At 55.4% G+C, this 48,172-nt stretch carries 47 protein-coding genes, 1 tRNA gene and 1 pseudogene; 14 read left to right on the top strand and 35 right to left on the bottom strand.

All coding sequences use genetic code 11. The annotated features are described in order from the left end of the window. The first annotated feature begins 111 nt into the window (after positions 1-111). A complete protein-coding gene (locus PQR63_RS22955; protein WP_408170527.1) occupies positions 112-1,200 on the top strand; it encodes an alpha/beta fold hydrolase in 1,089 nt (362 codons plus the stop codon). Positions 1,201-1,291: 91 nt separating this feature from the next. Here the strand turns inward: PQR63_RS22955 and PQR63_RS22950 are convergent, their stop codons facing one another. The 21 genes from PQR63_RS22950 to PQR63_RS22850 form a co-directional block, all read right to left on the bottom strand. Beyond that, on the bottom strand, positions 1,292-1,855 hold the full coding sequence (locus tag PQR63_RS22950; protein ID WP_408170525.1) for an NUDIX domain-containing protein: 564 nt from the start codon (positions 1,853-1,855) through the stop codon (positions 1,292-1,294). A 102-nt stretch (positions 1,856-1,957) separates the two neighbouring features. Next, positions 1,958-2,272 carry a DUF2818 family protein gene (locus tag PQR63_RS22945; protein ID WP_408170523.1) on the bottom strand — a complete coding sequence of 105 codons (315 nt, stop codon included), beginning with the start codon at positions 2,270-2,272 and terminating at the stop codon, positions 1,958-1,960. A gap of 12 nt (positions 2,273-2,284) precedes the next feature. Beyond that, complete coding sequence (gene nuoN / locus PQR63_RS22940) at positions 2,285-3,796, bottom strand: NADH-quinone oxidoreductase subunit NuoN (RefSeq protein WP_408170521.1); 1,512 nt, start codon at positions 3,794-3,796, stop codon at positions 2,285-2,287. 175 nt (positions 3,797-3,971) lie between these two features. Further along, complete coding sequence (locus PQR63_RS22935; RefSeq protein ID WP_408170519.1) at positions 3,972-5,462, bottom strand: NADH-quinone oxidoreductase subunit M; 1,491 nt, start codon at positions 5,460-5,462, stop codon at positions 3,972-3,974. Positions 5,463-5,489: 27 nt separating this feature from the next. After that, positions 5,490-7,598: an NADH-quinone oxidoreductase subunit L gene (gene nuoL, locus PQR63_RS22930; protein ID WP_408170517.1), complete on the bottom strand. Its 2,109-nt coding sequence runs from the start codon at positions 7,596-7,598 to the stop codon at positions 5,490-5,492. A 135-nt stretch (positions 7,599-7,733) separates the two neighbouring features. Then, entirely contained in the window at positions 7,734-8,042 is a 309-nt protein-coding gene (gene nuoK / locus PQR63_RS22925; protein ID WP_016832380.1) for an NADH-quinone oxidoreductase subunit NuoK, read from the bottom strand. A gap of 14 nt (positions 8,043-8,056) precedes the next feature. After that, complete coding sequence (locus PQR63_RS22920) at positions 8,057-8,701, bottom strand: NADH-quinone oxidoreductase subunit J (protein ID WP_408170515.1); 645 nt, start codon at positions 8,699-8,701, stop codon at positions 8,057-8,059. A 140-nt stretch (positions 8,702-8,841) separates the two neighbouring features. Then, positions 8,842-9,330: an NADH-quinone oxidoreductase subunit NuoI gene (nuoI, locus tag PQR63_RS22915; protein ID WP_050477753.1), complete on the bottom strand. Its 489-nt coding sequence runs from the start codon at positions 9,328-9,330 to the stop codon at positions 8,842-8,844. Between the two features lie 24 nt (positions 9,331-9,354). Then, positions 9,355-10,434, bottom strand: coding sequence for an NADH-quinone oxidoreductase subunit NuoH (nuoH, locus tag PQR63_RS22910; protein WP_094564221.1), 1,080 nt, complete (start codon positions 10,432-10,434; stop codon positions 9,355-9,357). Continuing rightward, positions 10,434-12,761, bottom strand: a complete 2,328-nt coding sequence (gene nuoG / locus PQR63_RS22905) for an NADH-quinone oxidoreductase subunit NuoG (protein WP_408170513.1) — start codon at positions 12,759-12,761, stop codon at positions 10,434-10,436. Before nuoG ends, nuoH begins: the two co-directional genes overlap by 1 nt. A gap of 109 nt (positions 12,762-12,870) precedes the next feature. Then, on the bottom strand, positions 12,871-14,166 hold the full coding sequence (gene nuoF, locus PQR63_RS22900) for an NADH-quinone oxidoreductase subunit NuoF (protein WP_408170511.1): 1,296 nt from the start codon (positions 14,164-14,166) through the stop codon (positions 12,871-12,873). Further along, positions 14,163-14,654: an NADH-quinone oxidoreductase subunit NuoE gene (gene nuoE, locus PQR63_RS22895; RefSeq protein ID WP_408170509.1), complete on the bottom strand. Its 492-nt coding sequence runs from the start codon at positions 14,652-14,654 to the stop codon at positions 14,163-14,165. The genes nuoF and nuoE overlap by 4 nt, the downstream gene beginning before the upstream one ends. A 100-nt stretch (positions 14,655-14,754) precedes the next feature. Continuing rightward, positions 14,755-16,008 (bottom strand): NADH-quinone oxidoreductase subunit D, encoded by a 1,254-nt coding sequence (locus PQR63_RS22890; protein ID WP_408170507.1) that lies wholly within the window; start codon positions 16,006-16,008, stop codon positions 14,755-14,757. After that, on the bottom strand, positions 16,008-16,604 hold the full coding sequence (locus tag PQR63_RS22885) for an NADH-quinone oxidoreductase subunit C (RefSeq protein ID WP_408170505.1): 597 nt from the start codon (positions 16,602-16,604) through the stop codon (positions 16,008-16,010). The genes PQR63_RS22890 and PQR63_RS22885 overlap by 1 nt, the downstream gene beginning before the upstream one ends. 21 nt (positions 16,605-16,625) lie before the next feature. Beyond that, on the bottom strand, positions 16,626-17,102 hold the full coding sequence (locus PQR63_RS22880; RefSeq protein WP_007881947.1) for a NuoB/complex I 20 kDa subunit family protein: 477 nt from the start codon (positions 17,100-17,102) through the stop codon (positions 16,626-16,628). 3 nt (positions 17,103-17,105) lie between these two features. Further along, the gene (locus PQR63_RS22875) at positions 17,106-17,465 is read right to left on the bottom strand and encodes an NADH-quinone oxidoreductase subunit A (protein ID WP_050477760.1); all 360 of its coding nucleotides are present in this window, start codon (positions 17,463-17,465) and stop codon (positions 17,106-17,108) included. Positions 17,466-17,581: 116 nt separating this feature from the next. Continuing rightward, positions 17,582-17,666: transfer RNA gene (locus PQR63_RS22870), tRNA-Leu, on the bottom strand. A 109-nt stretch (positions 17,667-17,775) separates the two neighbouring features. Further along, a complete protein-coding gene (gene secG / locus PQR63_RS22865) occupies positions 17,776-18,150 on the bottom strand; it encodes a preprotein translocase subunit SecG (protein ID WP_083444655.1) in 375 nt (124 codons plus the stop codon). A gap of 30 nt (positions 18,151-18,180) precedes the next feature. After that, positions 18,181-18,942 (bottom strand): triose-phosphate isomerase, encoded by a 762-nt coding sequence (gene tpiA, locus PQR63_RS22860; protein WP_408170503.1) that lies wholly within the window; start codon positions 18,940-18,942, stop codon positions 18,181-18,183. Positions 18,943-19,059: 117 nt separating this feature from the next. Then, positions 19,060-20,040 (bottom strand): NAD(P)H-quinone oxidoreductase, encoded by a 981-nt coding sequence (locus tag PQR63_RS22855; protein WP_408170501.1) that lies wholly within the window; start codon positions 20,038-20,040, stop codon positions 19,060-19,062. Between the two features lie 43 nt (positions 20,041-20,083). Then, the gene (locus PQR63_RS22850) at positions 20,084-20,638 is read right to left on the bottom strand and encodes a winged helix DNA-binding protein (RefSeq protein WP_094564230.1); all 555 of its coding nucleotides are present in this window, start codon (positions 20,636-20,638) and stop codon (positions 20,084-20,086) included. A 154-nt stretch (positions 20,639-20,792) separates the two neighbouring features. Between PQR63_RS22850 and pxpB the strand changes: the two genes are divergently transcribed. The 6 genes from pxpB to PQR63_RS22820 all read left to right on the top strand — a co-directional run bounded on the left by pxpB (position 20,793) and on the right by PQR63_RS22820 (position 26,188). Further along, a complete protein-coding gene (gene pxpB / locus PQR63_RS22845; RefSeq protein ID WP_408170498.1) occupies positions 20,793-21,446 on the top strand; it encodes a 5-oxoprolinase subunit PxpB in 654 nt (217 codons plus the stop codon). Continuing rightward, positions 21,443-22,453: a 5-oxoprolinase subunit C family protein gene (locus tag PQR63_RS22840; protein ID WP_408170496.1), complete on the top strand. Its 1,011-nt coding sequence runs from the start codon at positions 21,443-21,445 to the stop codon at positions 22,451-22,453. Before pxpB ends, PQR63_RS22840 begins: the two co-directional genes overlap by 4 nt. A 51-nt stretch (positions 22,454-22,504) precedes the next feature. Next, positions 22,505-23,245 carry a 5-oxoprolinase subunit PxpA gene (pxpA, locus tag PQR63_RS22835; RefSeq protein WP_408170495.1) on the top strand — a complete coding sequence of 247 codons (741 nt, stop codon included), beginning with the start codon at positions 22,505-22,507 and terminating at the stop codon, positions 23,243-23,245. Positions 23,246-23,360: 115 nt separating this feature from the next. Further along, positions 23,361-24,080, top strand: a complete 720-nt coding sequence (locus PQR63_RS22830; RefSeq protein WP_116433149.1) for a DUF969 domain-containing protein — start codon at positions 23,361-23,363, stop codon at positions 24,078-24,080. After that, positions 24,077-25,063: a DUF979 domain-containing protein gene (locus PQR63_RS22825; RefSeq protein ID WP_094564235.1), complete on the top strand. Its 987-nt coding sequence runs from the start codon at positions 24,077-24,079 to the stop codon at positions 25,061-25,063. The genes PQR63_RS22830 and PQR63_RS22825 overlap by 4 nt, the downstream gene beginning before the upstream one ends. Before the next feature lie 120 nt (positions 25,064-25,183). Further along, a complete protein-coding gene (locus PQR63_RS22820; protein ID WP_408170492.1) occupies positions 25,184-26,188 on the top strand; it encodes a DUF2891 domain-containing protein in 1,005 nt (334 codons plus the stop codon). A 62-nt stretch (positions 26,189-26,250) separates the two neighbouring features. Here the strand turns inward: PQR63_RS22820 and PQR63_RS22815 are convergent, their stop codons facing one another. After that, on the bottom strand, positions 26,251-27,537 hold the full coding sequence (locus tag PQR63_RS22815; RefSeq protein WP_408170491.1) for an NAD(P)/FAD-dependent oxidoreductase: 1,287 nt from the start codon (positions 27,535-27,537) through the stop codon (positions 26,251-26,253). A 308-nt stretch (positions 27,538-27,845) separates the two neighbouring features. Then, complete coding sequence (pnp, locus tag PQR63_RS22810; RefSeq protein ID WP_408170489.1) at positions 27,846-29,984, bottom strand: polyribonucleotide nucleotidyltransferase; 2,139 nt, start codon at positions 29,982-29,984, stop codon at positions 27,846-27,848. 56 nt (positions 29,985-30,040) lie between these two features. On the opposite strand from pnp, the gene PQR63_RS22805 reads away from it, so the two are divergent. Next, a complete protein-coding gene (locus PQR63_RS22805) occupies positions 30,041-30,268 on the top strand; it encodes a hypothetical protein (protein WP_408170487.1) in 228 nt (75 codons plus the stop codon). A gap of 32 nt (positions 30,269-30,300) precedes the next feature. Here the strand turns inward: PQR63_RS22805 and rpsO are convergent, their stop codons facing one another. Continuing rightward, positions 30,301-30,570, bottom strand: a complete 270-nt coding sequence (rpsO, locus tag PQR63_RS22800; RefSeq protein WP_408170485.1) for a 30S ribosomal protein S15 — start codon at positions 30,568-30,570, stop codon at positions 30,301-30,303. Between the two features lie 190 nt (positions 30,571-30,760). Between rpsO and PQR63_RS22795 the strand changes: the two genes are divergently transcribed. Next, a complete protein-coding gene (locus PQR63_RS22795) occupies positions 30,761-31,258 on the top strand; it encodes a hypothetical protein (RefSeq protein ID WP_408170483.1) in 498 nt (165 codons plus the stop codon). Between the two features lie 67 nt (positions 31,259-31,325). Here PQR63_RS22795 and PQR63_RS22790 read toward each other — a convergent pair whose 3' ends face one another. From PQR63_RS22790 to PQR63_RS22775, 4 genes are all read right to left on the bottom strand, one after another. Then, positions 31,326-32,687 carry a GntP family permease gene (locus PQR63_RS22790; RefSeq protein WP_408170481.1) on the bottom strand — a complete coding sequence of 454 codons (1,362 nt, stop codon included), beginning with the start codon at positions 32,685-32,687 and terminating at the stop codon, positions 31,326-31,328. Positions 32,688-32,758: 71 nt separating this feature from the next. Next, on the bottom strand, positions 32,759-33,142 hold the full coding sequence (locus PQR63_RS22785; protein WP_408170479.1) for a RidA family protein: 384 nt from the start codon (positions 33,140-33,142) through the stop codon (positions 32,759-32,761). A gap of 76 nt (positions 33,143-33,218) precedes the next feature. After that, a complete protein-coding gene (locus PQR63_RS22780) occupies positions 33,219-34,715 on the bottom strand; it encodes an N-acyl-D-amino-acid deacylase family protein (protein ID WP_408170477.1) in 1,497 nt (498 codons plus the stop codon). 1 nt (position 34,716) lies between these two features. Then, complete coding sequence (locus PQR63_RS22775; protein ID WP_408170475.1) at positions 34,717-35,598, bottom strand: MurR/RpiR family transcriptional regulator; 882 nt, start codon at positions 35,596-35,598, stop codon at positions 34,717-34,719. Between the two features lie 166 nt (positions 35,599-35,764). Between PQR63_RS22775 and PQR63_RS22770 the strand changes: the two genes are divergently transcribed. Together PQR63_RS22770 and PQR63_RS22765 are read left to right on the top strand one after the other, a co-directional pair. Beyond that, the gene (locus PQR63_RS22770) at positions 35,765-37,060 is read left to right on the top strand and encodes an amino acid deaminase (RefSeq protein ID WP_408170473.1); all 1,296 of its coding nucleotides are present in this window, start codon (positions 35,765-35,767) and stop codon (positions 37,058-37,060) included. Positions 37,061-37,076: 16 nt separating this feature from the next. After that, the gene (locus tag PQR63_RS22765; RefSeq protein WP_408170472.1) at positions 37,077-38,000 is read left to right on the top strand and encodes a sugar kinase; all 924 of its coding nucleotides are present in this window, start codon (positions 37,077-37,079) and stop codon (positions 37,998-38,000) included. 109 nt (positions 38,001-38,109) lie between these two features. Here the strand turns inward: PQR63_RS22765 and PQR63_RS22760 are convergent, their stop codons facing one another. After that, positions 38,110-39,447: a tetratricopeptide repeat protein gene (locus PQR63_RS22760; protein ID WP_408170470.1), complete on the bottom strand. Its 1,338-nt coding sequence runs from the start codon at positions 39,445-39,447 to the stop codon at positions 38,110-38,112. A 296-nt stretch (positions 39,448-39,743) separates the two neighbouring features. Next, positions 39,744-41,288, bottom strand: a complete 1,545-nt coding sequence (locus PQR63_RS22755) for an aminotransferase-like domain-containing protein (RefSeq protein ID WP_408170468.1) — start codon at positions 41,286-41,288, stop codon at positions 39,744-39,746. A gap of 173 nt (positions 41,289-41,461) precedes the next feature. On the opposite strand from PQR63_RS22755, the gene PQR63_RS22750 reads away from it, so the two are divergent. From PQR63_RS22750 to PQR63_RS22740, 3 genes are all read left to right on the top strand, one after another. After that, positions 41,462-41,824 (top strand): hypothetical protein, encoded by a 363-nt coding sequence (locus PQR63_RS22750; protein WP_408170466.1) that lies wholly within the window; start codon positions 41,462-41,464, stop codon positions 41,822-41,824. A gap of 148 nt (positions 41,825-41,972) precedes the next feature. Further along, positions 41,973-43,493 (top strand): sensor domain-containing diguanylate cyclase, encoded by a 1,521-nt coding sequence (locus tag PQR63_RS22745; RefSeq protein WP_408170464.1) that lies wholly within the window; start codon positions 41,973-41,975, stop codon positions 43,491-43,493. After that, the gene (locus PQR63_RS22740; protein ID WP_408170462.1) at positions 43,490-44,188 is read left to right on the top strand and encodes an alpha/beta fold hydrolase; all 699 of its coding nucleotides are present in this window, start codon (positions 43,490-43,492) and stop codon (positions 44,186-44,188) included. Before PQR63_RS22745 ends, PQR63_RS22740 begins: the two co-directional genes overlap by 4 nt. Positions 44,189-44,199: 11 nt before the next feature. Here PQR63_RS22740 and PQR63_RS22735 read toward each other — a convergent pair whose 3' ends face one another. The 5 genes and pseudogenes from PQR63_RS22735 to PQR63_RS22715 form a co-directional block, all read right to left on the bottom strand. Further along, the gene (locus PQR63_RS22735; RefSeq protein WP_408170460.1) at positions 44,200-44,748 is read right to left on the bottom strand and encodes a hypothetical protein; all 549 of its coding nucleotides are present in this window, start codon (positions 44,746-44,748) and stop codon (positions 44,200-44,202) included. Positions 44,749-44,988: 240 nt separating this feature from the next. Further along, positions 44,989-45,855 (bottom strand): CDP-diacylglycerol--serine O-phosphatidyltransferase, encoded by an 867-nt coding sequence (pssA, locus tag PQR63_RS22730; protein ID WP_408170458.1) that lies wholly within the window; start codon positions 45,853-45,855, stop codon positions 44,989-44,991. A gap of 29 nt (positions 45,856-45,884) precedes the next feature. Further along, positions 45,885-46,526, bottom strand: a complete 642-nt coding sequence (locus tag PQR63_RS22725; protein WP_408170456.1) for a phosphatidylserine decarboxylase — start codon at positions 46,524-46,526, stop codon at positions 45,885-45,887. 342 nt (positions 46,527-46,868) lie between these two features. Next, entirely contained in the window at positions 46,869-47,609 is a 741-nt protein-coding gene (locus PQR63_RS22720; RefSeq protein WP_408170455.1) for an SIMPL domain-containing protein, read from the bottom strand. Positions 47,610-47,850: 241 nt separating this feature from the next. Next, positions 47,851-48,172, bottom strand: a pseudogene (locus tag PQR63_RS22715) (ketol-acid reductoisomerase); the annotation flags it as partial.

Here is a 48,172-nt window from a genome sequence, read left to right as displayed (position 1 = left end):
GGCGCTGCCCTTGTCGCCTTGATGCAATGACGTAATGACACGCTCTGCGATGCCGCCAAATATCCTTTAGTATGGGCTCTCCCATAAGACCATCTTACGAGGACTATAAAAATGATTCGGAGACTTGCCTCGGGCTTCATCGCCCGACTGTCGTTGTCGTTACTTTCACTACTGCCTTCCGCCCTGCTTTGCTCCACCGCCAATGCAGCGGACTATCCCGGTTACCGTCAGGCTGACTGGATTGCGCCGAGCTTCACTTTTCACACCGGAGAGACGCTGAACAATCTCAAGCTGCATTACGCTACTGCCGGCGATCCCGCTAATCCTGCGGTATTGCTGTTGCACGGCACCTATCGCAGCGGCGCCGACATGGTCGGCAAGGACTTTGCCGGCGAGATGCTCGGCGCGGGACAAGCGCTCGACGCCAGTAAGTACTTCCTCATCATGCCGGATGCTATCGGCGTGGGGAAATCTTCCAAGCCATCCGACGGGCTGCGCGCCAAATTCCCGCAATACAACTACGCCGACATGGTGCTCGCGCAATATCGTCTGGTGACGGAAGGCCTCGGCATCAAACATCTGCGTCTGGTCATGGGCAATTCGATGGGCGGCATGCAAACCTGGATGTGGGGCGAGATGTATCCGACGATGATGGATGGGCTGGTGCCGATGGCATCGCAGCCGATTGAGATGGCGAGCCGCAACTGGATGATGCGGCGCATGCTGGTCGAATCAATCAAGCAGGATCCGGCCTGGAACGGTGGCAACTACACCACCCAGCCGCCATCGCTGCGCCTTGCCAATACGATGTTCGGCATAGCCACTGCCGGCGGCACTCTCGCCTATCAATCGCTGGCACCGACCCGCGCGCAGGCCGACAAAATCGTGGATGACCGCTTGAATGCGCCGGTGACGGCCGATGCCAACGACTTCATCTATCAGTGGGGATCGTCGGCTGATTTCAACGCGATGCCGAATCTGGCGCGCATACAGGTGCCGGTGCTGGCGATCAATTCTGCCGATGACGAACGTAATCCCCCGGAAACCGGTACGATGGTCGCGGCCTTGAAACAACTGAAGAATGCTGAATTGCTTCTGATCCCGGCGAGTGCAGAGACGCGCGGACATGGAACAACGAGCTTCTCAAAGTTCTATGCGAGGCAAGTCGGCGCATTTTTGAAAACGCTGCCACAGCGTTAAATTCGGACAAGATCCTCCGCTGGGATTCATCAGCAAAAAGGCTTCGATATCTATCGAAGCCTTTTTATTTGTTCAGTGAATCAGCTGCCGTTCAGACACTCTGCAAGGTCCACTGTCCGTTGATGATTTTCTCCAGCCAGAAAGCGCCAATAACCGTCTTGACGTCGGTTACCTTGCCGAGCCGGACTTGCTCCAGTAACTCGGAAAGCGGCGCCTTGTAGATATCCAAAAACTCGCCTTCGTCGAGCTTGCGTTCGCCGGCGGTCAGACCGCGGGCGAGATAGATATCCAGGTGTTCGTCTGAATAAGCGATTGCGTTGTGGATGGTGCAGACGAATTGCCAGTCAGTGGCGGTATAACCGGTTTCTTCCCGCAGCTCGCGCTTGGCGCATTCGAGATGATCTTCGCCCGGATCGATCTTTCCGGCAGGGAATTCGATGAATACCTGGTCGAGCGGATAGCGGAACTGTCTTTCCAGCAGCACCGAGCCGTCTTCAAACAGCGGGAGAATGACAACCGCACCCGGATGCTTGATGTATTCGCGCACACTCTGTTTGCCGTCCGGTAGGAGAATCTTGTCGCGTTGGACGTTGAGAAAATGGCCTTCGTAGACCAGTTCTCCGTCTACCTTGGTTTCTTTGAGATGAGTATCCATGCGTGGCCAGGTATGCAGTAAGGGTGAATGAGGGAATGCAGCCTGTTGGTGCAGCCTTGGTGCGAGCTGTTCAGCATCGCACCCAAGACCCGGCAGGACTTGCTAAGCGTGACTCTTGCGCAAGTAGCGCACCACATAACCGGGGTACGCCAGCACTAGAAACAGACAGCCGGTGACGGCATAAAATTCCCATCCTTGCGCAAAGGCATTGCCGATATTCGCTTCAAAGAAACGGGCAATGGCGCCGACGAGAAAATACAGAACGATGAGTTCAAGCAGTCGCACCCATACCGGCTTGTGGTATGCGGCGGACTTGCTCAGGGGGATCAGCGCGAACAGCTGCTGATTAAAGAAAGGCAGGTTGGCGGCCAAGACCGCCAACAAGATGACACACCAGCTCAGTAGAGAAACATTCACCGGTAAATTCGCTTAGGTTGCGATGACTTTGCTCAGGAAAGTCGCCAGCGTCGTGACGATTGCATTGGTGCATGCATCCATCAGATGACCAGGCCACAGACCGAGAACCAGCGCAGCCAGACCGTTCAGGCTCAGTGCAATGCGAACGTCGAAGCTTGCAGTGATCTTGGCATTGTCGGCAGGCTCATCGAAGTACATGTTCTTGATAACACGCAGGTAATAGAACGCGCCAACCAGCGAGAACACGACTGCCAGCACAGCGAGCCAGATCTGACCTGTTCCCAGGACGGCTTGCAACACCGACAGCTTGGCGTAGAAACCGACCATCGGGGGAATACCGGCCAGCGAGAACATCAGGATCAGCATGATCGCGGCAAACCATGGGCTGCGTTGATTCAGGCCCTTGAAGTCATCGAGCGTATCTGCTTCGAAACCGGAACGCGCCATCAGCAGGATCACGCCGAAGGTGCCCAGCGTGGTCAGCACATAAGTGATCGCGTAGAACAGCGACGAGCTGTAGGCATTGACGGCCTGGAACAGGTTGCCGTCAACCACGCCCGACATCATGCCCAGCAACATGAAACCCATGTGCGAGATGGTCGAGTAAGCCAACATGCGCTTGATGTTGGTCTGGGCGATCGCCGTCACATTACCAATGATGATCGACAATACAGCCAACACCATCAGCATTTGCTGCCAGTCGATTGCCAGTGGCAACAGACCTTCGACCAACAGACGGAACACCATGGCGAATGCCGCCAGCTTCGGCGCACCACCAATCAACAGGGTCATTGGTGTCGGTGCGCCGTGATAGACGTCAGGCACCCACATGTGGAAAGGCACAGCGCCCAGCTTGAACGCCAGACCAGCGACCACGAAGACGATACCAAATACCAGCACGTTGCGATCAACAGTACCGGACACGATGGCACGGAAGACGTCGTTCAGTTCCAGCGAACCAGTGGCGCCGTACAGCATCGAGATACCGTACAACAGGAAACCGGAGGCCAGCGCGCCGAGGATGAAGTACTTCATCGCGGCTTCGGTCGAACCGACATTGTCGCGACGCAGGGCAACCAATGCATACAGCGACAACGACATCAGTTCCAGACCGAGGTAGATGGACAGGAAGCTGTTGCCGGAAATCATGACCATCTGGCCCAGCAGCGAGAACAGCGCCAACGCGTAGAACTCACCACCGAGGTGACCGCCGCCGACGATGGCGCGATCACTGTTGTATTGGCGGGCGTAGATCAGTGTCAGGCCGATGGCCAGATACGAGAACAACTTCAGCAGGCTGGACAATGGGTCCGAAACAAACATGTTGCTGAAGGTGTAGACCGTTTCTCCGCTTGCGTAGTTGGTGAAGGTCAACACTGCGCAGACCACCAGTGCCAACAAGGACAGCAGGTAGGTGATGACGCGTTTTGCATCCGGCAAAAACATATCGATCAGCAGAATTGCGGAAGTCGCAATCAGCAGAAATATTTCCGGATAGACAGGGATCAGATTCATGTTGTTCATTTAGTTACCGCTTATTTTCGTCCGCGTATTTTGTCCGCTTACCGTTGCCGCCGTTTTCAGCCGTGCGAAACATGTGACCGGCTTGTATCGAAACGTCGTACCGAATTGCTGCCTGGTGTCGGCGCAGCACAACAAGGAACACTGTGAAGCGCCGGCACTTCTTACTCAATTTTGCTTAATTAATCTTGGATACCGCTACGTGCTTGAGCAAATCTGACACCGAAGTTTGCATCGTGTCAGTCACCGGTGCTGGATACAGACCCATCACCAAGACTGCGATCGCCAGCAAACCAAGGATGAAGAATTCACGCTTGTTGACGTCAGTCAGTTCTTCAACATGATGATTGGTCACCGCACCGAAGATCACGCGCTTGGTCAGCCACAGCGAGTAAGCAGCACCCAGAATCAGAGCAGTCGCCGACAACAGGCCAATCCAGAAATTGAATTTGACGGCGCCCAGAATGACCATGAATTCACCGACAAAACCGGAAGTCGCAGGCAGACCGCAGTTGGCCAGCGAGAACAGGATGAAGAACGCTGCAAAACGCGGCATCTTGTTGACCACACCACCGTATTGCGCAATTTCACGAGTATGCATACGGTCGTACAACACACCGATGGACATAAACATTGCGCCCGACACGAAGCCGTGGGAAATCATCTGTGCAATACCGCCCTGCACTGCCATGTCGTTGAACATGAAGAAGCCCAGCGTGACGAAGCCCATGTGAGCAATCGACGAGTACGCCACCAGTTTCTTCATATCCTGCTGAACCAGTGCAACCAGACCAATGTAGATCACAGCGACCAGCGACAAGGTGATCATGAAACCGGACAACGCGTGGCTGGCGTCAGGAGCGATCGGCAGCGAGAAACGCAGGAAGCCGTAAGCACCGAGCTTCAGCATGATCGCAGCCAGTACGATGGAACCACCGGTAGGCGCTTCCACGTGGGCGTCAGGCAACCAGGTATGCACCGGCCACATTGGTACTTTGACCGCGAACGCCATCAGGAATGCGAAGAATAGTAGTTTTTGCTCGAGCATCGACAACGGCAGTTGATGCCACGTCGGGATTTCGAAGCTGCCGCCGGACACGATGTACAGATAGATCAGTGCGATCAGCATCAGCAAGGAGCCGAGCAAGGTGTACAGGAAGAACTTGAACGCCGCATAGACACGGTTCGCGCCGCCCCACACACCCACGATGATGAACATCGGAATCAGTGTGGCTTCGAAGAACACGTAAAACAGCATGCCGTCGAGTGCCGAGAACACGCCGATCATCAGACCGGAAAGGATCAGGAAGGCCCCCATGTATTGGCCGACGCGCTTCTGGATAACTTCCCAGCCGGCCAGCACCACGATGACCGTGATGAAGGCTGTCAGCGGGATGAACCACAGCGACAATCCGTCAATACCGAGGAAATAGCTGATGTTGAAACGATCGATCCAAGGTGTTTTTTCAACAAACTGGTAGCCATGCGCGGCTGCATCGAAATGCAGAACCAGCGGAATGGTGACTAGCAAGCTGACGACGGCGCCGAGCAGGGCCAGCCAGCGCGCGATGGATGGATTTTCGTCGCGGCCCACTGCCAGGACGAGCACGCCAAACGCGACCGGACACCAGATCGCAAGGCTAAGGAGAGGAAAAGTTGACTGCATCATGGTTGTTATTTACTTTACTCCGCCAACTTATTTGGCAAACGGAAACGGCATGAACCAAACCAGGAAACCCAGCACCCCAATAATCATCACGAAAGCGTAATGGTAGATGTAACCGGATTGCCACAGGCGCGTGACTTTCGAGAACCAGTTGACGACCTTGGCGCTGCCATTGACGACCAGACCATCGATCAGGCCCTTGTCGCCGACAGTCCACAGACCGTTACCCAGCAAACGTGCACCACCGGCAAACACGACATCATTGAACTTGTCCATGTAGTACTTGTTGTCCAGCAAGGTGTAGATCGCACTGAACTTGTCCTTGAACCAGGCTGGTACGCGCGGATTGACCATGTAGAAGTAGTACGCCGTCGCCACACCCGCAATCGCCAGCCACAGGGGGGCCGATGTCAGCGAATGCACTGCCATCGCGATCGGGCCGTGGAATTCATGCGCCAGCTCTTCGAGAGCCTTGTGGTTTTCGCCGACAAAAATCACGTTCTTGAAGAAGTCGCCGAAGACCAACGGCGAGATCGCGAAGAAACCGATAATGACCGATGGAATCGCCAGCAGGATCAGCGGCAGCGTCACCACCAGCGGCGACTCGTGCGGCTTCTGACCTGGGGCCAGACCGTGGTGTTCATGGTCGTCGTGGGCGTGGTCATCATGGGCGCCATGCGCATTATGGCCGTGATCGTCATGCGCAGCGTGCGCTGCAACAGGAGCGTGATGATCATCGTGGCCATGTGCGTCCGCCTTGCCGAAACGCTCTTCTCCATGGAACACCATGAAGTACATGCGGAAGGAGTAGAAGGCAGTCACGAACACGCTGGCCAGCACCGCGAAGTAGGCAAAACCGGAACCTGCCAGATGCGACTCGGCGGCGGCTTCGATGATGCTGTCCTTCGAATAGAAACCGGAGAAGAATGGTGTACCGATCAGCGCCAGCGAACCCAGCAGCGACGTGATCCAGGTGATCGGCATGTACTTGCGCAGGCCGCCCATGTTGCGCATGTCCTGGTCATGGTGCATACCGATGATCACGGAACCCGCGCCGAGGAACAGCAGCGCCTTGAAGAACGCGTGAGTCATCAGATGGAATACTGCTACCGAATAAGCCGATGCGCCCAGGGCGACAGTCATGTAACCCAGCTGCGACAGCGTCGAATACGCCACCACACGCTTGATGTCGGTCTGCATGGTGCCGAGGAAGCCCATGAACAACGCGGTGATCGCGCCGATCACAAGGATCACGGACAAGGCGGTGTCGGACAGTTCGAACAGCGGCGACATGCGGGTCACCATGAAGATACCGGCGGTCACCATTGTCGCCGCGTGAATCAGCGCGGAGATCGGGGTTGGACCTTCCATCGAATCCGGCAGCCAGACGTGCAGCGGAAACTGCGCCGACTTACCCATCGCGCCAACGAACAGACAGATACATGCGACCGTCAGCAGCATCCAGTCGGTGCCAGGCAAAGTCAATTGTGCCAACTCGCCACGCTTGGCGAAAACTTCGCCGTAGTTCATGGAACCAGCGTAAGCAAGCAGCAGACCGATACCGAGAATGAAGCCAAAGTCACCGACACGATTGACCAGGAAGGCCTTCATGTTGGCCTTGATTGCGGTCGGACGTGTGTACCAGAAGCCGATCAGCAGGTAGGAAACCAGACCCACGGCTTCCCAGCCGAAGAACAGTTGCAGGAAGTTGTTGCTCATGACGAGCATCAGCATCGAGAACGTGAACAGCGAAATGTACGAGAAGAAGCGATTGTAGCCTTCGTCGTCCTTCATGTAGCCAATGGTGTAGACGTGGACCATCAGGGACACAAAGGTCACCACGCACATCATCATCGCGGTCAGGCTGTCGATCAGGAAACCGACTTCCAGCTTCAGGCCGGCAACCGTCATCCAGGTGTACAGCGTGCCGTTGTAGGTCGCACCGTCAATGACCGCCAGTAAAGTCTGGACGGAAATGATCAACGCGATCAATACACCGAGGATGGTCGCCGTGTGCGATACCTTGCGGCCAACTACGTTGCCGAAGAATTTCGTACCGAGCAGGCCTGCAATTGCAGAACCGGCCAACGGCGCCAGTGGTACGGCTAAAAGAAGATGTGGGTTAAGTTGCCCCGCCATGATGAACCTTATCGCTATTTGGGTTCTCTTCGAATCACAAGGATCTTCGGAGAACGCCCATCTTTTAAATGAAATTTAAATTCAATCTACATGCACTGCGAACGTTCCAACGCGCATTAATGCACAACCACGTGCTTATCCCTTGAGCGTGTCCAGATCTTCCACGTTGATGGTGTCCAGATTACGGAACAGCACCACCAGAATCGCCAGACCAATTGCGGACTCAGCAGCTGCGACGGTCAGGATGAAGAAAACGAAGATCTGCCCTGCTGCATCGCCGAGATAATGCGAGAAAGCAATGAAGTTCATATTCACCGCCAACAACATCAATTCGATTGCCATCAGCAACACGATGACGTTCTTGCGGTTCAGAAAAATACCAACGATCGAGATCGCGAAAAGGATCGCGCCGAGGATCAGATAATGCGAGAGCGAAAGAGTCATGATAGCGCCGCTCCTTAAGGTTGTTGTTCCGCGCCGGATGCCTGAGCATCGCCGCCGATGTTACGAGTAGATTCCGACTTCATCTTGACCAGACGCACACGATCGGTGCTCTTGACCTTGACGGCATCCGCCGGCGAGAAGTATTTGCTGTCCTTGCGGCGGCGCAGTGTCAGCGCAACAGCGGCGACGATAGCGACCAGCAGGATGACTGCAGCAACTTCAAACGCATACACGTATTCGGTGTAAATCAGCATACCCAACGCTTTGGTGCCGCCGATGGTGTTGGATGCAGCCGGTACTTGCGCCTCCGGAGCCCAGAAGCTGCGCAGCAAGACTGCAGCCATTTCCAGCACGATGACCACGCCGATTGTTGCGGCCAGCGGAAAATATCCCCAGAAGCCTTCTCGCATCTTGTCGAGATTGATATCGAGCATCATCACCACGAAGAGGAACAGCACCATCACCGCCCCTACGTAGACCAGCACCAGCACAATGGCCAGGAACTCGGCCTTCAACAACATCCAGATGCCGGCCGCCGAAAAGAAGGCCAGCACAAGAAACAGGGCCGCATGCACCGGATTGCGGGCAGTAATAACGCGTAATGCAGCGAGCACGAGGACCACTGAAAACGCATAGAACAAGACAGTTTTAAATTCCATAATCAACCAAAAAGTTGGCTAAACCAGCATCAGATCATTCGATCACTTGATCCATCGATCAAGCTACCCAACAAACATCAGACTCGATCATCTCAGCGGCACGCAACAACGAAAAAACAGACGTGCCGTCCCGAATTCAATTAACGATATGCAGCGTCTGCAGTACGTGCAGCAGCGATTTCATTTTCGTAACGATCACCAACGGCCAGCAGCATTTCCTTGGTGTAGTACAAGTCGCCGCGCTTTTCGCCGTGGTATTCGAGAATGTGCGTTTCGACGATGGAATCGACCGGGCAGGACTCTTCACAGAAACCGCAGAAAATACACTTGGTCAGATCGATGTCGTAACGTGTGGTACGGCGGGAACCGTCGTCACGCTGTTCCGACTCAATCGTGATGGCCATTGCCGGGCAGACTGCTTCGCACAGTTTGCAGGCGATGCAACGCTCTTCACCGTTCGGATAGCGACGCAAAGCGTGCAGACCGCGGAAACGCGGCGACTGCGGCGTCTTCTCTTCCGGGAACTGAATCGTGATCTTGCGCGCAAACAGATAGCGGCCTGTCAGGGCCAGGCCCTTGAACAGCTCTCGCAACAGCAGGCTGTTGAAAAAATCTTTAATAGCTTCCATGCTTCTCACCTGAGCCTTTATCCATTACTTCCAAATATTCCATGAGGTCTGCATCCAGGTCGCAACGATCACCAGATACACCAGCGTCAGCGGAATGAACACTTTCCAGCCCAGACGCATGATCTGGTCATAGCGATAGCGGGGGAACGATGCACGCACCCAGACAAACAGCGACACCACCAGGAACGTCTTAATACCGAGCCAGATCCAGCCTGGGATAAAGTCCAGGAAACTGACCGGTGATGCCCAGCCGCCCAGGAACAGCAGCGAAGCGAGGATCGAAATCAACCACATGTTGGCGTATTCAGCCAGGAAGAACATGGCGAACGACATACCCGAATATTCGATCATGTGACCGGCAACGATTTCCGATTCACCTTCCACCACGTCGAACGGATGGCGGTTGGTTTCAGCGATACCGGAGATGACGTAGATCACGAAAATCGGCAGCAGCGACAACCAGTTCCACGACAGGAAGCTCAGGCCGTGCGAAGCAAAGTAACCCTTGCCTTGGCTGGTGACAATGTCGATCATGTTCAGGCTGCCGGAAACCATCAGCACCACGACCAGACAGAAGCCCATCGAAATTTCGTAGGACACCATCTGCGCCGATGCACGCATCGCACCGAGGAAAGCGTACTTCGAGTTGGATGCCCAACCGGCGATGATGACGCCATAGACTTCCATCGAGGTAATCGCCATCACGAACAGCAGGCCTGCGTTGACGTTAGCAATGACAGCTTCAGGGCCAAAGGGAATCACGGCCCATGCGGCAACAGCCGGCATGATGGTCATGATTGGCGCGATGAAGAACAAAACCTTATTGGCGCGTGATGGAGTGGTCACTTCCTTGAAGATCAGCTTCAAGGCATCGGCGATCGGTTGCAGCAGACCTGCAGGGCCGACACGGTTAGGGCCGAGGCGAATATGCATCCAGCCGATCAGCTTACGTTCCCAGTAAGTCAGGTACGCCACGCTGATCAGCAGCGGGATCAATACGGCCAGAATCTTCAGCAGACTCCAGACGAAAGTCCACACGTACGGCCATGCCGTCCCCAGATAGTTGGGGCCAACTGCATTGATATTGGCAATCAGTTGATCCATTACGCTTTCTCCACAACGATTGCGCCAAACATGCTGCCCAGATTAGCGGTGCTTGCATGGGCTGCGGCCACACGTACGACGTTTTCCGGCAGCTTCTTGTCGATATCTGCAGTCAACACCGCACTGCCCTGTCCCTGCTTGACGCTCACGCGGTCACCGGCAACGATGCCCAGCTTTTGCGACAACGCAGCCGACAGCCATGCCTTCGGTGCCTGGCCATCTTGCGTTTGCAACAACGCAGGCGAGCGACGAGCAATGGCGTCAGTGAAGTGAATAGGCACATCGGCGACACGTTCCAGCCCACCGTTGGCAGCGCCGGTAGCAGCTTGCAGAGCCAGCTTGGAGACGTTGCTCAGACGAGCGGACAAATCAGTCTCGGCACCAATCACTTCGGCGCGAATCGATTCCGATGTTTCGTAGTCGAAGTTTTGCAGACCCAGCAGATTACCCAAAACGCGCAAAACCTTCCAAGCCGGACGCGCATCGCCGAGTGGCTTGACGGTACCGTTGAAGCTTTGTGCACGGCCCTCGGCATTGACGAAAGTACCGGATGTTTCGGTAAATGGTGCGATCGGCAGCAAAACATCAGCGTAATCGGCGCCATGCTTGTATGCCGACATGACAACAACCATTTCAGCTTGCTTCAATGCTGCTGTGGCCACTTGTGGGTCATGGCTATCCAGTTCAGGCTCGGCATTCAGCAGTACATAGGCCTTGCGTGGTTGTGCGAAAGCTTGCAGCGCGTTGACGCCATCTTTGCCTGGAATAGCATTGGCCAGATAACCGCCGACGGTGTTGCCGCCTTCTGTCAGATAACCCAGCTTTGCACCGGTTTGTTCAGCAATCCATTGTGCCGCAGCGTGCAGTTGCGAAGCTTGCGGATGCTGTGCAGCTGCATTGCCCAGGAATACTGCCTTGGACGTACCCGACAACAGGCTTGCTGCGGTCTGCTTAGCGGCTGGCGATGCTTCCACGCCTTCGAAACCGGCAGGCACCGCAACGCTCTTGGCTTGCGCCACGGCGACAACAACTTCGCTCAGTGCGGACAACCATGCGGACGGTGCTGCGATGATCTTGTTGGCGACCGGCATCAGCAGGTCGTCATCCGTTGCGTGCAAGATGCTGATCTTGGCGCCGCTCTTCACTGCTTGACGCAGACGCGCGGTCAGCAACGGGTGATCCTTGCGCAGGAACGAGCCGATGATCAGAGCACGATTGAGTTCCGAGAATTCGACGATCGACATGCCCAGCCAAGGATTGACCTGGTGGTCCAGCGCGAAGTCGGATTGACGCAGGCGGAAATCGATGTTTTCCGAACCCATGCCGCGTACGACTTTTTGCAACAATGTCAGTTCTTCCAGTGTCGAGTACGGTGTAGCCAATGCAGCGATGGCGCTTGCACCGTGTTCGTGACGGATATTACGCAGGCCGTGCGCGACGTATTCCAGCGCAACTTGCCATTCAACTTCTTGCCATTTGCCGTCTTGCTTGAGCATCGGCTTGGTCAGACGCTCTTCGCTGTCCAGCGCTTCGTAAGCAAAACGATCTTTATCGGTGATCCAGCATTCGTTGACGTCTTCGTTCTCCAGCGGCAGAACGCGCATGACCTTGCCGCCCTTGACCTGAACGATCAGGTTGGAGCCGATGCTGTCGTGTGGGCTGACCGACTTGCGACGCGACAATTCCCAGGTACGCGCAGCGTAGCGGAACGGCTTGGATGTCAGTGCGCCGACCGGGCACAGATCGATCATGTTGCCGGACAGTTCGGAATTGACGGTATTACCGACGAATGTCGTGATTTCGGAATGTTCACCGCGACCCAGCATGCCCAGTTCCATGACGCCGGCTACTTCCTGGCCGAAACGCACGCAACGTGTGCAGTGGATGCAACGGTTCATTTCCTTCATGGAGATCAGCGGGCCGACGTCCTTCGGAGGAACGACGCGCTTCTCTTCTTCGTAACGGGAAGCGGAGCCACCGTAACCGACAGCCAAATCCTGCAATTGGCACTCGCCGCCCTGATCGCAGATCGGGCAATCCAGCGGGTGATTGATCAGCAGAAATTCCATGACGCCTTTTTGCGCCTTGACTGCCTTGTCGCTTGCGGTGCGAACGATCATGCCGGCGGTCACCGGAGTGGCGCAGGCCGGCAACGGCTTCGGCGCCTTCTCTACGTCGACCAGACACATGCGGCAGTTAGCCGCAATGGATAATTTTTTGTGATAGCAAAAGTGAGGAATGTACGTGCCGACTTTGTTGGCAGCATCCATAACCATGCTGCCTTCTTGCACTTCAACTTTTTTGCCGTCTATTTCGATTTCAACCATGGCTTTTTGCCCAAGCTAAGTATTCTTTTGACCTTGAAGACATGCGCCCTGCTCTGTTGCCGAATGCATGTCTTGCCGTGCTGCTCAACTTTATCGCTAACTCTGTCGATCAGATATAAGCTGGCACCGAGCAGTGTTTGTGCTCGATGTGATACTCAAATTCTTCGCGGAAATTCTTGATGAATGCACGTACCGGCATTGCCGCCGCATCGCCCAGCGCGCAAATGGTGCGGCCCTGGATGTTATCGGCAACCGAGTTCAACACATCGAGGTCTTCCAGCTTGCCGTGACCGTTTTCGATACGTTCGACCATACGGTACATCCAGCCTGTGCCTTCGCGGCATGGCGTACATTGACCGCAGGACTCTTCGTAGTAGAAGTAAGCCAGACGCAGCAGCGACTTGACCATGCAGCGCGTTTCATCCATCACGATGACCGCGCCGGAACCCAGCATCGAGCCTGCTTTGGCGATGGCATCGTAATCCATGGTGGTTTCCATCATGATGTCGCCGCGAATCACCGGAGCGGATGAGCCACCAGGAATGACCGCCTTGATCTTTTTGCCGCCGCGCATGCCGCCAGCCAGTTCCAGCAATGTGGAAAATGGCGTGCCCAGCGGAATTTCGTAATTACCTGGACGTTCGACGTCGCCCGAGATCGAGAAGATCTTGGTGCCACCGTTGTTCGGTTTACCGATATCAGCGTACGCTTGTGCACCGATCTTGAAGATGAACGGAACAGCAGCGAATGTTTCGGTGTTGTTGATGGTGGTTGGCTTGCCGTACAGGCCGAAGCTGGCAGGGAACGGCGGCTTGAAGCGCGGTTGGCCCTTCTTGCCTTCCAGGGATTCCAGCAATGCGGTTTCTTCGCCGCAGATGTAGGCGCCATAACCATGATGACCGTGCAACTGGAAGCTGAAGTTGGTGCCGAGGATGCTATCGCCCAGGAAACCTGCCGCACGTGCCTCTTCCAGTGCTTCTTCAAAACGCAGATAAGCGTCGAAGATTTCGCCGTGGATGTAGTTGTAGCCGACCGTGATGCCCATCGCATAACCGCCGATGATCATGCCTTCGATCAGAGAGTGCGGGTTATAACGAATGATGTCGCGGTCTTTGAATGTGCCCGGTTCGCCTTCATCGCTGTTGCAAACGAGGTATTTTTGACCTGGAAACTGACGCGGCATGAAGCTCCACTTCAGGCCGGTCGGGAAGCCCGCACCACCACGGCCACGCAAGCCGGAAGCCTTCAGCTCAGCGATGACTTGTTCAGGAGTGATGTTTTCGGCGAGGATGCGCTTGAGCGCTTCATAGCCGCCACGCTTGACGTAATCCGCCAGGTGCCAGTTCTGGCCGTCCAGATCCGCCAGAATCAGCGGCTTGATATGACGATCGTGCAGACAAGTCATTTCTTCAGTTCCTCCAGCAGCGAGTCGATCTTGTCGTTCGACATCCAGCTGCACATGCGGTGGTTATTGACCAGCATGACAGGTGCGTCGCCGCATGCGCCCATGCATTCGCCTTCAACGATCGTGAACTGACCGTCAGCAGTGGTTTCCTTGTAGCCGACACCGAGCTTGTGCTTCAGATGATGCGCTGCGCGATCACCGCCCGACAACAGGCAAGGCAAATTCGTACAGACGGTGATCTTGTGCTTGCCCTGCGGGCTGGTGTTGTACATGTTGTAGAACGTAGCGACTTCTTGCACCGCTACCGCAGGCATGCCGATGTAATCGGCGATTTCCTGCTGCAGCTCGGCAGGCAGCCAGCCGTGTTCATCCTGAGCAATGCGCAGCGCGGACATGACCGCAGACTGGCGTTGATCTGCCGGATATTTCGCGAGTTCGCGATCGATTTTCTTTAGAGCGTCTTGACTTAACAGCATATCGTTGGCCATCCGTGCGCATAGTTTTTTGAGAACTCGCGCGGGTTTATCGGATATTCCCCAGAACCTAATGGGTTTTAAAAAACATCCACTGACCGGCTTACTTCACCGGTTATCGGTCGATTTCACCAAACACAATGTCTTGCGTACCGATGATTGTGACTGCATCGGCAATCATGTGACCCTTCGCCATTTCATTCAGACTCGACAAATGCGCAAAACCTGGCGCGCGAATCTTCATACGGTATGGCTTGTTGGCGCCATCCGACACCAGGTAGATACCGAATTCGCCCTTCGGATGCTCAACGGCAGCATATGTTTCTCCCGGCGGCACGTGGAAGCCTTCGGTGAACAGTTTGAAGTGGTGAATCAGATCTTCCATGTTGGACTTCATGTCCATACGCGGAGGCGGAGCAATCTTGTGGTTGTCGATGATGACCGGGCCTGGATTGTTACGCAGCCACTCGACGCATTGCTTGATGATGCGGTTGGACTGGCGCATTTCTTCCACACGAACCAGATAGCGATCATAGCTATCGCCGTTCTTGCCGACCGGGATATCAAAATCCAGCAGATCGTAGACTTCGTACGGTTGCTTCTTGCGCAGATCCCATTCGACGCCCGAACCACGCAGCATTGGGCCGGTGAAGCCCATTGCCATTGCACGTTCAGGCGAGACCACACCGATACCGACCAGGCGCTGCTTCCAGATACGGTTGTCAGTCAGCAGTGTTTCGTACTCATCGACATATTTCGGGAAACGGTTGGTGAAGTCTTCAATGAAGTCCAGCATCGAACCCTGGCGATTTTCATTGAGTTGCTTGATTGCCTTGTCATTGCGGATGATCGATGCCTTGTACTGCGGCATGGTATCCGGCAGGTCACGATAAACACCACCCGGACGATAGTAGGCAGCATGCATACGTGCGCCGGAGACGGCTTCGTAGCAATCCATCAAGTCTTCGCGTTCGCGGAAGGCGTACAGCAGAACGCCCATGGCGCCGACGTCCAGACCGTGCGCGCCGATCCACATCAGGTGATTCAACAGACGGGTGATTTCATCGAACATCACGCGGATGTACTGAGCACGCATCGGCACTTCAATGCCGAGCAGCTTTTCGATCGCCATGACATAGGCGTGTTCGTTACACATCATCGACACGTAGTCGAGACGATCCATGTAAGGAACTGATTGCAGATAGGTTTTTTGCTCGGCCAGCTTTTCGGTCGCGCGATGCAGCAGACCGATATGCGGGTCGGCACGCTGAATGACTTCACCATCGAGCTCCAGCACCAGTCGCAACACACCGTGTGCGGCAGGATGCTGAGGACCAAAGTTCAGCGTGTAATTCTTGATTTCAGCCATTATTTAATCCCGTAATTTTCTTCACGAATGACACGCGGCGTAATTTCACGCGGCTCAATCGTTACGGGTTGATAAACCACGCGTTTTTGCTCAGCGTCGTAGCGCATTTCGACATATCCCGATACCGGGAAGTCTTTGCGGAACGGGTGACCGATGAAGCCATAATCGGTGAGGATACGACGTAAATCGTCATGCCCATCGAACAAGATGCCGAAGAAATCAAAGGCTTCTCGCTCATACCAATTGGCGGAGGACCAGATACCAGTCACTGAGGCCACCAACGGCAATTCATCATCAGGAGCAAAAACACGGACGCGAACGCGCCAGTTATGGCTGATCGACAGCAGATGAGACACCACGGCAAAACGCGGCCCACCCCATACGCCATCGCCGTACGTCGAGTAATCCACGCCGCACAGATCAAGCAATTCTTCGAAACGGGTATCGGCGTGATCGCGCAGAACGCGCATCGCCGATAGATAATCGGCTTGCTTGACCACAATCGTGACCTCGCCCAAAGCCACCGTCAAATTCTGAAGATACCCCCCAAGCGCATTGCGCAAGGCAGCTTCGAGAGTTTCCAATTTTGTCGTCATTCTGACCCTTCCACTCTCTTCTTATCGCGCAATGGTGTTGGTACGCTTGATCTTGTTTTGCAGCTGGATCACGCCATACAGCAGCGCTTCCGCTGTTGGTGGGCAACCTGGCACATACACGTCTACAGGCACGATGCGATCGCAACCGCGCACAACGGAATACGAGTAGTGATAATAACCACCGCCGTTGGCACAGGAACCCATCGAAATCACCCAACGCGGCTCGGCCATCTGGTCGTACACCTTGCGCAGTGCCGGCGCCATCTTGTTGCACAGCGTACCGGCAACAATCATGAGATCGGACTGGCGTGGAGATGGACGGAACACCGCACCAAAACGATCAAGATCGTAACGCGATGCGCCGGCGTGCATCATTTCAACCGCACAGCAAGCCAGACCAAAAGTCATCGGCCACAAAGAGCCGGTACGGGTCCAGTTGATTACCTTATCCAGCGAGGTGGTAACAAACCCTTCGTTTAATACGCCTTCAATTGACATGGCTCACTCCCAATCCAGGGCACCCTTTTTCCAGATGTACCAAAAACCGACAACAAATTCGGCGATGAACACCATCATCGTCATGTAGCCAGACCAGCCCAAGTCGCGCATGGAAACGCCCCAAGGGAAGAAAAATGCAGTTTCGAGATCGAACAGAATAAACAGAATGGCGACGAGGTAATAACGCACATCGAACTTCATGCGCGCATCTTCAAAAGCCTCGAATCCGCATTCGTATGGAGAGGTCTTTTGCGCATCAGGTCTATGAGGACCAAGCAAACGACCGAGTAACTGAGGAGCGACACCAACAGCGATGCCGATTAGGATAAATAATAGAACTGGAAAGTAATTTTCGAGGTTCACGATTAGGCGTAGGTTTGTTGATAATTAGCGGAATGATTCTCAATATCAAACAGCTTTTCCCTCGTCAAAAAGCCAGCTCAGGATTTTGTCCTTTGCTGGCTTTTCTAGATATTTCATGGTGCCGACGACGAGACTCGAACTCGTACAGCTTTCGCCACTACCCCCTCAAGATAGCGTGTCTACCAATTTCACCACGTCGGCTTGAGACTGCAATTGTAACCCGTTTTGATGCTCTTGTTCAATGCACAATCACACTAAAACTTCATAAACTGCTTTAAGTTTTGCGCATTATTACATCGTGCGCAAAAGACTATTTCGGAATTTGATTTGATTGATCTGCAGGATTCGCAGGCGCTGCCGCTGGAGCACCCGATGCTGCTGGCGTTGCAGGAATTGCAGCTGCTGGAGCAGGCAAATTATCCATAACGCCGCCGCTTTGCGAAACGTGGTGATTACCGACAAAAGCCAGTGCGAGGGTTGCGATAAAAAAGACCGCAGCTGCGACACCGGTCGACTTCGACAAGAAGTTGGAAGAACCGGTGGCGCCGAACAAACTACCCGACGCGCCGGAACCGAAAGCAGCCCCCATATCAGCCCCTTTGCCGTGCTGCAGCAACACCAGACCAATGATTGTCAGCGCTGCCAGCACTTGAATCACAACAATAACAGTAAATAAAGTATTCATATAGCCATCTTCAATTTAAAACAACAACGATCAGTTACCTTGGGCAGCCTGGACAATCGCCAGAAAATCCACCGCCTTCAAGGCCGCACCACCAATGAGACCACCGTCAATATCCGACATGGCCAACAATTCTTTTGCGTTATCGGGCTTCATGCTACCACCATACAAGATTTGCACCTTGGCGGCGGCCACTGCATTCTTGGCCGATAATTTACCGCGCAGCTTTGAATGCACGTCCTGCGCCATTTCCGGCGTTGCAGTCTTGCCGGTACCAATTGCCCAGACCGGCTCGTAGGCGACCACGATCTTTTCGACATCGGCCACATCCAGGACCGCCAGCACGGCATCAACCTGGCGACCGACAACAGCATCGGTCTGCCCTGCTTCGCGCTCACCCAGCGTTTCACCGACACAGACGATCGGCGTCAAACCAGACTTGAGCGCAGCAACTGCTTTGGCCGCCACTACTGCATCGGTTTCGCCGTGATACGCGCGACGCTCGGAATGACCGACGATTGCATACTTGCAAGCAAACTCTGCCAGCATTGCTCCCGATACTTCACCGGTATAAGCACCGTTAGCATGCGCGGAAACATCCTGCGCACCCAGCGCCAGTGCAGAACCTGCGACAGCTGCTTGCACCTGCGCAAAATAAGGCGAAGGCACGCAAACAGCGACATCAGCCTGCGTACCCGCAGCGGCGAGGCCTGCTTTTACGTCGGCAATCAAGGCTGCATTGGCGGCGAGACCACCATTCATCTTCCAGTTACCTGCAACTAATTTACGGCGCATAAGAGTGAGTATTTTGAATAACCCCGCATTCTATCGCGCCGCGACAAAACCGGTCAAACCAATAACCCGGTATTTCTCTGTCAGATCTACCGCTAAAAAGACGTCTCAGAAGATATTTCAGCTTACCGTCAGCATGATCTTGCCGACATGCGCACTGGATTCCATCAAAGCGTGCGCCTGCGCAGCCTGCTCCAGCGGGAAGGTCTGGTAAATCACAGGCTTCACTTTGCCGGAGGCTAGCAACGGCCATACGCGCTCTTTTAACTGCGCGGCGATGTAAGCCTTGAACTCGACAGGACGCGGGCGCAAGGTAGAGCCAGTCACCGTCAGGCGGCGACGCAAAATCTGGCTCAGATCCAACTGGCCTTTGGCGCCGCCCAGTAACGCGATCACGACAAGCCGCCCATCATCGGCCAGCGTTTTTATCTCCCGCGGCAGATAATCCCCTCCGACCATGTCCAGAATGACATCAACACCGCGGCCTTCCGTTGCCGCTTTCACTACCCCTTCAAAATCTTCGGTGCGGTAGTTAATGCCCAACTCGGCGCCCAACTCTTCGCAGGCGCGGCATTTGTCATCGGAACCAGCCGTCGCGAAGACACGGTGCCCCAGTGCGGTCGCAATCTGGATCGCCGTCACGCCGATGCCTGAACTGCCGCCTTGAACCAGCAAGGTCTCACCCGGCGACAGTCGTGCCCGCTCAAAAACATTGCTCCAGACAGTAAAGAACGTCTCCGGCAGTGCCGCTGCCTGCAAAACCGTCAAACCGGCCGGCACGGGCAAACATTGTGCGAGAGGCGCAGCGCAGTATTCAGCGTAGCCGCCGCCTTGGACGAGCGCACAAACGAGGTCGCCTTTCCGGAAACCGCTATCCCCCAGCTCGCCATCGACAATCTCGCCAGCCACTTCAAGGCCCGGCAAGTCGGATGCGCCGGGCGGAACCGGGTAATTGCCCTGACGCTGAAAAACGTCAGGGCGATTCACGCCTGCGGCATGCACCTTGATCAATATTTCGCCGCTTTTCAGCTGGGGCAACGGCCGCTCGCACAATTGCAACACTTCCGGAGCACCAAATTCGGTGATTTCGATTGCCTTCATTTCATCCTTTCCTGCCTGAGCCGGGCTCAACAAATAAGTTGGGTCAGAGCGAAGCAGCGGCACGCGCTGCAGTGTCGTACAAGCCCGATGCGCTGCGCAGCAACTGGGCCGCTTCGCCGATTGCCTGATTCTGGATGCCGCTGTCGACTTGCACTTCAATCAGGCAGCGCTCGCGCACTTCCTTGTACTTCATGCACAGCTCCTGCCCTTCTTCCGTGGTCGAAAATAGCAGTTCCTTGCCTGCCTTTTCGCTCTTCACGTAGCCCGCCTTGACCAATTTCTTCAGCGCGTAGGTCACAACGTGGGTATCCTCAATATTCAGGACAAAACAAATATCGGCAAGTTTCTTCTTTCGCTCACGGTGATTCACGTGATGCAACAAAGAGACTTCAATCGCTGTCATGTCTTTTGCACCCGCCGCCAGCATGCAGCGCATCATCCAGCGATTGAACGCATTACCGGCCATGATCAGGGCATATTCGAGCTCCGACAGCTCGGCGCTGCGCTCGGAAACGAGGTGATTCGAGGAGACGATTTTAGTCGGGGACTTTTTGGTCACAGCATTCTCCGGCGTGATTTCCAGGGATTGTTCATTCATAAGCTATTTTCTATCAAGAGATTTTCATACAACGCCGCTACTATATAGCAATCTTAAACAAATAATTTATCGACATATTGTTTATACCTTGCTGTAAATGTATGATCCGCGAGAACGATAAAGGCGTTTAAGCCTTTGCATAATCTGGATGACAATGATTCAACCGCAAATTCATTTCCTGGGCGACAGCGCATTGCTATGCAATCTGCCATCCCCTGCCACACTGCCTCACCAGCAACGCATCTGGAGCATCGCCGAAGAGGCGGCTAGCTGGCCGGAAATCAGCGAAGTCGTGCCCGGCATGAACAACCTGACCCTGATTCTGCGCCGCCCTGTCGTGGACATGGAAGTCGTTACCAAACGCATTCTGGATACCTGGGCACATGTCGATGTCAGCCATATCGCCGGACGCGAAATCGAAATCCCCGTTGTCTACGGTGGTGCAGACGGCCCGGATATCGACATCGTTGCCCGCCATACAGGCTTATCCAGCAAAGAAGTCATTCAACGCCATAGCGCCGGCGAATATATCGTGTACTTCATCGGCTTCATGCCGGGCTTCGCCTACATGGGCGGACTGGAACCTGCGCTGGCAACGCCGCGCCGCGATGAGCCCCGGCTGTCGATCCCGGCTGGATCGGTCGGTATCGGCGGCGAACAAACCGGCATCTACCCGCTTGCCTCGCCCGGCGGCTGGCAATTGCTAGGCAAAACATCTCTGCCGCTGTTCGATCCGACACAGACTCCACCAACCTTATTGCGACCGGGCGACCGCGTACGCTTCACCGTGGAACGGATTGCCAAATGATAGAGATTCTTCAACCCGGCATTCTCACCTCGGTACAAGACCTTGGCCGCCCCGGCCATCGCCAGCTCGGCATCAATCCGGGCGGCGCACTGAACTGTCTCGCCTTGAGCGCTGCCAATCTGCTGGTCGGCAACGAGATGGAAGCTGCCGGTCTCGAAATCACCATGGGTGCCTGCGAGATGCGCTTCACCACCGACACGCGCATTGCGCTCGGTGGCGACGATTTCGACGCCCGACTCGACGGTAAATCCGTCACTCCCTACTGGAGCCTGCCGGTGCACGCCGGTCAAACCTTGAAGCTGGCCCATGCCGGCCCCAATGCCACGCAAGGCATGCGAACCTATCTCGCTATCGCCGGAGGCATCGATGTTGCGAAAGTCCTCGGCTCGCGCAGCACCGATTTGAAAGCCAACTTCGGCGGCCATGAAGGACGCGCCTTGCGCAAAGGCGATCGCCTGCCGCAAGGGCCGGCGACCATGACGATCGCCGGCCCGGCTTTTGGCGTGCGCTCGCCAGCCTGGAGCGGCGTCGGCACGCAGACGCAAGACAGCAGCAAGTTGATTCATTTGCGGGTGTTGCCCGGCCCTGAGTTCGAACAGTTCACTGTCGCCGCGAAGAATGCTTTGTGGCTCGACAAGTGGCGCATCACTCCCAATAGCAATCGTATGGGATATCGGCTCGAAGGCCCGGAACTCAAACGCAAGCAAAGCCGCGACCTGCTCTCGCACGGTGTGGTGCCGGGCGTCATTCAGGTGCCGCCATCCGGCCAACCGATCATCCTGATGGGCGATGCGCAAACCACCGGCGGCTATCCGAAGATCGGCGTGGTCATTCAGGCCGACATGTGGAAGCTGGCGCAAGCGCCGTTAAACGCGCAACTGCAATTCCAACCCTGCGATCTGGAACAAGCCTTGCATGCATGGGAAGAACAGCAGGCCTATTTGAACAGCATCCACGAGACACTGGCCGCACTCGACTGGTCGCGTGCCACACAGTACAGGAAGTAAACAAGCAGCAAAAGACGAAGTACCAAAGAGACAGAAGGAGTACGCAAGATCATGCAAATCGACCTCAATGCAGACCTCGGAGAAGGTTGCGACAACGATGAAATGCTGCTGACGCTGGTCAGTTCAGCCAATATCGCCTGTGGCTGGCATGCCGGCGATGCCAACACCATGCGCCAGAGCGTACGCTGGGCAATACAGAATCACGTCGCCATCGGCGCCCATCCCAGCTTTCCCGATCGTGAAAATTTTGGCCGCAGCGCCATGCAGTTACCGCCCGAGGAAATCATCAGCGGCATGCTGTATCAATTGGGTGCACTGGACGCCATCGTACGTGCAGAAGGCGGACGCATGGTGCACGTCAAACCTCACGGCGCGCTGTATAACCAGGCGGCCAAAGATGCTGTTCTCGCCAATGCCATCTGCGCCGCAGTGCGCACCTTCAATCCAGAACTGGCCTTGTTCGGACTGGCGGGCAGCGAACTCATCAACGCCGCCAGACAAGCGGATCTAACCGCCATCGAAGAAGTCTTCGCCGACCGGGCTTACAACGCTGACGGTAGCCTGGTCAGCCGTACGCTTCCCGGCGCCATGATCGAAGATGAAGCACAAGCCATCGCGCAAACCATTTCACTGGTCAAGGACAAGCAAGTCACCGCGCTGGACGGCAGCATCGTAAAGGTCAATGCACAAACAGTTTGTCTGCACGGCGATGGTGCGCATGCATTGGAATTCGCACGCCAGATTCGCACCCGCCTGAGTAGTGAGCGCATCGCCATTCGTGCGCCTTCCTGAGTTGATTTTTATTGTTTTTTCGCTCTTCTTGTTCTTCTTGCTCTTAGCTTTTTATCGCAGCACTTTCGTCGTCAGATCTACATTAACAACAACCATCCTTACTGGGAGATAGTCCATGGATAGCTCGATTTTGCTACCGTTGATCGGGATTCCGATCGTCGTTGCAGGCTTCGCATTCCGCTTCAATCCGCTGTTGGTCGTCACCGTCGCAGGCCTTGCTACCGGCCTCGCCGTCGGCATGGATTTCGGCATGCTGCTGGAGACCTTCGGCGAAAAGTTCATCAATAGTCGCTCACTGGCGGTCTATGTATTGATCCTGCCGATCATCGGCCTGCTGGAAAGTTATGGCCTGAAGGAGCGCGCTCAAGACTGGATTTCCAGCATGGCCAGCGCGACGTCGGCACGCATTCTGATGCTGTATTTCATCCTGCGCCAAGTGTTTGGCGCACTCGGCCTGACCTATATCGGTGGCCAGGCACAAACCGTGCGGCCCTTGCTTGCGCCCATGGTCGAGGGCGCAGCGACAGCTCGCTACGGCGACTTGCCGCAACACATCCGCGACAAACTGCGCGCGCACTCCGCTGCCTGTGACAACATCGCCGTATTTTTCGGCGAAGACATTTTCCTCGCCTTCGGCGCGGTGCTGTTGATCGATGCCTTCCTCAAGGAAAACGGCATCACCAACATCGAGCCCCTGCATCTTGGCTTGTGGGCCATTCCAACCGCGATTGCGGCATTGGCTATTCACATGTTCCGCCTGGTGCGTCTCGATGCCGGGATTCAGCGCGACGTCAACGCCTGGAAAAAATCTGAAGGAAAAGAGGTGGCAGCATGAGTACTCTCATCACGATCAACGAAATCTATTACCTCATCGGCGTCATCGTCATGCTGCTGGTCGGCATGACATTGCGCGACAAAGGCAACCCAAAACGCCTGACTACCGCGCTGTTCTGGTTTCTGTTCGGCGCGGTATTCCTGTTCAGCGATCTGCTGGTTTCCTCCCTGGGGAAACCAATGGCTTACCGCATCATCGGCGTCGTCGTCATTCTGATTTCGCTCATTGCCGGTTTTGGCCTGCTGTCGATCGGCACGTACAAGCAACGCAGCGCTGAGCAACGTCAGGCGTCAGCAAATCAGTACGGCAACTGGATCTTTGTTCCGGCCATCCTGATCCCTGTCGTGACCGTGTTGTGCACGATTCTGCTCAAGGGCGTGGCCATCGGCGGCGTCTATATCCTCGATCAGAAACAACTGACGCTGGCGGCCTTGTGCGTCGGCTGTATCTGCGCCATTCTTGCGGGCTGGAAACTGACCGGCGGTACGCCTCTGCATGCCGTGCGTGAGTCGCGCCGGCTGCTCGACGCCATTGGCTGGGCAGCCGTTCTGCCACAGATGCTGGCGATGCTCGGCGGCGTCTTCGTCGCAGCGCAAACAGGCAAATCGGTGCAGCAAGTTGTCGGCCTGTTCGTCAATCCTGAAAACCGCTTCATGCTGATCGTGATCTACTGTGTCGGCATGGCGCTTTTCACGATGATCATGGGTAACGCCTTCGCAGCTTTTCCGGTCATGACCGCCGGCATCGCCCTGCCCTTCATCATCGTCGGACAACACGCCGATCCGGCACCGCTGGTGACGATCGGCATGCTGGCCGGTTACTGCGGCACGTTGATGACGCCGATGGCTGCCAACTACAACATCGTGCCGGCGGCCCTGCTGGAGCTCAAGGACAAGTATCAGGTCATCAAGGTACAGATCCCTACCGGCCTGACCTTGCTGGCGGCGAATATCCTGCTGATGTACTTCATCGTGTTCCGCTAGTCATTTCACTAATTGTTTCGTTAATACGTATCGCGGCCGGTGATTTCTACACCGGCCGCAAAATGGCAGAGATGATGGAAACACGCGCTGCCACACTGATCTGAAAATCGGAAGACTCTCATGCAACTCACTATCGAACTGGCCGCCGCATACACCGAGATGCCGCTGACCTACCTCCGTCAGGAATATCCCAATCACATCATGCACGTGCTCAACAGCGCCGATGATGTCTTGTCTCCACGCGCCATGCATCCGGTGTTTTACGGTTGCTATGACTGGCACTCGGCCGTCCACGGCTACTGGCTGCTGCTACGCTGTGCGAAGCTGTATCCATCACTGCCGACCCACGACAAAATCACGGCGATCTTCGATGAGCACTTCACGCCGGAATTGATGGCGCAGGAAACTGCTTACTTTCAAGTGGGTGGTCGCGCTTCTTTCGAACGTCCTTATGGCTTCGGCTGGATCCTCGGCCTGGCGCAGGAGCTGGCTGAATCCCACCATCCGCGCGCAGCTATCTGGCACGCCGCCATGCAGCCGCTGACACTGGAAATCCGCAAGCGCCTGATGGAATATCTGAGCAAGCTGACTTATCCAATTCGCGTCGGCACACACTACAACACAGCATTTGCACTGGCGTTGGCGATTGACTACGCACGTGCTGCAAAAGATACCGAACTTGAAACCGCCATCGTGCAGGCTTCGCAACGCTACTACGGCAAGGACGTCGACTATCCGGCGCACTATGAACCGGGCGGCGACGAATACATCTCTGCAGCACTGACCGAAGCGCTGCTGATGAGCAAGGTATTGGATGCGACAGCCTACCCGGCATGGTTCAACCAGTTCTTGCCGCAGATCGATAAAGTCGAACGACTGATGCAGCCTGCACAGGTCAGCGATCGCACCGATCCCAAGATCGCTCATCTGGACGGCCTCAATCTGAGCCGTGTATGGAGCATGAAGCATATTGCTCGCCATCTGCCGTCCGATCATCCGGCACAAGCTGCACTGGCAGGCGCCGTACAGCGCCACCTGCAAGCCAGTCTTGACCATGTGGTCGGCAGCCATTACAGCGGCGGCCATTGGCTCGCCAGCTTCGCCTTGTTGGCGCTGGAAGGCTGAGTTTTTCCCAGACAAAAAAGGGCCGGCAGAGATGCCGGCCTTTTTCATTTTCGATGATGACTTTACTGGCTTGGCGCGTCGTCCGGTTTTTCCACCGGGGTATCGATCGCGTTGGAGATCACGCGTGCACTACGCTTGAACGTCAGATACGCCCATGCCCAGTCACTCATCACCAACAGACGATTGCGGAAACCGATCAAAAAATACACGTGCACGAACAACCAGAATAGCCACGCCGGATAGCCGGAAAACTTGAATTTTCCGACCATTGCCACTGCTGCCTTGCGGCCGATCGTCGCCAGCGAGCCATAATCCTGATAGACGAAATTCTCAAGCGGCTTGCCGCTGATCCGATTGATGATGTTACGTGCAGCGACACGTCCCATCTGCTTGGCTGCGGGCGATACCCCCGGCACCGGTTTGCCGTCCGATGTGACGGCGGCAAGGTCGCCGATGACGAATACTTCCGGATGATCCGGGATCCACAATTCACTGCCAATGATCACCCGCCCGGCCCGGTCAAGCGGGACATTGAGCGATTTTCCCAAAGGCGATGCTGCCACTCCAGCAGACCAGATAACTGTACGTGACGCCAATCTCTGCTCACCGCTTTGGTCGGTATAGCGAACACATTCTTCGTCGATGTGCGTAACACGACTGCTGGTCCGCACGTCGACACCCAGCTTGACCAACTGTGCTCTCGCCTTCTCGGACAAGTCGGCAGGATAAGCACCGAGCACACGTTCAGATCCTTCCAGCAAGACCACTTTTGCTTGTTGCGGATCGATGCGACGAAACTCCCCGCGCAAGGTATGGCGCGCGATCTCGATCAGCGTACCGGCCATTTCCACACCGGTGGCGCCGGCCCCGATAACCGTAAAGGTCAGCCACTCTGCACGGCGCACCGAATCTGGTTCGCGCTCTGCACGTTCAAAGGCCATGAGAATGCGGCGACGGATGTCGAAAGCATCGGCAAGCGTTTTCAGTCCAGGCGCCAGCGGGGCCCATTCGTCGTGACCGAAGTAGCTGTGCGTAGATCCCGCCGCCACGATCAGATAGTCGTAGGCAATCTCGCTGCCGTCTTCCAAGGCAATCGTTTTACGCGCGACATCGATCTTGCTGACCGCTGCCATGAGACTGGTTAGGTTACGCTGCTTTGCAAGAATGCTGCGTATTGGCGCGCTGATTGCCGGCGCTGACAGGCCAGCCGTCGCGACCTGATACAACAGAGGCTGAAAAAGATGATGATTGCTACGATCGATGATGGTGATATCGACCTTGGCATCGGCCAGTTCGCGCGCGGCCGCAAGGCCGCCGAAACCGCATCCGACGATGATCACATGAGGCATGGGACTCCTTTCAGTTTCTGATGAAATGATGCTCCCCAATCGTCCTGATTATTTTTTAATCATTCTGCGATGACATCCGCATTGTCTCAAAAGAACAAGGATCAGCCTAATGGCAGTTCGTGTTTCGGGCAAGCAGTACAGATGAAATCGGCCCACCTCCTACAGCGGCTTGCGATGCTCTCCGACAAAATCGACAAACGCTTAGTCGAAAATCGAAAATAAAAATCCCCCAGGACTTTCGCCCTGAGGGATTCAGTACTACTTGAGTATTACCAGCGGATGAGGCGATGCCCGCATCCAGCTACGTATTACTGAGCGTCTTGCGAAGCAGGCGCTTCCGTGCCTTCTTCCGACTGCGCTGCCTTCATCGACAGTTTCAGACGGCCGCGGTCGTCGGTTTCCAGGACCTTGACGCGGACTTGCTGGCCTTCTTTCAGGTAATCAGCAACGGCGTTGACACGCTCGTTGGCGATTTGGCTGATATGCAGCAGGCCGTCTTTACCTGGCAGGACCTGAACGATCGCACCGAAGTCCAACAGCTTCAACACAGTACCTTCGTAGATCTTGCCGACTTCGACGGAAGCGGTAAGTTCTTCGATACGGCGCTTGGCTTCCTGACCGGCAGTAGCGTCGACGGAAGCAATGGTAACCACGCCTTCGTCGCTGATGTCGATCTGGGTGCCGGTTTCTTCGGTCAGGGCGCGAATGACTGCGCCGCCCTTGCCGATTACGTCACGGATTTTTTCCGGATTGATCTTGATGGTGATCAGACGTGGAGCGAAATCGGACAACTCTCCTGCGCCGGCTGGAACGGCTTCTTGCATCTTGCCCAGGATGTGCACGCGGCCTTCCTTGGCTTGTTCCAGTGCGACCTGCATGATTTCCTTGGTGATGCCCTGGATTTTGATGTCCATTTGCAGTGCGGTGATGCCGTTGGCAGTACCCGCCACCTTGAAGTCCATGTCGCCGAGGTGATCTTCATCACCCAGGATGTCTGTCAGGACGGCGAACTTGCTGCCTTCCTTGATCAGGCCCATGGCGATACCGGCAACGTGCGCTTGCATCGGCACACCGGCGTCCATCAGTGCCAGGCAACCGCCGCAGACCGAAGCCATCGACGAGGAACCGTTGGACTCAGTGATTTCCGACACCAGACGCACCGAGTAGCTGAATTCTTCAGCTGGTGGCAGTGCGGCGATCAGCGCGCGCTTGGCCAGACGGCCGTGACCGATTTCGCGGCGCTTTGGCGTACCAACGCGGCCGGTTTCGCCGGTAGCGAATGGAGGCATGTTGTAATGAAGCATGAAGCGATCGGTGTACTCGCCCATCAGCGCGTCAATCTTTTGTTCGTCGCGTGCAGTACCCAGGGTTGCGATGACCAGCGCCTGTGTTTCGCCGCGGGTGAACAATGCCGAACCGTGAGTGCGTGGCAACACGCCGGTACGAATCGAGATCGGACGCACAGTACGTGTGTCGCGGCCGTCGATACGTGGCTCGCCGTCGAGAATTTGCGAACGAACGATCTTGGCTTCCAGATCGAACAGGATGCCGCCGACTTCTGCCGAATCCGCTGCCGATGTGCCTGCTGCTGCGGCATCTGCTGCCAGCGCTGCGTTGACTTCGGAAGTGACGGTCTTCAGCTTTTCTGTACGTGCTTGCTTGTCCTTGGTTTGATACGCTTCGCGCAGCTTGCCATCAGCCAGTTCGGTGACGCGTGCGATCAGCGGCTCATTCTTCGCCGGAGCAGTCCATTGCACTTCAGGCTTGCCGCCGTCGCGCACCAGTTCGTGGATCGCGTTGATGACAGCCTTCGATTGATCGTGACCGAACACAACCGCGCCCAGCATGATTTCTTCGGACAATTGCTTGGCTTCGGATTCGACCATCAGCACGGCTGTTTCTGTGCCGGCGACGACCAGATCCAGTTGCGAAGTCTTCAGTTGCGTTGCGGTTGGGTTCAGGACGTACTGACCGTCGATGTAACCGACGCGTGCGGCGCCGACCGGGCCATTGAACGGAATACCTGCGATCGACAATGCTGCCGATGCACCGATCATCGCAGCGATGTCAGGATCGATTTCAGGATTGACGGACAGAACGTGAATGATCACCTGCACTTCGTTCAGGTAGCCTTCAGGGAACAGCGGACGAATCGGGCGGTCGATCAGGCGCGATGTCAGTGTTTCCTTTTCGGATGGCTTGCCTTCACGTTTGAAGAAGCCGCCGGGGATACGACCCGCAGCGTACGTCTTTTCAATGTAATCGACGGTTAATGGGAAAAAGTCCTGACCTGGCTTGGCATCTTTGCGTGCCACGACCGTTGCCAGCACAACAGTGTCTTCAATCGAAACGACGACTGCACCGGAAGCCTGACGAGCGATTTCGCCGGTTTCCAGCGTGACCTGATGTTGTCCATACTGGAAGGTTTTAGTAACTTTATTAAACACGGTATTTCCTTTCTATATTGAACCCTTGCGCGGCGTTGCTTTGCAGGGATTCTTTTTTGCCGACAGATTTTCAGGCGCTGTCGTTCACCTCACCACAGATGCTTGTCGTCCTGCTAAACAGCTGGCAAACCGACAAGTCACCTTACGAATCACGATCATTGGATGGGATCGCGGTACTGCAAAGAAGTTTTGCGAACCGCGAAAACATCAACATCCAGCCAAAAGCGGAATCGCAAAAAACAAAATGCCCGCGTCAGAAACTGACGCAGGCATTTTGGCTATGAACCCTGAACCGGAATGGTACGAGGGAACAAGATTACTTACGCAGACCGAGTTTTTCGATCAGTGCGCGGTAACGGTCGGCGTCCTTGCCCTTCAGGTAGGACAACAGGCTCTTACGACGGTTAACCATCTTGATCAGACCACGACGGGAATGGTGATCCTTGCTGTGTGCTTTGAAGTGACCGTTCAGGTCGTTGATGCGTGCTGTCAGCAGCGCAACTTGAACTTCCGGGGAGCCGGTGTCGTTTTGACCACGGGCGTTATCAGTGATAATGGCAGCCTTGGCTGCTTTTTCGATCGACATGCTATACCTTTCACAAGCGGTGTGCGGAGTACTCACCCTGCATACCGTGACTAACAATTAAAAAACTGGCCGAAATGACCAGAGGCGCAAGTATATAGCAAAAGATCAGCAGATTCAAATACTTACCGGAAAAGCGTAGAATCAGAGCCCTTCCGGGAAATTATTCTCGCAAACTCCTCTCCAACTGTTTATGAAACGTCTCATTCTCCCCGTTTTAGCTGCAGCTGCCTTGTCCTTGAGCGGTTGCGCCTCCCTGTTCGCGCCTCCGGTCAATCCCGGCGACACCGAACAGCAAGTTGTCGCTCGCCTAGGCCAGCCGACCGCCGTGTATCCCGACGGCAACACGCATCTGCTGGAGTATGCCGCCGGCGCTTTCGGGCAGTACAGCTACATGGCGCGTATCGGCCCGGACGGCAGGTTGATTTCTTATCAACAAGTCTGGACCATGGAGAACTTCCGTTCGATCAAGGTTGATCAGGCCACCAAGAACGATGTGCTTCGCCTGGTCGGCCGCCCGACTGAAGTGACGCGTTATGCGCGCATTCCTTTTGAAGCATGGAATTATGGCTTCAAGGAGAGCGGTGTCTGGAATTCACAAATGACCGTCTATTTCGATGCACAAGGCATAGTCCGCAAGGTAGAAAACGGCCCGGATCCACGCTTCGACGACAGTCGCATGCGCTTCTGAGCCTTATCGCCAAAAAAAGCCGCTTCGAAAAGCGGCTTTTTCTTTGCACAGGGACAAACTGACTCGATCAGATCACAGTCGACAGTGCCAAGGTGAACAGCAAGGCCAGTACCGAAATGAGCGTTTCGCACACCGTCCAGGTCTTGAAGGTTTGCGGCACGGTCATGTTGAAGTATTCCTTGACCAGCCAGAAACCACCGTCGTTGACATGCGACAAGATCAACGAACCAGCGCCGGTTGCCAGCACCATCAGTTCGGGACGAGCACCGCCGCCTGCCATCACGATAGGCGCGACGATGCCACAAGCAGTGGTCATCGCCACAGTAGCCGAACCGGTTGCCACACGAATCAGCGCCGCCACAAACCAACCTAGCAGCAACGGCGACAGGTGTGCGTCAGTCGCGATACCGACGATGGCTTTGGAGACGCCGCCATCCATCAGAATGCGGCCGAAACCTGCGCCCGCACCCACCACCAGGGTGATGCTGGCGATCGGCCCCAGACATTCGTTGGTGAATTTCAGAATGGCTTCACGATTGAAACCGCGCATCTTGCCGAAGGTGTAGAAGCTGACCAGTGTAGCAATCAGCAGTGCAATCACCGAGTTACCAATCAGGCGCAGGAAGTCATTGGCGAAAGTCTTCGGCGTAAAGAACAAATCCGCCCAGCTACCGATCAGCATCAGCGCCACCGGCAACAGAATAGTGAACAGCGTGATACCGAAACTTGGCAATTCACGCTTAGCCCCACCGTTGGCGCCTTGATCAACGAACTGACCGATCAGCGGATTGTCTGGATTAGGGATCACCACTTTGGACATCAGCTTGCCGAAGATCGGACCGGCGATGATCGCTGTCGGGATACCGACGATCAGCGCGTACAGAATCGTACGGCCGATGTCCGCATTGTAGGCAGTCACTGCCAGCAACGCCGCAGGATGCGGAGGAATCAGACCGTGCACCACCGACAAACCCGCCACCATCGGAATACCGACCAATACCATTGAGGTGCCGGTACGCTTGGCAACGTTGAACGCGATCGGGATCAGCAACACAAAACCGACTTCAAAGAACACTGGCAAACCGACGATAAAAGCCACCACCATCATCGCCCAGTGCACGTTCTTTTCACCGAAGGCATTGATCATGGTGGTAGCGATGCGCTCCGCACCGCCTGACTCTGCCATCATCTTGCCCAGCATCGTACCCAAGCCAACCACCAGTGCAATGTGTCCCAGCGTATTACCTACGCCGGTTTCAAACGATTTGACGATAGTGCCCATCGGCATGCCGACAGACAAACCGAGAATCAGCGACACCACGATCAGCACGATGAACGGATTCAACTTGAACTTGGCGATCAAGACGATCAATGCGATCACCGCGACGAGCGCGTAAATCAGCAACATACTTCCTTGTACTGCTTCCATTTTTTGGTCTCCTCACCCCAAGCAGGGTGTTACTCAACTAGATGATCAGCGCCTGTACTTAGCGCATGAACTTACCGCTTAAACGCCACGCAATCCACTTCAACCTTGCAATCCACAACCATGGCCGATTGCACGCAGGCGCGCGCCGGCGGATTGGCGCCGAAGTATTCCTTGAAGACCTTGTTGAACGATTGGAAATCGCGGGTATCGTCCAGCCAGACGCCGCAACGTACGACATGCTCAGGACCGTAGCCGGCTTCCTTGAGAATTGCCATAACGTTCTTGATTGCCTGATGCGATTGCGCGACGATACCGCCGTCAATCACTTCGCCGTCAACCATAGCCACCTGGCCTGAGACATACAGCCAGCCGTCCGCTTCCACCGCACGTGCAAAAGGCAGATGCTGACCGCCAGTACCGGTGCCGCCGTCGACGCCATATCGTTTGATGCTCATTGTGTAACTCCTTCAGATTTCAGATAAATGATCCGGGTGCCGTGCTTTGATCGCTAAGCCCCGGTGTTGCAATGAATTAATTTGCTGCAGCTCCTGCTGCATCAGCCTGAATGCGGTTGCGCGCGAGGAAACGCCCTGCGCGTTGACCTGTTGCCTTCTTGTCCTCGCCACGATATGACAGTACGCCGTTAACCCAGACTGCCTCGATGCCGTGCGCGGGTTGCATCGGATCGGTAAACGTCGCCGCATCGCGGATCGTCGTCGCATCGAACAGCACCAGATCAGCCCAATAGCCTTCTTTGACCAAACCACGATCGCTGAGACCAAAACGCGAGGCCGACAAACCGGTCATCTTGCTCACTGCCACGGCGAGCGAAAACAGTTGTTGCTCGCGGCTGTAGTAACCCAGTACGCGCGGGAAAGCGCCCCACAGTCGTGGATGCGGCAAAGGATCGTTAGGGAGACCGTCAGAACCGATCACGGTCGATGGATGGCGCAGAATGCGATTGACGTCGTCGTCAGACATGCAGTGATACACGGCACCGGCTGGCATCAGGCGACGCGCGGCTTCGGTCATGTCCACGTTCCATTCTTCGGCGATCTTGGCCAGCAACTTGCCGCCCTGCTCAGGATGCGGCTCTGACCAGGTGACCTGAATGTCATAGGTGTCGGTAACTTGTTTGAGATCGAGCGTGGACGAGCTGGCGGTGTAGGGATAGCAATCGCAACCGACGTGCTGATGCTTGCCTGCCTGTTCGAGCGCTGCCAGTACTTCGCTGCTGCGGCCCCAGTTTTCCACGCCGGCGCATTTGAGATGGGAGATCACTACCGGCACGCGCGCATGCTTGCCGATACGAAAGGCTTCGTCCATGGCGTCGAGAATATCGGCGAATTCGCTACGCAGGTGAGTAGCGTACATGGCGCCGTATTCCGCCAGCGGCTCTGCCAGCGCCAGCACTTCTTCGGTCGGTGCATTGATCGCGTTGCCATACGCCAGACCGGTGCTCAGGCCCAATGCGCCATGCTCCAGCGCTTCGATCAGTTGATCGCGCATACCTTTGATTTCAGCATCGGTTGCGGCACGATCCAACGTATTCATATGATTGCTGCGCAGCGCCGTGTGGCCAATCAGCGCAGCCACATTCACTGACGGTTGCGCCGCTTCGATCGCAGCCACGTAGCTGGAAAATGTCGGATATGAAAACGCGCTGGATTGCCCCAGCAGATTCATCGGATCCGGAGGATCCCCCTTCAGCGTCACCGGTGCGGCGCTGATGCCGCAGTTACCGACGACGACTGTAGTGACACCCTGAGACAGTTTCGGGAACATCTCCGGCATACGAATCACGTTGGTATCGTCATGCGTGTGCGCATCAATGAAGCCCGGACTCAGCACTTTACCGGCCGCATCGATCAGGCTATCGGCTTGCCAGCCGTCGAGGGAACCAATGGCGACAATGCGGCCATCAAGCACAGCCACGTCGGCGACAACCGGATCAGTACCGCTGCCATCGATCAGAAAAGCATTACGAATCAACGTATCGCAATGTTGGGAAGGTACAGAGGTAGTCATATCAATCTCCGAGCGGCTGACGGTCACCGCCGCCGCGATGCATATCGAGCGCATATTTGAGACGCCGCAACTGCTCCTGGCTACGATCCTTTTGCAGCAGCGCCAGTTCCAGCACCAGCATATCCAGCGTCATCATCATGGCGTAGCGCGATGACGAAGGTTTGAAAATAAAGTCGGTTTCCAGGGCCTTGATCGGCAACAGCACGTCGACCATTCCCGCCAGCGGCGAACCCAATGCGGTGATGCCGATCATCTTGACGCCGTATTCCTTGGCGACTTCGCAGTTGGTCAGCATTTCCGGCACATTGCCGGTGGTGGAAAACACCAGCAGCACATCAGCCTTGTCCAGCGTAGCTGCGACCATACGCTGCAACAAGGCATCGTGGTAAGTTGCCACCGGACGACCGAGACGTACCAGGCGATAACGTGCTTCATCCGACAGCATGGTCGAACCGCCGCCCATGCCAAATGAATAGATCATGCGTGCATCGCGCAACAGCTCTGCGGCACGATGCAAGGCATCCGGATTCAACAGCGCGCGATTGACTTCGAGTACCGCATGTATATCGTTGTAGACGACGTCGGCGAGTTCAGGGGGCTGCCCGGGTGGAATTGTCTTCACACCATCAAAAAACCGCTGTCCGACCGCGACAGCCTGCGCGAGCATGAACTTGAACTCACGCACGTCGCGGCAACCCATCGCTTTGGCAAACCGCGTCACACTTGCCAGACTGACTCCGGCTTTTTGCGCAAGTTCGCCGATGCTGGCGCTGGCTGCGGTAGACAAATCGTTGAGAATTGCTTCGGCGACTTTTTGCTCTGCAAGCCGCAATTGTCCGCTACGCTCGGTAATGCGTGAAACAATGTCAAAAGCTTGTGCCATGGCGTTGAAATGAAGTCTCGATGGTGGCTCCACGCTTCCCGACGGTGCTTTACAAGGCCTGTTTGGGGCGTGGAAGAATTTTTCGTGTTAGTTTATAACACACTTCCAACATAGTAAATTCAGGACTATCATTACGTCAAATCAAATTTTTGAGGAGAAATTCAAGATGAGTGATACAAACTACCAAAACACTTGGCAAAGCGGCATCATCGATCCGCTGAATAAGGGTATCGGCACCCTGACGGCACCTGTGGCGCCAAATGCAGTCAACGCCCTGCCCTGGAATCTCCTCAAAGAAGACCTGAGCCTGCCGACCGCCGTTTTGTACGAAGAGCGCCTGTCGCACAACCTGGACTGGATGCAACGCTTCGTTACGGAATACGGCGTCAAACTGGCGCCGCACGGCAAGACTACCATGGCGCCGAAGCTGTTTGCACGCCAACTGGCCACCGGTGCCTGGGGCATCACGCTGGCGACCGCGCACCAGACGCAGGTAGCCTATCACCATGGCGTGCGCCGTGTGCTGATGGCAAATCAGCTGGTCGGCAAGCAAAATATGAACATCGTTTCGGGCCTGTTGGAAGATCCATCCTTTGAATTTTTCTGCCTGGTCGATTCCGCTGATCTGGTCGATCAACTGGGCCGCTTCTTCTCGGAGCGCAAGCAAACTCTGAACGTGCTGCTGGAACTCGGCCCCGTCGGCGGTCGTACCGGCGTGCGCAACAACGAACAACAAGCCACCGTTCTGGCCGCCGTCAAGCGCTGGGAAGGCAGCATCGCGCTGTCCGGCATTGAAGTCTACGAAGGCGTGTTGAAAGAGGAAGCCGATATCCGCCTGTTCCTGCAACGCGCGGTGCAATGCGCCAAGGATCTGGCCGGACAGGGCTATTTCAGCCATCGCTCGGTGCAAAAACCTGTTGTGCTGACCGGCGCAGGATCGGCCTGGTATGACGTGGTCGCCGAAGAATTCGCCGGCGCCGACATCGGCGTCCCGCTGGATGTAGTGCTTCGTCCCGGTTGTTATCTGACGCATGACGTCGGTGTCTACCGCGCGGCGCAGGAGCAGATCCAAACCCGCAATCCGGTAGCAAAGAAAATGCGCAGCGAATTACTGCCGGCGTTGCAACTGTGGGCTTACGTACAATCGATTCCCGAATCCGACAAAGCCATCGTCACGCTGGGCAAGCGCGATGCCGCCTTCGATGCCGGCCTGCCGTTGCCGGTCAAGCGTTTCCGCCCCGGTCAGGATACGGCGCCGGTCGATTCACCGTCGCATTGGGAAGTCACCGGCATGATGGATCAGCATGCTTATCTGAAGATCAACGCAGGCGACGATATCAAGGTCGGCGACATGATTGCTTTCGACATCTCGCACCCTTGCCTGACATTCGACAAATGGCGTCACTTGCCGGTATTGGATGGCAAGTTCAACGTCATCGACATCGTACAAACCTTCTTCTAAGCAACGGCATCACATCATGAGCAAGAAAATCCTCGCCTACGGCGAAGCAATGGTGGAGTTCAACCAGAGCATCGAAGATCCTCGCTATTATCTGGAAGGCTTCGGCGGCGACACGTCCAACTTCTGTATCGCCGCAGCACGCCAGGGCGCCGACACCGGTTACGTCAGCGCGGTCGGCGACGACCATTTCGGCAAGAGCCTGCAAGCACTGTGGCAAACCGAAAAAGTCGATACGACACACGTCGGCGTGATGCCCGGCGTCGCGTCGGGTGTCTACGTCGTCACGCATGACGACGAAGGCCACCACTTCAACTACCTGCGCACCGGCTCCGCCGCCAGCCGTTACACCCCCGAACAATTGCCGTTGCAGGCGATTGCAGATGCCAAAGTGCTGCATCTGTCCGGTATCAGCCTCGCCATCAGCGAAAGCGCCTGCGACGCCGGTCTGGCGGCCATGGCGCACGCGCGCAAGAACGGTACGCTGACCTCGCTCGACACCAACCTGCGGCTGCGGCTGTGGCCAATCGAACGCGCCCGCGCCAAAATGGCAGAAGCCTTTGCGCTGTGCGACATCTGCCTTCCAAGCTGGGAAGATGTGAGCGCGTTGACTGGATTGGACGACCGCGATTCCATCGTCGATAAGTTGCTGGCCTATGGCATCAAGTTGATCGCGTTCAAACTGGGCAAGGAAGGATGCTATGTCGCAACGCCGACAGAGCGCAGCCTGGTCGCACCGCACATCGTCGATGCGCTGGATGCCACCGGCGCAGGCGATTGCTTTGGCGGCGCTTTCATCGCGCAGATCGTTGAAGGCAAGGATCCATTTACGGCAGCGCGTTACGCCAACGTAGCAGCGGCGATTTCAACCACGGGTTATGGTGCCGTCGCGCCGATTCCTTTGGCAGATCAGGTCAATACCGTCGTGAGCCGTCTCGGCTGAGCAATACCGGCTCCACAATAAAAAAGAGCGGCCAGGATCAAACCTGCCGCTCTTTTTTGCTTACGTTCATTGCATCGTTATCTGACCGTGCCCGTCACTCGCTTGTGCATCAAGCCTTACGCCGTGCCACAACCACCATACCCAATACCGGCTGACGAATTTCCTCCCGTATCACTGCATCCTTAACGTCGAGCAGTTCAAAACCAAGTTGCTCCAGGCAGCGCGTCACGTAACTCAGGCTGTGACGATAGCGTCCGCTCGGATGCAAAGAAAATCCATCGTCTTGCGCGCCCGTTTCCGCATCGGTCTCGACGGTGAACAAGAAATAGCCTTTCTCTCTCAGCGTAGTCGCTACTTTTTGGAATACCTTTTCCAGGTCGCCGAAATAGATCATCGTATCTGCTGAAAAAACGAGATCCGAACTCGCCGTTTTTCCGGTCATGTAATCGGTGATTTCCTGCTTGAAGAGGTGATCGTAGCCGCCGCGCGCCTTGGCTTGTTCCAGCATCTTTCCAGACAGATCGACACCGATCAGCGAACGCGCGTAAGGAGCAATGATCGGCGCGCACAAACCCGTACCACAGCCGATGTCGAGCACATCGAATTGCTTGGCCGGCGCACCAACTATCTGCAACGCTTGCTGCATCAATTCCGGGCCGCGATACGCCAGACTGTCGACCAGATTAGCGTTAAAGGTTTCGGCATGGCGGTCAAAATGCTTTTCGATATAACCGTCCGAAGCACGTTCCGGCACGTCCAGCTGCGCGCAAGCGGCAAACATATGGGCAGGAATCGGATTGTCCGGCTCTTCGCTCATCCAGTCGCGGTAGTGTGCCGCGGCTTCCTGCAAACGACCGAGGAAGTAGTAAGAAATGCCGAGCATCTGCTTGGACTTATCCTCATGCGGCGGCAACACAAAGGCGCGACATTGATAATGCGCGCTGTTCATCTTGTCGCCGGCGGCTTCATAAATATTACCGAGATGTATCAGCGCCGGGCCAAATTCGGCATTCAGCTCAAGCGCCTGCTTGAAAGACTCAATCGCGCCGGTCGTATCGCCATGCTGCAGCTGTGAGGAACCCAGGTTATTCCAGACAATATGGTCATGCGGCGCTGCGTCCAACGATGCCTGATAGGCATCGGACGCCTCTTCAAACTCCCGCAAGGCAAACAATACATTGCCGAGATCGTTATGCCAGGCGGCGTTATCCGGTTGCAATGCGCAGGATAGCCGGATGTTTTGCACGCCCTCTTCGTCCTGGCCATTCTGATAGAGAAAGATGCCGAGGTAATGCAGTGCGATGGGATGCACCGGATCTTGCACCAATACCTCGCGATAAATTTTTTCTGCCTTTTGAAGATCGCCTGCGGTATGAAAACCAATTGCCTGCTCCAGCAACTGCAGCAGCGTTTCACTACCGGTCCCCACTTGGGAGAGAGAATCCATAAGCCTGTTCCTGTGACGTAGAACCGCTGACAAAATGCCGCCGACGGCGACGCGCCTTGCCATTGGCGCTGATATTTCATTAGCGGCTTTTATTCTGATTCATCGATACGCTTGCCCGACAGCAACGCACTGAAATTCGACCCCTTCAGCACGGTGCGCAATGTTGAATACGCAGGACAAGCGGCTGATCGTTCGTCGCAGGGACAGGCCACATTCTTACAATATTTTGTATAAGAAGCAAAAAAAGCTTTCCGACTTACGCCGAAAAGCTTTTTAAATCAGAAAAAATTGAAGGTCTAACCTAGCAATTGCCCGGTAATCACACCCAACCGACGCAGTGCCTGATCCAACTCGCGCGTGAACGGCTTGCCACAACAGAGCCGCAAATAATGGTCAAAACGATCTGAATTGGAAAAAATCACACCCGGCGACACGCCGATACCTTCGTCCAATGCTGCGCCGAAGACAGCCTTCGACGACAACTTGCGCGGCAACTCCACCCATAAGCCAACGCCGCCATTGGGAACACTCAGGCGGGTTTCATCGGGAAAGTACTCTGCGATCGCCTCTGCCATCTGCTCGCGCTGGTCTTTCAGGCTGCTGCGCAGACGGCGGAGATGACGGTCGTAGGCTGGTGAGCCCATGTAGTTGGCCGCAGTAATCTGCGTCCATTCCTCGTTGGCGCGCGTATAGGCGAACTTCAGCATCTTGACCCGCTCATTCCATTTGCCGCAGGTCATCCAGCCCAGCCGCATACCGGGTGCCAGCACCTTGTTCAGGGAGGCACAATAGATGACGTTACCGCTCCGATCCCAGATCTTGGCTGCCGATGGCGCCACATCACCGTCAGCTAGCTCGCTGTAGGCATCGTCTTCGATCAAGGGCACGCCCTGCTGCTCGCACAGATTAACCAGACGCTCCTTGTGACTGTCGGACATGATGCAGCCGAGTGGATTCTGTAATGTCGGGACCACGACCACAGCTTTGATGTTGCCGTAAGTTTGCATGGCCAATTCCAGTGCCTCAATGGAAATACCGGTATGCGGACTGGTCGGGATTTCCAAGGCTCGCATGCCAAGGCTTTCCAGTGTTTGCAGCAGTCCGAAATAGGTCGGCGACTCCACCGCGATGGTGTCACCTGCCTGCGCCACCGCGCGCAGTGCCAGATTGAGCGCTTCGATGCAGCCGTGTGTCACCACGACATCGTCAGCACTGATGCGAATGCCGGCATTGAGCGCACGGCGTGCCACGACCTGGCGAAAATGGCTGTTGCCATTGATTGGCATGGGGCTGGTCAACAAGGTCGGCTGTTCGCGCAAGGCTTTGATGGCAGCATTTTTCAGCGCATCGACTGCGTACAGCTCGGGTGCGCAGCTCATGCCGCTCAAATCGATGGTGGGCGCCTTCAAATGGCGGCGCGCGATGAAGTCGGAAACTTGCTCGTGGATGCCGACATACTGTGCTGGGTCCAATGGCGCAGAGATATTCGGCTCCCCCACCGGACGAATCTGAGCACGCCGCGGCTGCCGGACGAAATATCCGGAACGTGGACGCGCTTCGAGCCAGCCGCCCTCCTCCAGATAGCGCAAGGTTTGCAGCGCAGTGGATAAACTGACATGCTGCTGCCGCATCAGATCGCGCACCGAAGGCATGCGATCACCGGCAGCCAGTGTCCCTGCCTGAATCGCGGAGAGATAGTGTTCTGCCAGACGACGATAGATTGGCTGACTCGGTTGATGTGGCTGGCCAGGCGAATTCGGCTGGCTGACAGCAGTCGACACAAGGTCGGACACAGCTTGGGGCGTTGAGCCGGTATTAAGAGATAGTGGTTGCATGTCCATGAGTGAATCTTCAGCGTTCTTCTCTTACAGCGATAGATACAGAGCTCTCGAAAACAGACGATAACAGATCAAAAAAATGCCTGCTGTTTCGATTCACATCGCAACAGCCTGTGCCTGTTTCGCAAAAGCTGTTTTGCCTAGACTATCCCTACGCCAACCAACAGGAAAACATCATGCGTACAGAAGACAGGCAAGCGACTCCCACCAGAATCCAACTGAGCGCCGGGCAAAGCCATTACTTGTGGACTGGCCGCGACGCGGTTCTGTTTGTGCAATCCGGCAGCATCCGCCTGCGCGAATCACCGGAATGGATGAGCGACACCATTCTGAAAACACTTTCAACCCTGCAGGAAGGCCAGCATTATCAGATCGAACGGAGCGGTTGGACTTGCTTATATGCAACCCATACGGCGGAGGTACTTTGCTATGCCAGCCTCAAACCGCGCTATTTCTCACTAGACCTCATCGTCCGCCTGCTGAGTACGCCAACCCGGCGGCTGCGCAGCATGGCGGCGCAACTGATGACATCGAAATAACAGCGGGCGTGCAGCACAGGTATGGCCCAATTGGCTTACCTGTGCAACGTCAAACCAGTGTCAAAAAAATGTCAAATTAACCCTGAAGAATGTGTGTGTATTGCAATAAAGGCATTACACTACTGCATCACCATCCCTCTTCATCGTTATGCAGAATGAAATCCGCTCCACAGACGCTGCCGCTGTAAGCACCTCCAACACACCCGCCAGCGACGACTTCATCAACGCGGACATGTTTGAACTGGCGCCCGTTTCAATGTGGCTGGAAGACTTCAGTGGCGTCAAAAAACTGCTCGATGAATGGCGTGCCGCCGGCATCACCGATTTGCGCAGCTACCTGCAAGCTGATCTCTCGCGCGTACATGCCTGCACACTGAACATTCAGGTGTTGCATGTCAATAAAAAGACGCTGCAATTGTTCGAGGCCGATGACATTCCCCATCTGATCGCCAACCTTGACAAGGTTTTTCGCGATGACATGCTGCACACCCATATCGAGGAACTGCTGCAAGTCTGGGAAGGCAAAACGGAATTCTCCAGCCATAGTGTCAACTACACGCTGTCCGGAAAGCGCCTCGACATCCAGCTCAATGCACGTATTCTGCCGGGCTATGAAAACAACTGGGGCCGCGTGCTGCTGGCAGTGGAGAACGTCACAGAACGCGAAACCGCTCGCCGCAAGCTGACGCGCAGCGAAGATTACGCGCGCGGCTTGTTCGAATATTCACCGATTTCTCTTTGGGTTGAAGACTTCAGCCAGGTCAAACGCCTGTTCGGCGATTTGCGCCAGATCGGCATCAAGGACTTCCGCGTCTTCACCGATGTGCATCCGGAGTTTGTCGAGCGCTGCATGCAAGAGATCCGGGTCATTGACGTCAATCAGCAAACGTTGACGATGTTTCATGCGCCGGACAAGACGACCTTACTTTCACGTCTGAGCGAGGTATTCCGCGACGACATGCGCCCGCATTTCAACGAGCAGCTCAGCGAACTGTGGCACGGCAACCTGTTCCATCAACGCGAAGTGGTGAACTACGCGCTCAATGGCGAACAATTGCATGTGCACTTGCAGTTCTCTGTTTTCCCCGGTCATGAAGAAGACTGGAGCCTGGTGCTGGTCGCCTTGACCGATATCACCGCCCGCAAAAAAGCAGAGGCCTATCTGGAGTTCCTCGGCAAGCACGACGAACTGACCAAGCTGCACAATCGCGCCTTCATGGTCGACGAAATGAATCGCCTGGAACGCAAAGGACCGTTTCCGGTCAGCGTCATCATGGCCGATCTCAACGGTCTCAAAGAGGTCAATGATCAGCTCGGTCATGCCGCCGGCGACGCCCTGCTGCGTCGTGTCGGTGAGGTATTGGGCAAAGCTGCGGACAAGCCGGTATATGCATCGCGCATCGGTGGCGATGAATTTGCCATTCTCATGCCCGCTACCGATGACCGTGGCGCAGCGGCCATGATGGAAAATATTCAGAAGCTGATCGATATCAACAACCAGTACTACTCTGGCTCACCGTTAAGCCTATCGATGGGAGCTGCCACCAGCCAGCACGGTGAGCGCCTGGAATCAACGGTGCAGCGTGCGGATGCACTCATGTATGAAGACAAGCGTTCATACTACGCCACGGCGCCGGCGCATGATCGGCGCCAGTCTCCGGACGAATGACCTCGTGTCGTTTTGAACTGCAAGTCGATGATGAAACCATCGTCGGCGATGTTCTGGGTGAACCGCAGCAGCTACGCGCGTTATTTTTGCATGGTGCAGGTCAAAGTGATCGTCTGCGGCAGCGCCTGCTACGAGAAGATCTGGCGCAATCCGGTTTCGGCAGCGTCGCGCTGGATTTTTCCGGCTACGGCGAGAGCAGCGCTAATAGCCCCGGCTCACTGAAAAAACGCCTGCGGCAGGCACAAGCCGTATTGGCGCACATCGACACCGACGGCACTATCCATACTGTCGTCGGCACCAGCATGAGCGGCGAAATTGCCTTGCGCCTTGCCTGCAATATGGGGAGTCGCATCAATCACGCCGTTCTCATCGTCGGCGCCATTTACGGCCGTACTGCCTTTTCGATTCCATTCGGCCCGGAGTTCTCAAGCATCATCCGTCAGCCGCAGAGCTGGCGCGATGCCGAAACACTGGAATTTATCCGCGACTATCGCGGTGGCTTGACGCTGATCAGGGCGCTGAATGACGCGGTCATTCCACATGAGGTCGCTGACTTGCTGGAACAAGCCGCGGTGTCGGCACGCTTTCGGCAGCTCATCGACCTACCGGAAACCGATCATCGCGTCAGCGAAAAAATGGTCAATGACGTGACGCTGCGTCAGCGCATCGCGGCCGCAATCAAAACCAAAGACTAGGAAGTAAATGCTCAGGCGCTGGTGCTGACCAGCGTGCCCACTGCTGCGCCTTGCGCGACAGCACTACTGACAGCGACAGAAGACAAGCCGGGGTTACTGCTGAGGATATCGGCAAAATTGGCGGAGACGCCACTGCCGGCGGTCGGCGTAAAGACACCGCTACCGTTGTAGACGCCGTCCTGCATACCGAAAGATGAAGAAGCAGAGGTACCAGAAGAATCGGACGAGTCAGAAGAGACCGAGGTATCCGACGAGCGTGAATTGGATTTACTCAGGGATGCAAGAAAGGCCTTGCTGGCGGCGGCTGTTTCGTCGTTCGCGGCATTCGATCGGGAGGTCGCCGCGCTGGCGCGGGCGAGTACATGCAGAAGGCCCGAAGCCGTATAAGTGACAGCTCCCTTGGGTGCACCCGGCAAACTCAATACCACTGCGCCGCCACTGGCAAGCGCAGCGGCCGTGCTAATCACCCCGGGACTTTGCCCCAGGTCGACGACCGGCGCATTCCCTCCAAAAACATAGGGAATGGTGGCGGTGAACGAGCTGTTGACTGCAATTGCCATAAACAATTCTCGCGGGAAATTCGCTGTTGTTAATGCAGATTAGCAGTAATTAAGGCAAAGATCGATGCCAGCATGGCAACATCGCGGGTTAATCTCGGCAATTCAATTTGCCCCTCTCACCTGATATTGCAGTGACATGCAAAGCGGTGCGACAACGCCCCCGTAGAATCAGCAGAAATACGCATAAAAAAACCGCCCGATACTACATGGGCGGCTTTCAAACACTGATAGCTGAAGCGCTTACTTTTCCTCGTGTTCCGTCTGGACGATACTGACAGGTTTGCCTTTGATCTTGCGCCAGGCATAGACGATGTAGCCGGAAATACCATACAGCACAAACAAACCGAACAAGACTTTGGACGGATCGCTGGAGATTGCTACCAGCACCACTACCACCAGCAATGCAGCAATGAACGGTACCGGCTTGCGGAAGTTGATGTCCTTGAAGCTGTAGAACGGCACATTGGTCACCATGGTGATACCCGCGTAAAGCGTAATTATCCACGATGCCCAGCTCAGATCCGTACCCGCAAAACGCAGATCGTCCATCAACCACACAAAGCCAGCCACCAATGCCGCTGCCGCAGGACTCGGCAAGCCCTGAAAATAGCGTTTGTCGACCACCGCGATATTGGTATTGAAACGCGCCAGACGCAGAGCGCCACCGACGCAATACACGAATGCCGCCAGCCAGCCCAGCTTGCCCATGCCACGCAAAGACCATTCATAGACAACCAATGCCGGTGCAGCGCCAAAAGACACCATGTCCGACAGGCTGTCATATTGCGCGCCGAATTCGCTTTGCGTATTGGTCATGCGTGCCACGCGACCATCGAGACTATCCAGCACCATCGCTACGAAGATGGCGATCGAGGCATGGTCGAACTTCAGGTTCATCGCCATGACGATGGCGTAGAAGCCGCAAAACAGCGCCGCCGTCGTAAAGGCATTCGGCAGCAGATAGATGCCACGTGAGCGCCGTGGACGTACGATCGGCGCGCCATCTACATCTTCCAGCTGTGCCGGATACATCGGCGTTTTATGGCTGCGCAAGGATTTGGGGAAAGGGATGGAACCCTTGTTTTTGCGTTTGCGGAAAGTTGCCATGTAAAGTCCGTCTCAATATGCGTCGGTGATCAGAATTCGGCCAGAATCGTTTCTGTCGCCGAGACTTTTTCACCCACGCTCACTTTCGGTGTAGCGGTCAACGGCAGATAAACGTCGACACGGGAACCGAAACGAATGAAGCCGTAACGCTGACCGCGCGCCAGCACGTCGCCAGCCTTGACGTAGCAAAGAATGCGACGAGCAATCAGACCCGCCACTTGCACGCATGTCACGCTCTGGCCGTTGGACGCAGTGATCGCCAACGCATTTCGCTCGTTTTCCAGCGAAGCCTTGTCCAGATCGGCATTGACAAATTTGCCTGGAAAATATTGCACGGTCTCGATCTTGCCATCGACAGGTGCGCGATTGGAGTGGACGTTGAATACGTTCATGAAGACACTGATTTTCAGCGCTTCGCGATTTGTGTAAGGATCATGCGCTTTAGCGACGACGACGATACGGCCATCAGCGGGCGACAGGACGGCATTCGGATTTTGCGGAATCGTGCGCGGAGGATCACGGAAGAACTGCAAGACAAACAAGGCGATGATCCAGAAGGGAATCGACCAGGCTCCGCCGATCAGCGTAACGATAATGGCGACAACAACAGCGATACCGAGGAAAGGCCAGCCTTCGCGGGCAATAATAGGATGTGGATAATGGTTATTCAACGTTGCTCCGATAGTCGCTGATAGATTTTCAAAATGGTAAAGCGTGCTTATTCTAGACGAGCGCCTAAGAAATGTAACGCGCCGCAAATCAAATCAACGGATATTTACCCGTTAATAGCGAATGACAGCCAGAGATTCCGGCCGGAGAAAACGGAGGGACCTGGTGGCTTGCGAAGCCATTCTTGTTTTGATGAAAGCCTATTTTATCGCGATTAGTATGAATAACGCGAACAATGCCAATAGCAATTAGGATGAAGAGGAATGATCAGCGAGCCGCAATAAATCTGTACGCCAGAAAATCGGGCAACCTGCACAGCAGGCCGCCCGATAACATACGACCAATTACTTGAAACGAACCTTACCGACCAGATGCATGCCGATAGTGGTGTCGCCCGGCTCGAAACTCGGCTCAGCAACAGCTTCCTGCATGGGCGCGTCGGCGGCCATTGGACGCATCATCTTGGGTGCCGGTGAGTTCTGGGCATAGTTACCAGAACCTTCGAAGTCCACCGTTTCCACCACCGCATCACTGCTGCGACGACCTAAGGCGCTGGCAATCGACGTAATACGCTCGTTGAGATTCTTGAAGGTCATGTTAATCAGGTTCGCATCCAACTTTTTTGTTGCAGCCGGACTTAAGCCAAATTGCAGATTATTAAGTCCCAGCACTCCCTGCGCTGCAGCGACGGTACGTGGCAGGCCCTCCAGATTGGTAGTCGTGACGTCGAGGTATTGCCCGACACGCCAGCCCACGGTGCGCGGCTTGTTGCCCGGACGTTGATCTTCGGCGTAGATCGCATAGGTGTAATAACCGCGCGTCCTTAGCTGCGCTTGCGGATCCTGCCGCTTAACGATGTCGATGCCCTGCTTCATCTTCTTGTTAACACGCGAGGCTGCTGCCGCTTTGTCCTTGTCCTGCTCTTCAACGTTGAGGGTGGCGTGTGCTTCGTCATTAGGCACAATGAGTTCGCCTGAGGCGGGAATGACCACCATGGTACCGGTGGATTGAGCAGATTGCGCATGTGCCGCCATCGTGGCAGTGGCAAGTACAGCGGCGAATAATAGTTGGCTTGAGCGCGACATGGATATCTCCAGAAATAAAACGGATTGATGAGTTTCGTACCGCTTTGCAAATGATTGCGGAATTGAAGGCGGCAACGAAGACTGGCGTTTGGACGCCTTGCAACGCGGTTAGTTCTTCGGAGGAACAATGCAATTGTGACAAGATGCAAGCGGCGTGACATCTTAGCCATTGCAGTTGTGGAAAATAAAAAAAGGACGCCTGAGCGTCCTTTTTCTTTCGACTGCGGTATCGATATATCGATTAGTTCTTCGTTTGATCAACCAGCTTGTTGGCCTTGATCCAAGGCATCATCGCGCGCAGCTTCTCACCAACGATTTCGATCTGGTGTTCAGCGTTGATGCGACGACGCGACAGCAGTGTTGGTGCGCCTGCCTTGTTTTCCAGAATGAAGCTCTTGGCGTATTCGCCGGTCTGAATGTCAGTCAGCACTTGCTTCATGACCTTCTTGCTCTCTTCGTTGATGATGCGTGGGCCTGTGACGTATTCGCCGTATTCCGCATTGTTGGAGATCGAGTAGTTCATGTTGGCGATGCCGCCTTCGTAGATCAGGTCGACGATCAGT

The sequence above is a fragment of the Herbaspirillum rhizosphaerae genome (assembly GCF_046025915.1).
GTDB classification, from domain to species: domain Bacteria; phylum Pseudomonadota; class Gammaproteobacteria; order Burkholderiales; family Burkholderiaceae_D; genus Herbaspirillum; species Herbaspirillum rhizosphaerae_A.
The sequence above is the reverse complement of the archived record's forward strand: the minus strand, read 5'-3'. Positions and strand labels throughout refer to the sequence as shown.

Bases quoted from the DNA above. Each gene is read 5' to 3' on its own strand.
- PQR63_RS22955 (WP_408170527.1), top strand. From the start codon at position 112: ATGATTCGGAGACTTGCCTCGGGCTTCATCGCCCGACTGTCGTTGTCG.
- PQR63_RS22950 (WP_408170525.1), bottom strand. From the start codon at position 1,855: ATGGATACTCATCTCAAAGAAACCAAGGTAGACGGAGAACTGGTCTAC.
- nuoN (WP_408170521.1), bottom strand. From the start codon at position 3,796: ATGAACAACATGAATCTGATCCCTGTCTATCCGGAAATATTTCTGCTG.
- PQR63_RS22935 (WP_408170519.1), bottom strand. From the start codon at position 5,462: ATGATGCAGTCAACTTTTCCTCTCCTTAGCCTTGCGATCTGGTGTCCG.
- nuoL (WP_408170517.1), bottom strand. From the start codon at position 7,598: ATGGCGGGGCAACTTAACCCACATCTTCTTTTAGCCGTACCACTGGCG.
- nuoK (WP_016832380.1), bottom strand. From the start codon at position 8,042: ATGACTCTTTCGCTCTCGCATTATCTGATCCTCGGCGCGATCCTTTTC.
- PQR63_RS22920 (WP_408170515.1), bottom strand. From the start codon at position 8,701: ATGGAATTTAAAACTGTCTTGTTCTATGCGTTTTCAGTGGTCCTCGTG.
- nuoI (WP_050477753.1), bottom strand. From the start codon at position 9,330: ATGGAAGCTATTAAAGATTTTTTCAACAGCCTGCTGTTGCGAGAGCTG.
- nuoH (WP_094564221.1), bottom strand. From the start codon at position 10,434: ATGGATCAACTGATTGCCAATATCAATGCAGTTGGCCCCAACTATCTG.
- nuoG (WP_408170513.1), bottom strand. From the start codon at position 12,761: ATGGTTGAAATCGAAATAGACGGCAAAAAAGTTGAAGTGCAAGAAGGC.
- nuoF (WP_408170511.1), bottom strand. From the start codon at position 14,166: ATGACTTGTCTGCACGATCGTCATATCAAGCCGCTGATTCTGGCGGAT.
- nuoE (WP_408170509.1), bottom strand. From the start codon at position 14,654: ATGGCCAACGATATGCTGTTAAGTCAAGACGCTCTAAAGAAAATCGAT.
- PQR63_RS22890 (WP_408170507.1), bottom strand. From the start codon at position 16,008: ATGGCTGAAATCAAGAATTACACGCTGAACTTTGGTCCTCAGCATCCT.
- PQR63_RS22885 (WP_408170505.1), bottom strand. From the start codon at position 16,604: ATGACGACAAAATTGGAAACTCTCGAAGCTGCCTTGCGCAATGCGCTT.
- PQR63_RS22880 (WP_007881947.1), bottom strand. From the start codon at position 17,102: ATGTCAATTGAAGGCGTATTAAACGAAGGGTTTGTTACCACCTCGCTG.
- secG (WP_083444655.1), bottom strand. From the start codon at position 18,150: ATGAATACTTTATTTACTGTTATTGTTGTGATTCAAGTGCTGGCAGCG.
- tpiA (WP_408170503.1), bottom strand. From the start codon at position 18,942: ATGCGCCGTAAATTAGTTGCAGGTAACTGGAAGATGAATGGTGGTCTC.
- PQR63_RS22855 (WP_408170501.1), bottom strand. From the start codon at position 20,040: ATGAAGGCAATCGAAATCACCGAATTTGGTGCTCCGGAAGTGTTGCAA.
- PQR63_RS22850 (WP_094564230.1), bottom strand. From the start codon at position 20,638: ATGAATGAACAATCCCTGGAAATCACGCCGGAGAATGCTGTGACCAAA.
- pxpB (WP_408170498.1), top strand. From the start codon at position 20,793: ATGATTCAACCGCAAATTCATTTCCTGGGCGACAGCGCATTGCTATGC.
- PQR63_RS22840 (WP_408170496.1), top strand. From the start codon at position 21,443: ATGATAGAGATTCTTCAACCCGGCATTCTCACCTCGGTACAAGACCTT.
- pxpA (WP_408170495.1), top strand. From the start codon at position 22,505: ATGCAAATCGACCTCAATGCAGACCTCGGAGAAGGTTGCGACAACGAT.
- PQR63_RS22830 (WP_116433149.1), top strand. From the start codon at position 23,361: ATGGATAGCTCGATTTTGCTACCGTTGATCGGGATTCCGATCGTCGTT.
- PQR63_RS22825 (WP_094564235.1), top strand. From the start codon at position 24,077: ATGAGTACTCTCATCACGATCAACGAAATCTATTACCTCATCGGCGTC.
- PQR63_RS22820 (WP_408170492.1), top strand. From the start codon at position 25,184: ATGCAACTCACTATCGAACTGGCCGCCGCATACACCGAGATGCCGCTG.
- PQR63_RS22815 (WP_408170491.1), bottom strand. From the start codon at position 27,537: ATGCCTCATGTGATCATCGTCGGATGCGGTTTCGGCGGCCTTGCGGCC.
- rpsO (WP_408170485.1), bottom strand. From the start codon at position 30,570: ATGTCGATCGAAAAAGCAGCCAAGGCTGCCATTATCACTGATAACGCC.
- PQR63_RS22795 (WP_408170483.1), top strand. From the start codon at position 30,761: ATGAAACGTCTCATTCTCCCCGTTTTAGCTGCAGCTGCCTTGTCCTTG.
- PQR63_RS22790 (WP_408170481.1), bottom strand. From the start codon at position 32,687: ATGGAAGCAGTACAAGGAAGTATGTTGCTGATTTACGCGCTCGTCGCG.
- PQR63_RS22785 (WP_408170479.1), bottom strand. From the start codon at position 33,142: ATGAGCATCAAACGATATGGCGTCGACGGCGGCACCGGTACTGGCGGT.
- PQR63_RS22780 (WP_408170477.1), bottom strand. From the start codon at position 34,715: ATGACTACCTCTGTACCTTCCCAACATTGCGATACGTTGATTCGTAAT.
- PQR63_RS22775 (WP_408170475.1), bottom strand. From the start codon at position 35,598: ATGGCACAAGCTTTTGACATTGTTTCACGCATTACCGAGCGTAGCGGA.
- PQR63_RS22770 (WP_408170473.1), top strand. From the start codon at position 35,765: ATGAGTGATACAAACTACCAAAACACTTGGCAAAGCGGCATCATCGAT.
- PQR63_RS22765 (WP_408170472.1), top strand. From the start codon at position 37,077: ATGAGCAAGAAAATCCTCGCCTACGGCGAAGCAATGGTGGAGTTCAAC.
- PQR63_RS22760 (WP_408170470.1), bottom strand. From the start codon at position 39,447: ATGGATTCTCTCTCCCAAGTGGGGACCGGTAGTGAAACGCTGCTGCAG.
- PQR63_RS22755 (WP_408170468.1), bottom strand. From the start codon at position 41,288: ATGGACATGCAACCACTATCTCTTAATACCGGCTCAACGCCCCAAGCT.
- PQR63_RS22750 (WP_408170466.1), top strand. From the start codon at position 41,462: ATGCGTACAGAAGACAGGCAAGCGACTCCCACCAGAATCCAACTGAGC.
- PQR63_RS22745 (WP_408170464.1), top strand. From the start codon at position 41,973: ATGCAGAATGAAATCCGCTCCACAGACGCTGCCGCTGTAAGCACCTCC.
- PQR63_RS22740 (WP_408170462.1), top strand. From the start codon at position 43,490: ATGACCTCGTGTCGTTTTGAACTGCAAGTCGATGATGAAACCATCGTC.
- PQR63_RS22735 (WP_408170460.1), bottom strand. From the start codon at position 44,748: ATGGCAATTGCAGTCAACAGCTCGTTCACCGCCACCATTCCCTATGTT.
- pssA (WP_408170458.1), bottom strand. From the start codon at position 45,855: ATGGCAACTTTCCGCAAACGCAAAAACAAGGGTTCCATCCCTTTCCCC.
- PQR63_RS22720 (WP_408170455.1), bottom strand. From the start codon at position 47,609: ATGTCGCGCTCAAGCCAACTATTATTCGCCGCTGTACTTGCCACTGCC.